Genomic DNA, 57,671 nt, shown 5'->3' on the forward strand with positions numbered 1-57,671 from the left:
ATCACCAGGGCGGCGACGACGCCGACGGCTTCGCCCGAACCGACCTCGGGCGGCGACATGGAGATGGCCTGGCCGCTGAACTCGACGTCCATGCCGGCGTCGCGCGCGCTGTCGCCGGTCTCCAGGATGGCGTCGACGGTCTCCTGGTCCACGGAGTCGCCGGGCTGGGTCAGCTGCACACGCAGCATCGCGGTGGTGCGGTCGTCGGAGATCTGGGGGATCCGATCGAGGACCTGCTCCTCGTCGAAGGCCGGCGACTCCTCCTCGACCTTCTGCAGGGCCTGCTCCTCGGCCTGGGGCAGCTGCTCGGCGATGATCCGATCGCGGTCGGGCGTGCCGGGCGGGACTTGCGACTCGACCCGCTCGCGCGCGGTATCGAGCGCGTCCTCCTTCGCGTCGGCGATCCCCTCGCGGTACTCCTCGCGCGCATCGCTGAGCGACCCGTGGGGGCTGATGACGGACTCGACGCCGTCGACGTCCTCCAGTTCGGCGGCGGTGTCGCGCACGGCCTCGGCGTAGGTGTCGTCATGGATGACGTCGCCGCCGTCGGCCGCGCGCAGGACCGTGGTGACCGTGCCTCCCATGCCGTCGAACCGCGCGTCCATCAGGTCGGTGGCCTGGTCGGACTCGGTCCCGGGCACGGTGAAGCTGTCGTTCATGGGCGCGCGGAACTGGACGGCGGCGCCGATGGCGGCGACCAGCACGACCAGCCACACGGCCACCGTCAGCCATCTCCGGCGGTACGCGAATCCGCCCAGGCGGTACAGCAATCGGGCCATGCTCGCTCGTCCTCTCGTCCCCGTCCGATCGTCCGCGGCCACCTCATCCGGTCCCGATGAAGCGCCGTGCGGAGGAGGATGAGAATCCGATGAGAGTCCGCCGCCGGCGGGGAGATCGTCGTCACGCGACTGCGCGGAGCCGGAGGCCTCGGGGGTGCCGGCCTCCTCCAGCGGCGGGAACTCCAGGCGCACCGTCGTGCCGTCCTCGGGCGAGGAGGTGAAGACCGCATCGCCGCCGTGGCCGCGCATGACCGCCCGGACGATGGGCAGTCCCAGCCCGCTGCCGGGCCGCTGCGAGGACGAGCCGCTGCGGTAGAAGCGTTCGAACACGAACTGCGCCGTCTCCGCGGCCACGCCCGGCCCGGCGTCGCTGATCTCCAGCACCACGCGCCCGTCGACGCGGCGCAGGGCGGCACTCGCCGGGCTGGACGCGGGCGTGTGCACGCGCACGTTGGCCAGCGCGTTGGCGACGGCCTGGCGCAGTTCCTGCTCGTCGCCCAGGACCAGGCCCTCGGCGGCGATGTCGGCGCGCCATTCGCGTTCGGGCTGGGCGGCGCGGGCGTCGGCGACGCTGTCGGCGACGAGGCGGCCGAGCTCGACCACCTCGCGCCGCGGCTCCGGCCGCTCGTCCAGGCGCGCCAGGTACAGCAGGTCGTCGACGATGGCGGCCATGCGCTCCGACTCCTGCTGGGAGCGGGTGATCACGTCGGGGCGCCGGGCCACGTCGACGACTCCCTGGGCGACCATCTGCAGGTAGCCGCGGACCGATGTCAGCGGGGTGCGCAGCTCATGGGAGGCGTCGGAGACGAAGCGGCGCAGCCGCTCTTCGGAGGCCTCGCGGGCGTGCAGGGCCGAGCGCAGCCGCGCCAGCATGCGGTTGATGGACAGGGTAAGCCGGCGGGTTTCGTCGGCGTCCGCGGCCTGCGGTGCGGGTACGCGGCGTTCCAGGTCGCCCGAGGCGATGGCTTCGGCGGTGTCGACGACGTCGCCGAGGGGCAGCAGGCCGCGTCTGATCACCGCCGCTCCCACGACCAGCGCGACCAGTAGCATCACCGAACCCGCCAGCGCCTCGACCGCGACCAGGCGCTGGACGGTCTCGTCGACCGGCGCCATCGGCTCCCCGATGAGCGCGACGGTGTCGTAGGAGGGCAGGTGCACCAGTGCGACGCGGTAGTCGGAGCCGTCGCGGTGGACGGTGAACGGGCCGGTGGGAGCCGAGTCGATGTCGATGTCGCGAAGCAGGACGGGCCCCGCTCCCTGGAGCCGGTGGATCCGGGCGCCGGGCGTGCCGGGGGTGCCGCCCTCGGTGAACTCGACGATGAAGTCGCTGGGGGCGCGTACCTGCTTGACCAGGTCGGCGGGGTCGTCGGCGAAGATGTCGGCTTGGCGGGCGCGGGCGAACTCGGCGGCGATCTCGATGCGCTCGTCGACGCGGTCGAGGAGGTAGGAGCGCAGGAAGGCGGCGCTGAACACGGCGACGGCGGCCAGGGCCAGCGCCATCAGGACGGCGTTGACGGCCACCATGCGGCCGCTCAGGGTGCGGGGGCGGAGCCGGGGGCCGCTCATGTGTCCCCGTACGTCCGCAGCACGTAGCCGAAGCCCCGCTGGGTCTGGATGAGGTTGGGTCCGAACGCTCCGAGCTTGCGGCGCAGGTAGCCGATGTAGGTGTCGACGATGTTGGATCCGCCGGTGTAGTCGGCGCTCCAGACCGCGTCGATGATCTGGCCGCGCGAGAGCACGCGGCCGCGGTTGAGCATCAGGTAGCGCAGCAGCTCGAACTCGGTGCGCGAGAGGCTGACGGGGTGGCCGGCGCGCTGGACCGTGCAGGCCTGCTCGTCGAGTTCGACGTCGGCGAAGCGCAGCAGGGTGTCCTGCGGCTCCTGCTCGGGCGCTTCGGGCAGGATGCGGCGCAGTACGGCGCGCACGCGGGCCAGCAGTTCGTCGATGTTGAACGGCTTGGTGACGTAGTCGTCGGCGCCGAACGTGAGCCCGGCGACGCGTTCGCTGTGGGCGTCCTTGGCGGTGAGCAGGACGATGCCCACACGGGGCAGGGAGCGGCGCAGCGTGCGGCACACCTCGAAGCCGTCGCCGTCGGGCAGCATGACGTCGAGCACCACGAGGTCGGGCCGGTGCGTGTGAGCGGCGGCGTAGGCCTCGGCCGCGGTGGCGGCGGAGGACATCTCGAAGTCGTGGAACTCCAGCACGGTGGTCACCATGTCGACGATGTTGGGCTCGTCGTCGACGACGAGGATCCTGGGTCTGGTCATCGGCCGTCCAGCGAATCCGAAGCGGATGAGAAGAAGATGAGAGGCGGCGGGGGGCCGCTCCCGTGAGACCCGCGGCGCGGGCAGGACACACAGGACATTCTGCGCACCACCGAGGTTGATCTTGTACCTATGGTCACATGTGACCGCTCACAGTGACTGCAGGTACAAGATCAACGCCATCAGGCGCGCGTCAGGTGTCGGGGGGCGTGACCGGGCCGTCGTTCGCGGGAATGCACGGACGAATTCCCGTAATACACGTCGGATTTTCCGGCCGACCGCAAGGCCATACCGGAGCCCGGAAAAGCGAACCGAATATGCGAATCGGTTGACTCCGACATCGAAGCGCAAACAGAATCGGTACGTCACCCCGGACGCGGAATCCAGCGCGTGTCCGGATATTCCGCATTGAGTACTTCGGAGTTCTTATGCGCCTGTTCTCGGCCGCTCTCTCCGCCACAGCTCTGGCCGGTGCCCTGGTGATGGCCACCTCCGGAACAGCCCAGGCGGCGACCGGCGACGTCGTCGTCTTCAAGACCGAACTGGAGCGATTGGACACCTACGAGAATCCCCCGGACGGGGCCTGTTACTCCCTTCCCGGAACCGCCCACGTCCTGCTGAACCAGACCGACTCGGTCGTCACCATCCATTCCGAACCCGGCTGCATGTTCCCCGGGGTCCCGGTCCAGCCCGACCACGGGTGGCACGCACCGGCGAGCGGACTCACCGGACCCTTCAGCTTCTCCATCGGCTGAGAACCCGCATCTCCCCTGGAACCCGTTCCCCGCCATGCCCCCCGGCGGGGAACGGGATCACCCTTTTCCGGCGGGGTCCGGCTGAACGTCGGCCGCCCCCTGCTTCGGCGAGGCCCCTTGAACGGCGCGGCCTCCGCTCAGCGGGAAACCCGCTTCCCGGAACCGTGGACCACCGCTCACGCGGGGACGGCACCGAGCCGGGGCGTGGTGGCGGTCCCGCTGGAGAGTTCCTCAGCGTCTAGCAAGGCCGCCGACCGTGGATCGTGTAGAAGACCGGGGAGCAGGCGCAGAAGTCGGGGTGGCTCAGCAGGTCGCGCACGCGGGAGAGGTCGGAGTCGGTCATGCCCGCGGCGAGGAGAGCGTTGCGCAGATGGTGGGTGTGGTGGGCCTGCAGGCGGGCGCCGGGGGAACCGGCGCGCCACCGCTCCACGTGCGGGTGCGGTTCGACGTCGGCGAACCCGGCCCGGCGCATCGCCTCGGCCGCTCGCGCGCCCCAGGCCGGGTCGGCGCCGGCGGCCTTCAGCGCCTGGAGCTTGGCCCGGTGGAACCGTGCGTAGAGTTCGGCCGCCGCGGATGTGGCGGGAGCCGGCTCCGGCTCCGGCCCCGGCTCCGGCCCCGGCTCCGGCTCCGGCGTCAGCAGGCCCGGTGCGTGGGTGGCGTCGAGTTCGTCGAGTTGCAGCCGGCCTCCCGGGCGCAGCGTGCGCAGGAGTCGGGCGAGCACCTGCTCGCGCTCCGGCAGGTGCATGAGCACCAGTCGCGCGTGGACCAGGTCGAAGGCCTCCTCGGGAAGCGGGTCGCGCGCGATGTCGTGGCGCAGCACCGCCATACCGGCCTTCTGCGGCATGCGCACGGGCTTGACGTCGGTGATCACCACCCAACCGTCGGGAGCGACGCGCTGGGCCAGCCACACCCCGACGCTTCCGCCGCCGGCCCCCACCTCCAGGCACCGCCAACCGGAGCCGACACCCGTCTGGGCGAGACGCTCGGTGGTCGTCGGATCGTAGGCCGCGGCCAGGCAGCTGTGCTGCTCGCCGGCGTGGTCGCTGTCGTTGTCGAAGGCGTAGGCCGTTCCGCTGTCCGGCGCCGCCTCCCCCGGCGCCTCCGGAGCCGCCCCTACCGCTGTCTCCGCCGCCTCTGCCACGTCTCCCCCTACCTGCTGTGCTCCGGCGCGACCGCGCCACCGACCTCCGCCGCCGACGCCGCCGCCGGGGCCCTCGCGGTGCCCGCGGTGCCCGCGGTGCCGGACGCATGCTCTGCACCGGAGGCTCCCCATTCGGCGAGCGTGCGGTGGCAGACCTTGCCCGTGGCGCCCAGCGGCAACTCACCCAGGCGAAGGAGCACCTCCGGCAGCTTCGCGCGCTCCAGGCCGATCCCCTCCTCGAGGAAGGTGTTCAGCTCCGGCAGGCTCAGCGGCTCGCTGCCCTCGTCCTGCACCACGCACGCGCACAGCCGCTCGCCCAGGTCCGCGTCAGGAACCCCCACGCACACCGCCTCGGCGACCGCCGGGTGCGCGGCGGCCAGCTGCTCCACCTCGCGCGGGCTGATCGAGTAGCCGCCGCGCTTGACGACCCGCTTGAGCCTGTCGATCACCCGCAGCGCACCGTCGGGCTCGAACCTGCCGCGGTCGCCGCTGCGCACCCAGCCGCCCTCGGCCCTGTAGCGCGCATCCAACTCGGGTGCGTTCACATAGCACAGCGGACTCATGGGGCCGCGCGCCCAGATCTCGCCCTCGCCGCCCGGCTCGGCGTCGCGCCCGTCGGGCCCCACGATGCGGATCTCGGCCACCGCCGGATCGGGCGGCCCGGTGACGCCGCCCGGCCGGGCGCACGCGCCGACGGGCGTGTGGCAGTTCATCCCGTCCGCGGACCCGTAGACGGTGAGCACCGGCACGCCGAACCGCTCGCGCGCGGCGTCGATCACGTCGGCCTCGGCCACCGCAGAACTGGTGACCACCGCACGCAGCGACCGCGTGTGCTCCTCCGCGAGACGGGCGTGGGCCGCCATCCGCCGCAGCAGGGTGGGCACGGCGAAGAGGTGGGTGGGCTCGTGCTCACCGACCGCGCGCAGCGCAGCGGCGGGATCGGAGCTTCCCGGCACGATCAGCGTTCCGCCCAGTCCCGCGAGTGTCACCGGGACGCCCAAGGAGCCGTAGGAGGAGGCCAGCGGCACCAGCACCAGGTTGCGCATGGGCACCGAGCCGTCGTGCAGCGCGGCGACGTAGTTGGCGCGCCCGCCCGCGAACGCGTTGTGCGAGTAGGCGATCATCTTGGGTTCGGACTCCGAGCCGGAGGTCACCAGGATGCGGGCGGGCGAATCCGGGTGCACGGGTACGCGGGGTCCGTCGCCGTCGAACCCGGCGCGGGCGCCCTCCTCGGCGGCCGCGTCCAGCGGCACGGCACCGGCCGGCGTGCCGCGGGCGTCGCCGAGGGAGAACACCCGCCGCAGATAGGGCAGTTCCCCGCGCAGCCGCGCCAGCTCGGTGAGCGGGTCGGTGCGGCCGGAGGGGTCGCCCGCGATCACGGCGCCGGCGCGCGAGCGCCGCAGCAGCGCGGCCATACCGGCGCGCCCGCGCATGGCCGGATACGGCAGCGACACCGCCCCCACGGCAGCGACCGCCAGTTCGGCGGCGACGGCCCGCCACCCGTCGGGCAGTTGGACGGCGATGACGTCGCCCGCGCCGGCCCCCGCCTCGGTCAGCGCGGCGGCGATCCCGCGCACGCGCGCGTCCAGGGCTGCGTAGTCGAGTGTGCCCTCGGGACAGGCGACGGCGTGGCGGTGCGGGTGGTCGCGCACTCGGCGGCGGAAGAGCGTGTAGAGGTCGGTGTCGGGGCAGTAGCCCTCGTCCACCCACCTGCGGCGCAGTCCGGGGGGCACGAGGTCGGCCAGCACGATCCCGTTGGCGGAGGTCCAGGCGTCGGTCACGGTGCGAACTCCCAGGGTGAGCGGACGAATGCGGCGCCTTCGGTCTCCAGGACGCCGGCGAACCGGGGGTCGGCGGCCAGCGCCGCCAGGTCGGTGCACACGGGGACCGCGTCCAGCCCGGTGCCGCGCAGCCGTCCGGCGAGTTCGGCCGCGCCGCGGTCGCGGCAGTGCGCGGCTACGGCGGCGCCCGGGTCGCCGCCCGGGGCGAGGCCCAGCACGCCGGCGAGGCGCTCGGGGGCGCTGCGGGCGCACGAGCTGAGCACGAGGTGGCCGTCTCGGGTGGGCAGGGGCTCGTGCAGCGGCCCCCACAGCGGGCGCCGGGCGCCGAGTCGCTGCCCGGGCCCCTTCCCCCCGCCGCCGGATACGGCCGAGGCCGTCAGCACTTCGGCGGCGGAGTGGAGGGAGGAGTCGACGCGGGCGCCGCCGTCGCCGCGGCAGCGCGCCAGCAGCGCGGCGAGGACACCCTCGGCGCTGACCAGGCCGCCCAGCACGTCGGTCAGTGTCATCAGCGAGGGCGCGGGCGGCTCGCCCCGCGGGCGCAGCAGCGCGCCCAGTCCACTGTGCGCCTGCACCAGGAAGTCGGTGCCCAGCGGTTCGACACCGCCCATGGCGGATCCGGCCCCTACGGCGCGGCCCCAGCCGCCGGCGTGGGCGTAGACGAGGCCCGGCCGCACCGCCTGCAGGTCGGCGGCGTCCAGCCCGAAGGAGGCGGCCTTGCCCGGTGCCCAGTTGTGCACGAAGACGTCGGCGCCGGCGACCAGCTCGCGAACCTCGTGCTGCCCGGCGGCGGACTTGATGTCGATCTCGACGACCCGCTTGCCGCGGTTCAGCGCGAGGAAGCGGGCCGAGCAGGTGCCCACCGTCGGCGGCATCCACCGCAGGGGATCGCCGCCGGGCGGTTCGACACGGACCACCTCCGCGCCGAGCAGCCGCAGCACGTGCCCGGCCAGCGGTCCCTGGACCCTCCGGGTGGACTCCACGACGACGAGGCCCTCCAGCGGGAGCGCCGCGCCGGCCGGGCGGGGCCGCGGCGGATCCCCCGGTTGCGCCGGCGTCTCGGGCGTGAGGCGCCACGGAGCGACGCCGCCGGGCCCGCCGGGTGCCGGCATGTCGGCGCCCCCGCGGACGCGGACGAGGCTGATGCCTGCGGCCTGGGCGGCACCGGCGATCTCGTGGAACACGTGCGCGGCGGCGGCGCTGTGCAGTTCCGGCGGCAGCGGGCACACCGCGGTGGCGTAGCGGTGCAGGAAGGGGCGCCACCCGTCGGCGAGCGTGGTGCGGTCGGCGCCCAGCAGCGACCAGAACCGCTGCCAGGGCTCGGGATCGAACGCCTCGATCTCGAAGCGCACCCCGTCGGCGGAGGTGAACGGCGGTCCGCCGGGTATCCGCGGGTGCGGGGTGCTGTCACCGGAAGCGGTCGCGGCGGCCAGGTACTGCCCGACACTGAGCAGCGCGGCCTGGGCGACCGACGTTCGAACCCCGGTCGTGGCACCGCCTCGCATCCGCGCGATCGCCGCGGCCAGTACCCCGTGGACGGCGAGCACGCCGCTCACCGCACCGGCGTAGTCGACTCCGAGCGGTCGGGGACGGCCGGCGGAGCGGCCGTGGACGTGCATGATGCCGCAGGCGGCTTGGACGCCGGCCTCGTCGCCCAGCGGGAGGGCGAGCGGACCGGCCCAGCCGATGTCGCAGGTGATTCGGCCGTCAGGGGTGTCGAACAGCAGTCGGCCGGCGGAGTCGGGGCGCGGCTCGGCCTCCGGTTGCGGATCATCGCCGGAGGAGGGAGCCCGATCGGCTCCGAGGAGCCGGAGATGCCCCTCGGCCACTCGCGCCGCTACCGAGTCTCCCGAGCGCCCCGCGGTGAACTCCGCGAGCGGCGCTGCCGTGTCGCCGGCGGCGATGCTCTCCGAAGACAGCGTCATCGCGCTTCTTCCTTTCGGTCGGTCGGTTCGTCTTCATCTGCCGCCTCCTTCATTCGTCTGCCGCTGCGGGGCCGGCGGCACGCGGGTGGGGGATGCGGCGGGACGTGCCCAGCAGGCGGGCGCGCAGCTCCGGCCGGCGGACCTTGCCGGTACCGGTGCGGGGAAGGTCGTCCCAGCTCACCACCAGGGGTTCGGCCATCGGCGGAAGGTCGGCGGTGGCGCGGTGCCAGGTGTCCGGATCGAGCAGGCCGGACTCGGTGACCACCACCGGCAGGGGCGGCCCCTCCTTGGGGCGCAGGACGATGCACTCCAGCACCGCGGGGATCCGGTCGTCGACGACGTCCTCGACCTCCACGCAGCTCATGCCCTCCACGGAGTCGATCTCGCGGTCGAGTATCCGCACCGAACCCCCGCGGGTCAGCACGCCGATGTCCTCGGTGTTCCACCAGCGCCCCAGCGCCTTCGCCGCCCACCGCTCGGGCTCGCCGACATAGCCCAGCCCCAGGGCCCCGGTGCGCGCCAGGACGAGTCCGGGCCGCCCGCGCGGCAGGGGCCGCAGGGTCGCGGGGTCGACCACGCTGATCCGGGTTCGCCCCGGTACGGGGCGGCCGAGATCGCGGGTGGTGGGGCGGCGCTCGCCCTCGGCGGCCACAGCCTTGCGGGTCAGCAGCCGGAAGGTGAGCGGCCCGGTCTCGCTTTGGCCCCAGCCCTGCAGCCACACCGGGCGGCGGTGCCCGCTGGCCGCGAGGAACGTGCGCACGGCCGGCGGGTGCACGGCGTCGAAGGTGCTGATGTAGAGCCGCACCCTGTGGAACACGTTCTCCGCGGCGTCGGCGCGGGCCAACCGCTGCCAGCGGACGTAGGTCGCCGGCAGCGCCTCCAGCGTGGTGGGCGGATGCTCGCGCAGGAACGGCTCGGCGTCGGCGGGTGCATGGTCGGCGATGAGGCCGACCTCGCGCGGGCACAGCCAGAACACACTGGCCGTCCAGGCGAACGCGCGGCCGTGCACGAAGGAGGTCGCCGCGGCGACGCTGTCGTCGGGGCGGCTGCTGAGCACCGGCCAGCGGTGGGCCTCGAAGCCGATGAGGCGGCGCACGATCGTGGCGCCGGAGTGGGCCACCAGCTTGGGGGTGCCGGTGGTGCCGGAGGTGTGCACGATGATCAGCGGTTCGTCGTCGCGGCGCCGACGCGGCGCGGGCGCGCGGCGGCCGCGGACGTCGGCCAGCGGCACCGCGCCCGCAAGGGTCTCGGGCGGGCCGTCGAGCAGCAGCAGCCGCCGGGCGGTCGGTGCGATCCCAGCGGCGGCGAACCGCTCGGCGGCGGCGCCGTCGAGGACGGCGAGCTCGGGCTGCAACCGCGCCAGAAGGGTGCCCAGGGCGGGCGGGGCGAGGTGGGCGGCGATGGGAGCGGGCACCGCGCCGATGCGCACGGCCGCCATGGCCAGGAGCACGATGTCCCAGTGGTTGTCCTTGACGATGGCGACGCGGTCACCGGGCCCCGCGCCCGCGGCGGCCAGCCAGCCTGCCGCGTCCTCCACCAGCCCGGCGAGGTCGGCGACTCCGTGGGCGACCGCGGCGCAGGGGTCGATGTCCAGCGGGCGGCTGAAGTAGGCGGTGGTTGGGCTGCGCCGGTCGGCGAGGGTGTCGAACAGCGTGGCGACGTCAAGCCGCTTCATCGCAGGGTCCTTCCCGGGCGGACTGGGTGCGTGGACGTGGGGCGCTCGGCGGCGTGAGCGAGCAGGCGGGCGGCGGTGACCTGGGCGGAGGCGACCGCGCCCTCGCTGCAGGGGCGCAGCTGGGTCCAGTCGCCGGCGTAGTCGACAGCGCGCGCCGGGCGGCCGCGGAACGTGCGGTGCTCCCGCAGCGCCGCGGGGGTGGCCTCGGGCAGGCCGTGGGGGAACCGGTGGACGTGAACCCGGCGGACCAGGCTGCGCAGCCCCGGCAGGTAGCGTTCGGCGCGCTCGGCCAGGGCGGCGGTGGCCTCGGCGTCGCCGGCGCCCATGAGTGCGGCGGTGGCAGGCGGTGCGGCGATCAGCGAGACCAGGCCGCGTCCGTCGGGGGCGCGGTCGGGGTGCTTGTTGTGGTCGAGGGTGATCACGTTGAGCAGGTCGTCCTCGGCTGCGGGGATCAGCGTGGCGAAACCGCGCATGCCGCCGGCGGTGGCGGGCCTGCGCGCCAGCGCCAGGCTCACCCGCAGCATCGGCGCGAACGTGCACGATGCGAGGAACCCGCGCTCGTCGGCCGGTGCGCCGGGGTGGAGCCGCGCGGCCACCGGCGCGGGCACGGCCAGCACGGCAGAGCGCGCGGTGACCGTGCCGCCGTCGAGGGTGAGCCGGGCGCCGCCCGGCACCGCGGCGACCCTGTGAACCGCGGTACCGGTGGATACCTGCAGACCCGCGGCGAGCCGACGCGCCAGGGCGTCCATGCCGCCGCGGTAGGTACGCCAGTGCGCGGTGCTGCCGGTGGAGCGCAGGTGCGCCAGCAGCGGGGCCGCCGCGGACCGCTCGGGGCGCCAGCCGAAGAAGCCGGCGGCGAGCGGGTAGAGGAACCGTTCGCGCACCTCAGGGCTGCGGGACGCGGCGAACTCCTCCAGCGTCACCGGGTCCGCCGGTTCGCCGACGTCCCCGCCGGAACCCGCCTGCAGTCGCACCAGCTCCAGCCGAGCGCGCGGGGAGAGCCCGCCTCCGGTGAGCAGCCCCAGCGGCCGGCCGGCGTGGGGACGGGCACGGCCGCCGCGCCACAGCGAAAGGGCGCCGGGTACACGCGATACCTCGGCTGCCATTCCGAGCTCGCGGATCAGCGACCACGTAGCGGTGTAGCCGGCGGAGGGGAGCATCTCGGCGCCGGTGTCGATGCGCCAGCCGTCGCTGTGCAGCGTGCGCATCCTGCCGCCGACGGCGTCGGCCGCCTCGAACACGTGGACGCCGCGGCCCGCGCGGCCCAGGGCGTGGGCGGTGGCGAGTCCCCCGACGCCCGCACCCACGACGGCGGTGTCGATGTCGGGTGTCGCGGGCGTCACGGGCCACCGCCCTGCTGTTCGCGCCGGGAGGCGGCGCGCTTCCGCTGCGCGGAGCCCCGCCCCGCCCCGGCGGTCACAGGGGGCCTCCCGGCACCGTCGGTCCGAGCAGGTTCACCGCGATGAGCAGGGCGACGGTCACGCGGTGGATGGTGATACCGAGGTTGCGTGCGCGCAGGATGTCGCCGCGGGCGAAGCCGATGGTCCACTGCGCGGCGCGCAGGACCATGGTGGGCGCCAGGGCGATCGCGAACCACCAGGGCGCGATGCCCAGGGCGGTGGCACCGAGGATGACGGCCGCCTCGGCCGCGGAGACCGCTGCGACGAAGGCCGCGTTGCCGCGCGGCGAGGTCAGCACGGCGACGGTGCGGCGGTGTACGCGGGCGTCGCCGGGGATGTCGTTGGTGTTGGAGTACACGCCGAACAGCAGCGGACCCATCCCGAAGAGCACGCCCTGGACGAGCACGAACGCCCCCACGGTGCCTGCCAGCAGCCCGTAGGGCCCGGCCAGCAGCCCCACGCCCAGGGCGACCAGGAAGACCTCCTGCCACCCGCGGTAGCTGAGCTTGAGGCCCCAGGAGTACTGCACCGCGCACACCAGGCACAGCGCCAGCGCGGCGATCGCCCACAGCGGGCCGTGGGGCGCGACCGCCACCGCACCCGCCCACAGCAGCGCCGCCGCGACGGCGGCGAGCCGGCCGAAGCCGATCGCCTCGGCTTCGCTGAGCGTGCCCGCGATCAGGGGCTTGCGGACGAGTTTGCGCCGTGGCGCGTCGGGCCCGTAGTTGGCGGCGTCGCTGCCGTCGCGCAGCCCTGTGACGTCGTCGAACGAGGTCATGGCCGCGACCATGCACAGCTCGCCGGCCAGCAGCAGCGCCAGCGCGATCAGCACGGAGGGCTCGAAGCGCACGGCGGGGGCCAGCAGGCTCCACACGATCAGCAGGCCGAGGTAGTAGTCGATGATGTCGAGTTTGGCCAGGCGGGCGTAGGCGGCGATCTTGCCTTGGCGCACACCGCTCGGGGCGGGCCGGGGGGCGGATGCGGTGCGCGGAGGATCGTCGGGGGGCATGGACGCTCCTAAGGTGCTCGGTGGCTCTGCAGGGCGGCCTCCTCCCGGCCGAGCCGGGCGAAGGCACAGACGGAATCGGCGATGTGCTCGACTTGGGCGTCGCTCAGGTGCGGGTAGAGCGGGATCGACACGTTGCGCCGTGCGGCGGACTCGGCCGCGGGCCAGCGGCCGTTCGGCGGGGCGTAGGGGGCGAACGCCGGCTGGTGCGGCAGCGGACGCGGGTAGTAGACGTGGCTGCCGATCCCCTCGCGCGCCAGGTAGGCCCTGAGCTCCTCACGGGCCTCGGTCAGCAGCGTGTAGACGTAGAAGCAGCGCCCGTCGCGACCCGGCGGCGGCGCGCAGATCCCGTGGTCTGCCAGGTCGGCGAATCGGTCGGTGTAGTAGTCGGCGATGTCGGCGCGGCGCTGGAGCCGCGCGTCGAGTCCGGGCAGCCGGTGCAGCTGGAAGGCCGCGAGGATCTCGTCGAAGCGGCTGTTGTAGCCGACGCGGTGGTGGACGAAGCGGTGCACGCCGTCCTGGCCGTGGTTGCGCAGCATCCGCACGTCCTGGCCCAGGCCGGTGTCGCGGGTGACGACGGCGCCGCCCTCGCCGGCCGTGCCGAACGTCTTGACCTGCACGAAGGAGAACACACCGGCTTCGCCCCACAGGCCCGCCGGGGTGCCGCCCAGCTCGCCGCCCTGGGCCAGGGCCGAGTCTTCGACCAGGCGCAGGCCGCGGCGGCGCGCGATGTCGGCGAAGCGCGGCATGTCGGCCATCACCGAGAACAGGTGCGCGGGCATCAGCGCCCGGGTCCGGCCGGTGACGGCGGCTTCTGCGGCGTCGGGGGCGACGACCAGCCGCCACGGATCGACGTCGGCGAAGACCGGGACGGCGCCGAGCGCGCAGACGGTGGCGGCCGGCGGCGCGCAGCCCAGTGCGGGGACCACGACCTCGTCGCCCTCGCCGACGCCCATCGCCGACAGCACCAGGCTCAGCGCGCTGGTGCCGCTGGAGCAGGCGACGGCGTCGGCCGCGCCCAGCCGCCGGCGCAGCGCGTCCTCGAACGCGGCGGTGCGCCCGCCGAGGATGAACCGCTGGTCGGCGCCGGTGCCCACGGCGTGCATGATCTCCAGCAGGTCGGCCCTGTCGGCCTCGAACAGGTCGGGCGGGAAGAACGGGATCACGCCGCCCCCTTCCCGGTGTAGAAGCGGGTGATGAGCGCGCAGACCCGGTCGATCCGGTCCACGGAGAGGTCGGGGTACAGCGGCAGCGCCAGCGCGCGGGCGCAGGCGGCCTCGGCGTTGGGGAAGTCGCCCTTGCGGTAGCCCAGGTGGGCGAAGCAGGGCTGCAGGTGCAGCGGCACCGGGTAATAGGTCTCGGTGCCCACGCCGTTGCGGGCGAGGTGGTCGGCCAGGTCGTCGCGCCGGTCGAACTCGGCCAGGTAGACGTAGAAGACGGGGTCGGCCGTCGCCCAGCGCTGCACCACGGTGGGCAGGCGCAGGACTCCGGGGACGTCGCGCAGCCGCTCGGTGTAGGCGGCGGCGAGCTCGGCGCGCCGGCGGATGTCGGCGGCCAGGTGCGGCAGCTTGGCCAGCAGCACCGCCGCCTGGAGGTCGTCCATCTTGCTGTTGTGGCCCACGAGGCTGGTGGGCGTGGCGATGCGGGTGAAGTCGGCTACTGTGTCGCCGCGGCGCCCGTGGTGGCGCAGCGCGGCCGCGGTGTCGGCGATCTCCGGGTCGTCGGTGATGACCGCGCCGGCGTCGCCGATGGCCCCCAGGGTCTTGGCGGGGAAGAACGAGAGCACCCCGCCGGCGCCGAGCAGGCCGGCGTGCACCCCGTTCCAGCGCATCCCGATCGCTTCGGCGCTGTCCTCGACGAGGGTGATCCGGCGGCGGTCCGCCAGCGCGCGCAGCTCCTCCATGTGGGCCATCTGGCAGAACAGGTGGACCGGCATCAGCGCCCGGGTGCGACCGGTGACCGCGGCCTCGGCGCAGGCGGGATCGACGGCGTAGGTGACCGGGTCGATGTCGGCGAAGACCGGGCGGCCGCGGGCGAGGGCGACCGAGGAGCCCGACGCGATGAAGCTGAACGCCGGCACCACGACCTCGTCGCCGGGCTGCAGCCCCGCCGCGCGCAGCAGCAGCACGAGCGCGTCGGTGGCGGAGTTGACGCCGACGATGTGGCGGGCGCCGGTCCACTGCGCGAGCGCGGCCTGGAACTCGGCGACCTTGCCTCCATGGGAGAACTTGCCGGTGTCGAGGACGTCGCCGCAGTGGCGGCGGATGTCGGGCCACAGCCGCGCGAAGGTCTCCCGCTGGCTGAAGAACGGGATCGACGGCGGAGCCGCCTCCTCCGGCGGGAGCGGGGCCGGATCGCGGGCTGCGGCGGGCACGGTCGAAGCGGTGGCGGGAAAGGGGGGCTTCATACGTCACCCTCGGGTTAATTCGGTCCGGACGAAAACGATTCGAACTACGGGGGGCCGTGTTTTCCGGTGACCGGTTTTCCAGATCCGCCGCCATTATGCCCCGCACCCTCTGCGGCTAACCGGAGAATCCGCGGAATCCGAGCAGCCGCCGCCGGTGCACGGCACCCTGCACGGCGATTTCCCCTCATTCCGACACAGCACTGACAGAAACCGCACTTCACCGCGCTTCACCGCAAGCCAGGAAGCAAATGCACAGATTCAATCGCACCGGGGATCCACAGAGCGAAATCAAAGGTTGACAACCGCATCACCGCGGCGTGAACCTGGATTCATTCGCACCGCACCCCCGGACGCCCCCCAAAAAATGCGCAATCTCAGAACGCCATGCGCATGACCGAATCCCGTTCGCCAATGCGGAGCGTGAATTCCCTGGCCGCCTGTGCGCTGCACCCTCCCGCGCGCACTCGGAGGAGAACGAAACAGGAGGTGATGCACCCGCCATGCTGCACACGCTCGTCGTCGGTCTGGGCCGTGCGGGGCGCGGCCTGCACCTGCCGGCGTTGGCGCGGGCCGGAGCCCTTGCCGGGCGCCGCAGCGTGTTCGCCCCCGGTCCCGCCCTGTCCTTCGACCCCCAGCCTGCGGCCGCCCCCGCCCCCGCGCCGCCCGCAGGCGCACACCAGGTCGCATCGCTGCGCGCAGCCGCCGCGGCCGCCGACCCCGCCCGCACCGTCGTCCACCTGTGCACCCCGCCCGGCGTGCGCACGGCGCTGCTGGAGGAACTGGCCGAGCTGGGCTACCGCCGCATCCTGGTCGAGAAACCGCTGGCCGCCGACGAGCGCGAGCTCGCCGCCGTACTGCGCCTGCGCCGCCGCTTCGATCTGCGGATGGCCGTGGTCGCCCAATGGCTGACCAGTGCCCTCACTCACCGCCTGCGCGCCGCCGCGCGCGACGGGCGCCTGCACGGGCTCGGCTCCCACGGCGGCGACGGAGCGTCACGTTCCGCGCCCGACCTGGGCCGCCTGCGCAAGGTTTCCGTCGTCCAGCGCAAACCCCGGTTCCTGCGCTCGCTGACCAGCAGAGCCCATCCCACCGTCTTCGACGTCGAGCTCCCCCACGCGGTCGGAGTGGCGCTGGCCCTGGCCGGCGGCGCACGGGTGGAGTCCGCCTCCTGGAGCGACATGGCCCTGGGCAACGTCGAGATCCCCCACTTGGGCCAGGCCCGTCTGGTGCTGGACCACCATTCGGGCGCCACCACCGAAGTATTCTCCGACCTCACCGCGCCCACCCGCGAGCGCCGCATCACGCTGGACTTCGATCGCGGCACGCTGGTCGGCCACTACCCCTGCAGCGAGGACGACGACACCGCCCAGCTGCGCGCCGCCACCGAGGACGGGTCCCTACACCTGGTCTTCCACGACGACGCGCTGGCCGACTTCATGCTCGGCGCCTACGAGCACTTCGCCGGACTGCGCCGCCTCCCCGAACAGGAGGCCTTCGGCCTGCAGGTGCGTGCAGTGCGCCTGCTCACGGCCGCCAAGGCGCTGTGCGCCGATCCGCCCGCCCCGACTGCGGGCGGCGGGCTCCGCGGAGAGGGGATGATCAGCCATGCCGACCCCGCCTGAACAGCGCCCCGGCCCCGTCCTGGAACCGGCCGCCGACCTGCCCGGGCCCGCACCCGGAATCGCCTTCGCCGGCATCGGCGACGAAGCAGGCGGCGACCCGGCCGACCAGCTGGACGCGCTCGAACGGCTCGGTTGGCGGTCCCTGGAGGTGCGCACCGTCGGCGGCCGACCCGTCGCCGACCTCGACGACGCCGCGTTCTCCGGATTGGCCGCCGCCCTGGACGAGCGCGGCATGTCCGTGTGCTGCCTGGACTCCGGCATCGGCAACTGGGCCCGGCCGATCACCGGCCCCTTCGACACCGATCTGCGCGAGCTGGAGATCCTCGCCGCGCGCTGCGCCGCCGTGGGCGCCCGCGCCGTGCGCATCATGACCTACCCCGACGACGGCCTCGGCGAGCGCGAGTGGCGCCGCCGCGCCGTGGCGCGCGTGCGCAGACTGTGCGCCGCCGCCGAACACCGCGGCATCGTCCTGCTGGCCGAGAACTGCGCCGGGTGGGCCGCCGACGACGCCGACCGCATGCTCGACCTGCTCGACACCGTGGCGAGCCCTGCCCTGGGACTGCTGTTCGACACCGGCAACGGCGTCGCCCACGGCTACGACGCCCCCGCGCTGCTCGCCGACATCGCCGACCGTGTCGCCCACGTGCACGTCAAGGACGCAGTGCCCGTCCCCGGCGGCGAACCCGCCTACACGGTGCCGGGGCGCGGCAGCGCGGGCGTCGCCGAGTGCCTGCGGCTGCTGCTGGAGCGGGGGTATCGCGGTACCTGGTCGATCGAGCCGCACCTGTCGCTGCTCCCCCACCGGGCCGCCGGGACCGGCGACGTCGACGCCTTCGTCGCCGCCGGCGAGGCGCTGCGACCGCTGGCCGCCGAGGCCGTGGCCGCCTCCGCGCGCCCGGAGCCCGCCGCGGAAACGGGGACGCCGCAGTGAGCGCCGTGCCGCTGGAGGCCGGCGACCGCCGACTGCTGCTGCGGCTGCTGGAACTGCCCACGGCCGGCCGTCTGGAGACCGGCCCCGGCGCGGCGCCGCCGCGGTTGCGCGAGGCTCAGGACGCCTACGCCGACGCCGCCGCAGGCATCGGTTTCACCTCCGTCCACCACGCGGCGCCCCAGCCGCGCGTCCTGGAGCGCTCCGGCGTCCCGCTGGCCGCACGCGAGGCCGCCGACGCACACCCGGGCTTTTTGGACGCCGAGCCCAGTCTGGTGCTGCGACTGGGGCCGCCGCGCCCCCGCGCGGCCACCGCCATGTTCAACGTCCACCTCGACACCGTCGCGGGCTGGGAGCCGCCGCGCTTCGACGGCACCGACGTGCACGGCCGCGGCGCCGCCGACGCTAAGGGCCCCGCCGTCGCACTGCTGGCGGGTGTGCGGGCGGCCCTGCGCAGCGACCCCTCGATCGGAACCGACTCCGGCATCGGCGTGCTGATCCAGGCGGTCTCCGGCGAGGAGGGCGGCGCCATGGGCGCCTTCGGCACCCGCCCGCTGGTCGAGCAGGGCTTCGTCGGGCGGCTGAACCTGTTCTGCGAACCCACGGGGCTGCGTTACCTGCCTCGCTCCACCGCCGCGATGACCGCCCGGGTGCGGGTGGCCGGGAGCGACGCGATCGACGACAGGCCGGGCGAGGGCCACAACGCCACGGTGCTGCTCGGCTTCCTCGCCCAGCATCTGGCCGGGGCGCTGTCGGCCCGCGCCGAAGGCGCCGAGCGCGCGTGCGTGGCCGGGCTGAACACCGGCACCCTGCACAACAGGGTCTACGGCACCGGGGAACTGCTGCTGAACCTGCCCTACGCCGACGCCGCGGCCGGGCACCGCCTCGGCGCTGCGGTGGAGACCGCTCTGGACGAGGGCCTGGCGGAGTTCTCCGCCCGCTTCGCCGACGCCCCGGCCTTCGCGCTGACCGCGGCCGAGGCCCGCGGCGTCACCCGCCTGGAGTGGCTCAAGCGCGGCCTGCCGACCCTCGACTGCGCCGACCCGTGGATGCACCGCCTACTGGGCGAGGACGCGGGCCTGCCCCTCTGGCCCCCCGACGAACAGGCCTTCACCTGCGACGCCATCTGGATGGACGGCGTCGCCGGAGCCGCCGCCGCGGTGCTCGGCCCCGGTGACCTGGCCGCCAACAACGCACACGCCGACGGCGAATTCGCCTCGCTGGCCGAGCTGGGGGGCTTCGCCGACGCCGTCGCGCGCGTACTCACCGCCTTCGCCCGCGACCACCGCGCCGGCGCCACGCCCGCACCCCACCCGAGGGGGCAGGCGCGGTGATCCCGACCGCGAAAGCGGGGGCAGCGGCGTCCGCCCCCAGGCGGCAGCACACCCGGGAATCACCCCACCCCTCGCCCCGGAGGCCGCGGCGGTGGGCGCAGCCCGCCCTGCCAGCGAGCCGACGTGCCGCCGAGCGGCGGTGCACCGTGCAGAACCCGTCCTCACGCTCGGCGGCGCGGCAAGAGCACGCGACGCGCAGCGCCTCCCGTCTCTCATGCACCCGACCACGAAAGGCGGTATGCACCGTGGCAGCCCCAGACACCCGGCGCTCGGCACCCGCGCGCGGGCCTGACCTCCGCACCACGGAAGTCCGCCCGACAAGCCCCGGCGACGGCGGTCCCCGCGTCGACGCCGCCGAACTGCTGTCGTTCGCCGAGCGCGTCCTCACCTCCTACGGCCTGCCCACCGAACGCGCGCGGCCCGCCGCCGAGGCGCTGTGCTACGGCGACCTGTGCGGTCACCCCTCCCACGGCTCGGCCAACATCTCCCGCATCTACCTGCCCGCTCTGGCCGACGGCCGAATCGACCCGTGCGCCGAACCGCGCACCTACGCCGACCGCGGCGCCGCCGTCCTCGTCGACGCCCGCCGCGCGCCGGGCCTGTGGCACGCAAGCGCGGCCATGGACACGGCTGTGGAGCGGGCGCAGCGGTACGGGGTCGGGTTGGTGTCCGTGCGCGGCGCCACCCACTTCGGCTGCGCCGGCCACCACGCCGCGCGGGCGGCCGAGCGCGGCATGATCGGGATCGTCGCCGCCAACTGCGGGCGCCAGCGCATCGCGCCCCCACCGGGCGGACGACTGCCGCTGCTGGGCACCAACCCGCTGAGCGTCGCCGCGCCCGCCGTGCCCGGCCGCCCGTTCGTGCTCGACATGAGTACGACGGCGGCGCCCACCGGCCGGGTGCGTGAGGCTGCGCGGTCGGGGCGCGACGTTCCCGCGGGCTGGCTGGCCGACTCCAACGGTGCGCCCGTCACCGACGCCACCGCCTTCGACCGCGGCGAGGCGCACCTGCTGTGGCTGGGCGCGGGCGAAGCCGCGCGCTCGGGCGGCGCCTACAAGGGGTTCGGGCTGGCTCTGGCAGTGGAGGTGCTGGCCGCGCTGCTGCCCGGCGCCGGGCTCGGGCCGGCCGACGGCGAGGAGGGCGAGGATGACGTGGCGGGCCGCCGCGACGACGACATCGGATTCATCGCCGCGGCCGTGGCCCCGAACCGGTTGCGTGAGGGCTTCGGCGCCGACGCCCGAGCCCTGTTCTCCGCGGTGCTCGCCTCTCCGCCGGCCGATCCCGACGAACCGGTGCGCTATCCCGGTTGGCACGAGGCCGAGCTGGCGCGTCGGCACCGAAGGGAGGGGGTTCCGCTGCCGCAGGCGCTGCTGCAGGAGTTGGCCGAGGTCGCCGACACCGCCGGAACCGCGCCGCCTTCCGTGATCGGGGGCCGCTGATGCCCGACGCCCCGCTGCGTATCGGCGTCATCGGGCTGGGCTTCATCTCCCGGTTCTACGTGGCCGCGCTGAAACGCCTGCCGTCGCTGGAGCTGGCGGCGGTGTGCGACCGCGACCCCGAGGCGCTGACGCCACTGCGGGGCCGCGTCCCCTGCTATCTGGACCACCGCGATCTGCTGAGCGACGCCGGACTGGACGCGGTGGTCGTCAGCGCCCCCAACCACCTGCACGCCACGCTGTGCCGCGACGCCCTGGCCGCAGGTGTACCCGTATGCGTGGAGAAGCCCCTTGCCACCCTGCCCTTCGACGGCGCGGCGCTGCAGGCCGAGGCCCGGCTGCGCGGCGTCACCCTGTTCACCGCGTTCCACCGCCGCTACAACCGATCGGTGCGCGCCCTGGTCGACCGCCTGCCGCGCGGGGCTCCGGTGGCCGCCGTGCGCGTGCGCTACCTGGAGCGCATCGAAGACCACATCGGGCGCGACTCCTGGTACCTCGACCCGGACCGGTGCGGGGGCGGCTGCGTCGCCGACAACGGCCCCAACGCCTTCGACCTGGCCCGGATGCTGCTGGGCGAGCTGTCGGTGACCGAGGCGCACATCGCCCGCGACGCCGAGGGGATCGACCGGCGGGCGTGGGTGCGGCTGCGCTCCCGGCCTCGCGCCACGGCGGCGGTGGAGCTGGACTGGTCCTACGGGGGCGAGTTGAAGGACGTGTGGGTGCGGCTGGCCGACGGGCGCACCGACTCCGCCGACATGCTCGGCGGGTACTCGGAGTTCAAGGAGTCGCTGTGGCACGAGTACGCGGAAGTGCTGCGCGACTTCGAGCACCGCCTGCGCAGCCCCGTCGCCCAGGTGGACGAGGCGGGGCCTGCCGCGTTGGGCCTCGTGGACGCGGCCTACACGGCCGCACCCCCGACGGGGGCCGGCGATCGGGAGCCGGCGCCGCCGGAAGCGGAGGCGGAGGCTGCGACGGAGGCCGCGGCGGCCGACACGGACGGAGGGAACCGGTGATCGGCGAGGACGGAGACAAGCGGATGGTCGCGGGCGCGGTGGTCAAGGTTCTGATCCACCGGCGCGAGGAGCGCGGCATGGAGCTGCTGCCGTTCGCGAGCCGGTGCGTGCGGGCCGGGGAGGTGCACGAACTGGTCGCCACCGACCACACCGAAACCGCAGAGGGAGCGCGGATCGACAGGGTGGCGTTCCTCGGGTTCGCCGAGATCGCCTGCGCGGGCGTCGTCGACCGCGGCGACGAGGTGCGGGTGAACGGGCGGGTGGTGGGCACGGTCCTGGGGTTCGACGGATGCCACTTCCCCAACCACTACAACATCCTCGTACACACCCCGGCGCCGCTGACGGGAGCCGAACTCGGCCTCGCCCCCGAAGACCGGGTGGAGTTCACGCAGGTGCGCGAGGAGGCCCCTGTGCTCAGCACCGGATAAGGAGCCCGGTGGTCCAGCGTGCGCAGCGTGCAAGGGAGGGATCACGCTCGGCGGCAAGGGGGCCGGGGCCGGCAAGGGGAGGGCACGCGGCGCGGAGCGTATCCGGTAGGTGGGGGAGGCTCGCTCGCTGAGCCGACTGCACCCCATCGCCGCAGTGACTAGGGCGAGCGGCCGGAGAGGTTCCCGGGGGGTTCCTCCCCACCGCACAAGGGCGGGAAGGAACCCCCGGCTCACCGCCGGCCGCGCCCGAGGGGACCGGGGCGCGCCCGGCGGCGGCTGCCGGTCCGCCCGCACCCCCTCTGTCGCGGGCGGACCGGCGTGGCCGTGTGTGCTACCGGCCGAGGAGGGGGACGTCGGAACGTCCCAGGTGGTAATCGCGCACAGCGGCCATGAGCTCGTCCACGCTGAGGTAGCCGTTGCCGTTGGTGTCGATGCGGCCGAAGATGTCGCCGGGGTCTGCTGCAACGCCGACTGCGTCGAGCCAGCGCTTGAACTCGTCGGGACTGATGCGGCCGTCGCCGTCCGTGTCGAGGAGGTCGACGATGGCGCGGATGGTCGGGCGCAGCACTCGGCTGAAGCCGGCGTCGCCCTGGCTGATGATCTCGGCCTCGGCCACCGCCGCGAACTCGTCGGAGTTGAGGGAACTGCGGCCGGCCTTGCTCGCCAGGAAGTCCCACATCTGGGTGTAGGCGTCGTAGACCGCGCGCCCGCGGGGCGAGGTCTCGTCCTCGCCGAGGTTGCGCATGATCTCGCGCGCCTCGGCCTCGAAGTCGGATCGGTCGATGGTGCCGTCGCCGTTGTTGTCCCAGTGGACGAACCGCTCGTTCAGGCGCTCGCGCTCTTTCACATTGCTCGCCATTATCGACCTTTCAACAAGGGGCGATGGACACCCGGTTTACCGCGGCACCGGGAATGCGAAGCTTCATTGATTACGCTATCACTCCGCACACGGCAGTCCACCGTCATGGCGAAATCGAATACCGAAGAATTGCGCGTTCAGACCAGCGCCACGAGCAGCGATTCCACTGCATTCCGACACAAACCCACGGAAACCGTTCCAGCGATTCGCCGCGTTCGCAGGGACATATACACGATGGCAGGAACGCCGGAAAAGCCGGGAGGCCAGCCGATTCGTCCGCCCGGCCCGACCGGTGCCGCGGCGGCCGATTTCCCCGGCGTCACCGTTCAGGAGGGCCGGAATTATGGTACCGGACTCCCGCATCCGGTCCCGGCCGCGCCCAATCGCCGTCCCCGAAAACGTGAATCCGCTTCACCCGCCCACGCGCGGCGTCACAGCCGCTCGCGCACGCCCGCCTCGCTTTCGATATCGCCCTGCTGGTCGCGGAGATCGCCCCATGCCGAGGTGCTGCCGACGCCGCGGCGGAAGACGGGCAGGACGGCGCGCTTGCAGACGTCCTCGAGCAGCAGAGCCAATGCCGCATAGAGGGCGATGACGCACAGCACCAACCCGACGAGGCCGGCGACCGTCGCCCACAGTTGAGCGCCGGTGAACTCGTAGCCGGCTGTGAAGAAGAAGCGCACCGACGCGGCCAGCAGCACGGTCGAGGCCAGCAGCTTTCCGGTCTCAGCGCCGCCCGCGACGGGCACGAGCAGAATGAGCGCCACGGCCAGCGTCAGCACCCCCAGCGTCGGGCTGGTAACGGTGCCCACCGGCAAGGTCACTTTGACCACGCCTGTCGCCAGCCAGGTGACGCTGAGGACGGCCATGGAGGTGCCGACGACGGCGTCGCGCGCGAGGAAGCCGAACAGGCCGGCGATCAGCTGCAACGGAAAGGCGAACGTGATGACCGCGATGGACACGTGTGTGCCGTCGCCATAGGACAGCCAGCCCAGCTGCAGCATGCTGAGCAGCAGCGTGGCCACGGCCAGGGCCGCGAAGCCCATCGGCGCGGGGCTGGCTACGGGGCGTAGACCGATCCGCACGGCGGGTGGAGCGGAGCGTGCCGGCCGTTCGGATCCCGGCCCGGGTTCGGGTTCTGGCGCTGTCATCGGTGTCTCCCCCTCGGCTTGCGTGCGGCCGTTGTCCTTACCAGACCAGCTTGACGCCTGTGCCCTGCCTAAACGCGAACGACAGGCCGATCGCTCCGAGCCGCGGCGGCGGCAGCAGGGACCGGGAACGGCCACCGGAACCCGCCGGAAGCGGGGTGCACGGGTCGGCGGAAGCGATGGACGGCGTCTAGGCTCCCCTCCATGGACGAGTTGCGCGGCGACCGGGCGGACTGGCGCTTCGACGGGGAGACGGTGTCGATCCGCTTCCTCACCGGGATGTTCAAGGACGACATGCTCAAGGAGCTCGGCCGGTACATGGTCCCGGTCGCGGCGGTCGCCGCCGTCGACTTCGAGCTGTCCGACAGCAAGCGCAAACGCTGGGCGCTGCGGCTGCGGCTGCACGAGAGGACCGACCCCTACACGGCCGTGGGCGCGATGCTCAGCGAGGGCTCCCAGCCCTTCCGGCTGGTGGGGCCCGCCAAGTCGGAGCTGGTCGCCGAGTATCTGGCCGACCAGATCCGCTTCGCCGCCGGCAGGGCAGCCGAGGAAGGCGCGCGTTCGGAGCTCGGCGCCCCCGGCCCTCACCTGGCCACACGCCTGGTCCCGCCCCTGCCGCTGCACATCCAGACCGCGGAGGGCACGGCCGCCTTCGACGGTTCGACCGTCCGGCTCATCTGGAGCGGCTCCTCGGCCGCGTCGCGCAAGAAGAAGGCGCACCGCCGCGAGTACGCCCTCGCCGACATCACCGACGTGGAATGGGTCCCCTCCGACGGCTGGGAGTACGGCCACCTCCGCCTCAACACCACCGAGGAGGTCCGCCCGGAGGTCACCAAGCCCAAGCACGACCTGGCCTGCCTCCTGTGCGACGAGGGCAAGGAGGGCGCCCAGGCCCTGATGATGGCCGCAACCATCACCGCCTACCTGTGGACCCGCAACCAGGGCCCGAAGGGCCAGCTCGAAGCCTGAACCCCCCGTTGATCTTGTACCTACCGTCACGGGAAAACGCTCTCCCTCACGGTAAGTACAAGATCAACGGGGAATCGGGACGGCGAAGGGACAGGGACAGGGACAGGGATAGGGACAGGAGCGGGGCGGGAGCGGGGGCGGGTCAGCGGCGGTCGCTGCCGGCCACGGTGGCGAGGACGTAGGCGGGGCGGTAGGTGTCCTCCCAGGTGAACCGGACGATGCGCGTTCCGGGGTAGCTGGCCTGCAGGGCGTTCTGGCGCTCGCGGTCGTAGGCAAGGACCTCGGTCTGGCTGTGGGGGCCGAGGCCGTCGCACTCCCCGATGACCCGCAGGTCCTCCCACCACAGGTCCGCGACGGCGAAGATCCGGCCGCGGGCGTCGGTGAACGGGCGTTGCAGGGACGTGGGCGGCAGTCCCCCGTCCACGCAGACGAGGCGGATCCGGGTCTCCAGCGGGCTCTGCGCCCGGTCGTCGCCCAACGCCCACCAGTCGCCGACGCGGCGGCACCCCTTGCGGCGCCGGTTGGCGGCGTGGAGCTTCGGAAGGTCGGTGCGGCGGACCAGCCCGCGGTTGAGCGCGGAGTCGATCAGGCAGACACCGGTCTCACGGTCGACGTGGAGCAGGGTGTCGCGCAGGGTACGGCCCGGAGTGGTCAGGCGGATGCCGGATTCGGTGGCGGTTACCTCGTCTTCAGCGGTGTCCCAGGTATGCAGGACGATGCCGCGCACGTGCCGCTGAGCGCCCAGGGCCGGGATGACCATGTGTACCTCCTGGCCGTCCCACCGCGGAAGCCCCTGCATGCCCCACAGGCGCGCGGCGGTCCCGCCCCCGGCGAACGCGGCGGAGCCGAGGGAGAGCTGGGCGGCCATGACCCGCTGATGCAACCGCCGGTTCTCGTCGGCGGGCTCGGGCATGCCACGGACTGCGTACACCCGCGGATACACCCTGGCCCAGTGCCGGCCGCGGAGGAGGCGCCGAATGAGACCGTTGTCGGCACCGCACGCCAACGCCTGGCCCCAGGTGATGAATCCGTGCTGCTGCGCGGCCAGCGCCGCAGCACGGTGAGCCGCAGCGGGGAACGTCGCGATGGCGCCGGGCGAGGCAGGCGATGGCGGTGGAGGAGTGCGCATACCTTCGATGCTGCTGCGCACCCCCACCGGGCCTCCACCCGAACCGCCACCTTGTGGACGGTCGGCCGCGGAGGGCGTTCCCGGCGTACACCAGTCCGCCCGCCTGGGACCGCTCGTCCTGACCGGCTACCGGAACCGAGCCGGCCGGCCCTTCGATGGTTTTCCCCGGCGAGTACGCCATTACCGCAGTCGAAAACAACCGAACCGTCCCTGGAGCACACGAATTCCCCGTGTTAGCGTGATCGCGATTTATAACTCACCGAATGGGGGATCATGAAACTCACCTTGCTCGCAAAGGACAAGCTGTCCGGCGCGAAAGGATGCCCCTCCGTTTACGTCGCCGACACGGGTGAACTGGTCGTTCAGGGGGTGGAGCTCACCGATTCCGAGATGTCGGCAGTACAGGACCCGCTCCCTGGAGAGGCGGCAGTGCGCATCGACCCGGAGATCGTCATGGAGGCGATCGAGCGATTCAGACAGAACGGAACCGCATAGGCCGGCCAAGCACCCTGCCTCCTAAAACCGGGCAGCGAGTGAATTCCCCGGACGGTCGGAACGCCGACACGACGGCGATGCACCCCGGGGGCGCCGCCCTTCACGCGGCGCTCGCCACCGACCGCCCGATTCGACCGTTCTCGTCCTCCAGAATCGGCGAGAGTCGCAACCTGGTCGGTTCGCCGCCGTCGAGCGGTCATTGCGGGGAGGGCGTCGCCGTCGCCCGCTGGGGTGCGGGCGGGCGCTGGCCGCCGCGAGACCGACCGAGGAGGCGCGCGCCCGATTCACCCGCGACGCCGGGCTGAGGCACCCCCCGTACGCCGCGCCGCATACGCCGACCGCCGAACCCGTTGATCTTGTACCTACCGTAAGGGAGAGCGTTTTCCCGTGACGGTAGGTACAAGATCAACGATGAAAGCGGTGGCGGGGCAGGGGCCGGGGCGGGCGCCGGGCTGACGCGGGGGTCGGTGGCGGGGCGGGGTGAGCGCGGGCTTCGGGAGCGGTTCAGCGGGCGTTAGGGTCGGTGGGCATGGACGAACGCAAGCTCGGCAAGACCGGCAGGGACGTCAGCGCGATCGGGTTCGGCGCATGGCAGATCGGCGCGGCGTGGGGGGACGTCAGCGAGGAGGACGCGCTATCGGCGCTGCGGACCTCGGTGGAGTCGGGGGTCAGCTTCATCGACACCGCCGACGTCTACGGCGACGGGCGCAGCGAGCGGCTGGTCGGGCGGATCCTCAAGGAGTACCCGCACCTGACGGTGGCGACCAAGATGGGGCGGCGGGTGCCCCAGGAACTCGGCAACTACAGCCCGGACAACTTCCGGGCGTGGAACGACCGCTCCCGCGCCGAACTGGGCGTGGAGACCGTCGACCTGGTGCAGCTGCACTGCCCTCCCGACGAGGTGATCGCCTCCGACGCGGTCTTCGACGATCTTGACGCGATGGTCTCCGAGGGCCGCATCGGCGCCTACGGGGTGAGCGTGGAGACCTGCGCGCAGGCGCTCGCCGCGATCGAGCGGCCGGGGGTGGCCAGCGTGCAGATCATCCTCAACGCCTTCCGGCACAAGCCGCTGGAGGAGGTGCTGCCGGCCGCGCGCGAGGCCGGGGTCGGCATCATCGCCCGGGTTCCGCTGGCCAGCGGCCTGCTGTCGGGCAAGTACACGGCTCAGACGTCCTTCGGTGAGGACGACCACCGCAACTTCAACCGCGCCGGCGACGCTTTCGACGTGGGTGAGACCTTCTCCGGCCTGGACTTCGAGACCGGCCTGGCGGCGGTGGAGCGCATCCGCGAGGTCGTGCCCGAGGGCATGACGATGGCGCAGTTCGCGCTGCGCTGGATCCTGGACCAGCCGGGCGTGAGCACGGTCATCCCCGGCGCGCGCAACGGCGAGCAGGCGCGCGGCAACGCGGCGGCGGGCTTCCTGAACCCGCTGCCGCAGGAGGTGCACACCGCCGTGCGCGAGGTCTACGACGAACTGGTCCGCCCGCAGGTGCACCACCGCTGGTGACAGCCGTCGGCGCGTACCGGCCCGTCGGCGGACCGGCGACACGTGCCCGGCGATGAGGTGCCCCGGCACCGCGGCCTCCGCGCCGCGGTGCCGGGGCTCTTTTCTTCGGCTGTTCGGGAGCCCTCCGGACCCGCCCTTGACAAGCAACCTCTAGGTTGCGTAAATTGACAGGCAACCTTGCGGTTGCGTTTACGATCGTTGGACGGATATGGACGAGGTCTTCAAGGCGTTGGCCGACCCCAGTCGGCGAAGACTGCTCGACGCGCTGAACGCGCGCAACGGGCAGAGCCTGCGCGAGCTGTGCGCCGGTCTGGACATGACGCGCCAGGCCGTCGCCAAGCACGTGGCGGTGCTGGAGGCCGCCGAACTGGTGACCACCGCCCGGCACGGCCGGGAGAAGCTGCACTACCTCAACGCCGCGCCCATCAACGACATCGCCGACCGCTGGATCCACCGCTACGACCGCGCGAGGGCACGCGCCCTCGCCGATCTCCGACAGGCCTTGGAGGAAAGCACCATGAGCGGCGACGACACCGGCGGCGCGACGAGCTTCGTCTACGTCACCTACATCAGCACCACACCCGAGCGGCTCTGGCAGGCCCTGACCGATTCCGCGTTCACCGCCCGCTATTTCGAGGGCTGCTACCCCAGCTCCGATTGGCAGGTCGGCTCGCCCGTGCTGTGGAATACGACCGCCGACGACCGGAAGCACGACTGGGACCAGCGGGTGCTGGAGGCCGATCCTCCACGCCGGCTCTCCTACAGGTGGCACGGATACGAGCCCGAGATGCCCGAGTACACGGGCTGGAGCCCGGAGGAGTTCGAGAAGCGGCGCGGCGAGCGGCGCTCCAAGGTCACCTTCGACATCGAGACCGCCGGGTCGGCGGTGAAGCTCACCGTCACTCACGACGACCTCGAACCGGGCAGTGAGATGCTGCGCAGCGTCAGCCGCGGCTGGCCGGTGGTCCTGTCCAACCTCAAGACGCTGCTGGAGTCCGGCGAGACGCTGCAGCTGGACTGAAGGCGGGGCGCCCGGTGAGCGCACGGCTGGGTACCCCCGGCGTGCGCTCACCGGAGGCGCTGCGCTCAGGTGCCGACCGGGCGTGGGGCGGCTCGTTCCGGGCGGGTGTCGCCGGGGATGCGGGTGCCGGGCTGGAGCGGAACCAGCTCCGACTGCAGGACCATGGTGGCCGCGCCGATGGCCGGGGCCGTGGCGGCCGAGGTGGAGATCTGCACGGCGACCGGGTGGGTGGCGCGGGAGAAGAACGCGCGGTCCAGCTCCTCCCGGACGACGGGCAGATACATCGAGCCTGCCACGGCCAGGCTCTGGCCGGTGAGCACGACGCGGTCCAGGTCGAGCACGTTGGCCAGGGTGCGGGTGGCCACCGCCAGGTAGCGCGCGGCGCGATCCACGATCGCGCGGGCGCCGGGCTCGCCGCGGCGCGCCGCGCGGGCCACGGCGGCGAAGTCGGCGGCCACCGAGGAGTGGCCGCGCCCGCCCGCCTCGTCCAGTCCCGCGGCCCGGGCGACCGCCGTGTCGGCGCGCGCCCGGGCGACGACCGCTGCCGGGCCGGCCAGGACCTCGGTGCACCCGCGCGCCCCGCACCAGCACTCGGGACCGTCGGGGTCCAGGCAGATGTGCCCGATCTCGCCGGCGTTGCCGCTGCTGCCGTGGTAGGGGATGCCGTTGATGAGGATGCCCGAGCCGATCCCCGTGCAGACGTAGACGGCGGCGAAGGTCGAGGAGCCGCTGACCGCGCCGGACCAGTACTCCCCCAGCGCCGCGGCGGTGGCGTCGTTGCCGAGCACGACCGGCAACCCGGTGGCGCGCCGCACCTCCTGGTCCAGCGGGAAGTCCTCCCAGTGCCGCATGATCGGCGGGGCCGGGCCCATTCCGGCGGCGGGGGTGAGCGGTCCCGGCGAGACCAGGCCGATGCCCAGCACACGCTCCTCGTCGACGCCCACGCCCTCGATCAGGGTGGCGACCTCGGCGGCCATGCGCTCCACGACCGCGGGCGGGTCGTCGGTGCCGGCGCCCGCGCGGGTCATGCGGGCGACGACGGAGCCGCCGAGGTCGGTGAGCACGTAGGCGATGCCGGAGTGGTCCAGGTGCACCCCCACGGCGTAGCGCGAGGACTGGTTGAGCTGGAGCAGCACGCGCGGTTTGCCGCCGGTGGACTCGGCGCGGCCGGTTTCGACCACCAGGCCGTCCTCGATGAGCTTGCGGACCACGGTGGAGATGGTCGCGCCGGTGAACCCCGTGGCCTGGATGAGGCCGACGCGGCTGATGGTGCCCGCGGCGCGGATCACGTCGAGTACCGCCGCCCGGCTGCTCGCATGCGGTATGGCCCGAGCCGGCGCGCCCACGTGCAACCTCCGCTTCACCTTCCGTCGCGGTCCGGCGCAGCGCGGCCGACCCGCCCGGATGCCTCCGGCACCCGCGCAGTCTACCGCCGCTCCCGCCGCACCGGGCTGAACGGGCACGGCGGCCGCGTCCGAGCGTCCCGGGTTCCGGGGCAGCCGCGCCCGCACCCGGGCGCGGCCTGTCGCCGCCCGTCGCGGGCGCAAACGGCGTGCGCGCTTTCCGCCGGCGGGCATCGGTAAAACGACCCGTATCACCGCAAGGCCCGTTGACGCCCTTTCCGCGATGCTGAATATTCAATTGTCAGGCGCCGGAAAACCGCCGGACGACAATTCCCCCGGCACAGCTCTTAAGGAGCAGTGATATGCGACAGCGAAACCTCGCCCACCGGATTTCGGCCGCACTCATCGCGTTATCGGCCGCCGCAGCCCTGCTCGCAGGCTCGGCGGTGCCCGCATCGGCCGCCGGTACCGGCCCCTTTAACGCCGAATACACCACCACCTTCAGGCTCGACGACCACACGATCTACCGTCCCGCGAACCTGCCCGAGGACGAGCGCCTGCCCATCGTCGTCTGGGGCAACGGCGCGTGCCGGGCCGACGGCACGATGTTCGAGAATTTCCTGCTGGAGATCGCCTCGCACGGTTTCCTGGTGATCGCCAACGGCCGCCCGGGCGGGTCCGGCAGCACCGACTCCGACATGCTCACCGAGGCGATCGACTGGGCCGTCGAGGAGGACGACCGGTGGTTCAGCAGCTACCGGGGACACCTCGACACCGACGCGATCGCCGTCATGGGGCAGTCCTGCGGCGGCATCGAGGCCTACGAGGCCTCCGACGACGACCGCGTGGACACCACGGTGCTGTGGAACAGCGGCATGCTCAGCGACCTGGACAACTGGCGCCTGCGCCGACTGGAGGCGCCCATCGCCTACTTCACCGGCGGTGAGAGCGACATCGCCCACGAGAACGCGCTGGACGACTGGGACCGGATCCCGTCGGAGCTGCCGGCGTTCCTGGGCAGCCTCGACGTGGGCCACACCGGAACGTTCGGCGAGCCCAACGGCGGCGAGTACGGCCGGGTGGGCGCCGAGTGGCTGAAGTGGCAGCTCAAGGGCGACCAGCAGGCCCGCCAGGAGTTCGTCGGGTCCGACTGCGGCCTCTGCTCGGGTGACTGGGAGGTCCGGCAGAGGAACCTGCAGTAGGAGGCACGGTCCCCCGTCCGACCGGCTCCGCTCAGGGGCCGGCGAGCGCACCTCCCCTCGGCCGTCCGCGACCGAAGCGCTCGCCGGCCCTTTTCGCACGGAATTCGCGGAGCGTTTATGGGAAACGACCTGCACTGATCCATGGGAGCCCTCCCATGGAAGGCGGAACATCCCTGGCGGCGGAGCGCTATACCGGTTTACCCTCGTGGCTGCAATGACCACTCCGAGCGAGGTGGCACACACTGGGGGATTCGCGTGCCGAGTGGGTGGATTCCGTATTCCCAGGAGCCGAAAATGTCGAACCACCGATGGGCGCGGCGGGTATCCGCGGCGGCGAGCGCGCTCGCCTTCGCGGCGCTGACCCTGGCCGCGCCCGCCGCCGCCGACGAGACCGCGGGCTCGGGCGCGCAGACGCCCGCCTCCGCCTCCTCCGCCCAGGCTCAGCTCCCGCTGGAGCGGCTACAGGTCACCAGCACGCGCACCGACGCCGACCGCCTCGGACGACCGACCGACATCGAGTCGGCCGGCGACGGCAGCGGGCGGATGCTCATCACGGAGAAGGAAGCCGGTGCGGTCCGCGTCTACCACCCCGACACCGGGCTCGCCGCCGACCCGCTGCTCGACATCGGCGACCGCATCACCAGCGAAGGCAACGAGCAAGGGCTGCTGGGTATCGCCACCCCGCCCGACTTCGGGAACGATCCCGAGCTCTACGTCGCCTACACCAGTGCCGACGAAGGAACCCTCACTCTCTCGCGCTTCCCGATGGAGAGCCCTGACCAGGCGAGCGTTCCCGCCGACGGCGAAGAGGTGCTGCTGACCGAGGAGCACAGCGAGTACACCAACCACAACGGCGGCGAGGTGGAGTTCGGCCCCGACGGCCACCTCTTCTGGAGCCTGGGCGACGGCGGCAACGCCGGGGACAGCCTGGACAACGGGCAGGACCTCACCACGCTGCTGGGCACCATCGTGCGGCTGGACGTCGGCGACTCCTGCGCCGACGCCTACTGCGTGCCCGAGGACAACCCGTTCGTCTCCGTGCCCGACGCCCGCCCGGAGATCTGGGCCTACGGCCTGCGCAACGCCTGGCGCTTCTCCTTCGACCCGGCGGACGGGTCGATGTGGATCGCCGACGTCGGCCAGGGCAGCTGGGAGGAGGTCAACCACCTGCCGGCGGGAGAGGGCGGCGCCAATTTCGGCTGGCCCTGCCGCGAGGGGCCCGACGAGTTCGACGCCGAGCGCTGCGAGACCGGGGCCGACTACACCGACCCGGCGTTCTCCTACGACCACCAGGACGGCAACTGCTCGGTCACCGGCGGCGTGGTCTACCGCGGCGGCGAGTACGCCGACATCGCCGACGGGACCTACGTCATGACCGACTACTGCAGCGCCAACACCTGGGGCATCCGGCCCACGGGCGACGGGGAGTACGCCACCGAGCCTATCGGGGAGCTGCCCATCCAGGTCACCGCGTTCGGCGCGGACGCCTCCGGCGAGCTGTACGCGGTCACCGACCTGCCCGGCGGCCTGCACCGCGTCGGCTTCGAGGCCCTTCCTCCGCCCGTGTACTGCACCGTCGACTACAGCGTGGACAGCGACTGGGGCGAGGGGTTCACCGCGTCGGTGGAGGTGACCAACACCGGCGAGGATCCCGTCGACGGCTGGACCGCGGAGTGGGACTACCCCGGCGACCAGGAGGTCACCAACGCCTGGCAGGCCGAGGTCACCCAGGAGGGGGCCACGGTTTCGGCGAGCGACCTGGGATGGAACAGCGTGATCCCGGCGGGCGGGACTCGGCGCTTCGGCGTCCAGGCGACGTTCTCCGGTGACAACCCCCCGCCTGAGGAGTTCCGGGTCAACGGGTCGGTCTGCGAGGGCTGACCCAGGATTCACGGGCTCACGGGCTCCCGGGCGCGTCCCGGCGGGCTCCGGGGGCCAGGACCGGCTACGGGGCGGTCCGAACGGCGACGCCGGCATACCCGCGCGCGGCGCGGGGGTGCCGGCGTTCGTCATGCGACCATGACGTGGGCCTTGCCGTAGGGCGAAAGCCTCGATTGACTTACTTTATTCGCTGACGTAAGAATCTCTCCGAGCCCCGAGATCCGCCGGCGAGCCCCGGCGCCCCGCCGACACCCTTCCACCCCTGCCGCCCGCGGCGGCCCCAGCCTGGAGTGATGCGCAGATGAAGCGTCAGACCCTGCACGAGGACTGGCTGCTGTCCACGACGGCAGGACCGGTGCCCGAGGAGATCGCCGGGCGCAGCGTCCCGGCGCAGGTGCCCGGGAGCGCGCACACCGACCTGCTCGCCGCCGGCCTCATCGGCGATCCCTATCTCGACACCGCCGAGACCGGCCTCGCCTGGGCCCACCGCACGGCGTGGCGCTACACGCTCACCTTCGACGCCGCGGCGCCGCAGCCCGGCGAGCGGGTCGACCTGGCCTTCGACGGGCTCGACACCGTCGCCACCGTGCACCTCAACGGCCACCGGCTGGGCAGCACCGCCAACATGCACCGCGCTTACCGCTTCGACGTCCGCGAGGCGCTGCGCGGCGGCGCGAACGAACTCACCGTCGACTTCTTCCCCGCGCTGGACTACGCCGAGCAGGAGCGCGAACGTCTGGGCCACCGCCCGCACACCAACGCCCACCCCTACAACATGGTCCGCAAGATGGCCTGCTCCTTCGGCTGGGACTGGGGCCCCGACCTGCAGACGGCCGGCATCTTCAAACCGGTGCGGCTGGAGCGGTGGAAGCGCGCCCGGATCACCGGCGTGCGCCCGCTGATCACCGTCGACGAACACGGCACCGGCCGTGTCGAGGCGCATGTCGGCATCGAGCACGCCGAGAGCGGCGGCACGGGCGCGGACCTGGTCGTCACGGCGCGCGCGGGCGGAGTGGAGACCCGCGTCGGCGTGCCCGCCGGGGCGAGCGAGGCGGTGGCCGTGGTCGAGGTGCCCGACGCGCGGTTGTGGTGGCCGGCCGGCTACGGGGACCAGCCGCTCTACGACCTCGATGTCACACTCTCCGCGGCGCCCGGCGCCGCGGAGCCGGAGGCCGGCCTGGACGCCGCGCACCGGCGGATCGGGTTCCGCACGGTGACCGTGGACACCTCCCCCGACGAGTTCGGCGAGCGCTTCGTCGTCACGGTCAACGGCCGGCTCGTCGCGGTCAAGGGCGCCAACTGGATCCCCGACGACCACTTCCTCACCCGCATCACCCGCGAGCGGCTCCAGCGCCGTGTCGACCAGGCGCTGGGCGCCCACATGAACATGCTGCGGGTGTGGGGCGGCGGCGTCTACGAGACCGAGGACTTCTACGACGTCTGCGACGAGCGCGGTGTGCTGGTGTGGCAGGACTTCGCGCTGGCCTGCGCCGCCTACCCCGAGGAGGAGCCGCTGGCCGCGGAGTTCGAGGCCGAGGCGCGCGAGAACGTCGCGCGGCTGTGCTCGCACCCCTCGCTGGCGGTGTGGAACGGCGGCAACGAGAACCTGTGGGGCTTCGCCGACTGGGGCTGGCAACAGGAGCTGGACGGCCGAACGTGGGGCGAGCACTACTACTACGAGCTGTTCCCGCGCGTGGTCGCCGAGCTCGACCCCACCCGGCCCTACGTCGAGGGCAGCCCGTGCAGCCCCGGCCACCGGCCCGGCGGGGTGCATCCCAACGACCCCGACCACGGCTGCCGCCACGAGTGGGACGTGTGGAACCAGTCGGACTACACGCATTACCGCACCACGGTGCCGCGCTTCTGCGCCGAGTTCGGCTTCCAGGGCCCGCCCACCTGGAGGACCCTGACCACCTGGATCCACGACTCCCCGCTCACGCCCACCTCGCCGGCGTTCCTGCTGCACCAGAAGGCCAACGACGGCAACGGCAAGCTGCACCGCGGGCTGGAGGGCCACCTGCCGGTGCCCGAGGACTTCGCCGACTGGCACTGGGCCACCCAGCTCAACCAGGCGCGGGCCGTCGCCTTCGGCGTCGAGCACTTCCGGTCGTGGTGGCCGCGCACCTCCGGCACGCTCGTGTGGCAGCTCAACGACTGCTGGCCGGTGACCTCGTGGGCCGCGGTCGACGGCGACGAGCGCCCCAAACCGCTTTACTACGCCCTGCGCCACGCCTACGCGCCGCGCCTGCTCACCTTCCAACCGCGCGATGGCGGGCTCGCTCTGGTCGCGGTCAACGACACCGACGAGGACTGGAGCGGCCATGTGCACCTCCAGCGGCAGGACTTCGCAGGCGAGGCGCTGGACGCGGCTAGGATCGAGCTGGCCGCAGGAGCCCGGTCCGCCGTCCGACTGGAGGTTCCCGGCTCCCTGAGCACCCCGGCCGACCCGAGCAAGGAGCTACTCGTGGCCGCCACCGACGACGCGCGCACCGTGCACACCTTCGGCGAGGATCCCGAACTGGCCTACGACCCCGACCCCCTCAGCGCGGTGGCCACCGCCGTGCCCGAGGGCTACCGGGTCGACGTGCGGGCGCGGGGTTTCGCCCGCGACGTCGCGATCCTGGCCGACCGGGTCGCGCCCGACGCCGTGGTCGACGACATGCTGGTGCCGATGACGGCCGGGGAGACGCGCTCGTTCACCGTGCGCACCGGCGCCCGCATAGCGCCCGAAGAGCTGACCGGTCCGCTGGTACTGCGCTGCGCAAACGGACTGGTCGCGCACGCGGCCGGCGCTGCATGAGCCCTTCGCCGGACGCCGCCGCCGCGGCGGGCGCGATCGGGCTGGTGCTGGCGCGGCCGGCCCACCTGCTCAGCGTCGAGCCGTTCTTCATGGAGTTCATCGGCGGGATCGAGGAGCGCTTGGCCCGGCGCGACATGTCGGTGCTGCTGCACATCGTCGCCGATCAGCGGGCCGAGCTGGAGGCCTACCGCCGCTGGGCGGCGCGGGGACTGGTCGACGCGGTGGCCGTGGTCAACCTGACCGCGGGCGACGAGCGGCCGGGCGTGCTGGCCGAGCTGGGGCTGCCCGCGGTGCTCGTAGGCACGTGGGAGGGCGCCCCGGACGCTCCGTCCGTGCGCACCGACGACGCCGCTCCGGTGCGCGAGGCGCTGCGGCACCTGCTGGACCTGGGCCACCGCCGCGTGGCCCGGGTCAGCGGGCCCACCACCCTCCTGCACACCCACAAGCGCACCGCGGCGCTGGAGGAGGGGTGCCGCGAAGCCGGCGTGGAGCCGCCGATCGTCGTGGAGGGCGACTACTCCGCAGAGTCCGGGGCCGAGCTGACCGAAGCGCTGCTGCGGCGGCCGGACGCGCCCACGGCCGTCCTCTACGACAACGACGTCATGGCGGTGGCGGGCCTGCAGGCGGCCACGGAGCTGGGCGTGCCGGTGCCCGAGCGGGTGAGCCTGGTGGCCTGGGACGACTCCACGCAGTGCCGGCTCTCCTCGCCGCCGCTGACCACGATGAGCGTGGACGTCCACCAGTACGGGATCACCGTGGCCGAGTCGGTCCTGGAGGCCGCCGCCGGCGCGCCGGTGGCCGAGCGCTGGTCGCCGGCCGCTCGCATCACCCCGCGCGGCAGCACGGCCCGCCCGGTAGTGCACGCTGCCGTGTAGGGGCGGCGCCCGGCGCCGGTCCTGTCCGTGCCCCGGCCTCGGGAGGCGCTAGATTTGCCGGTGCCGGGGGTTGGTCCGCGTGTGCCGGGGTACCTCCGACCGGGCCGGTGGGCACGGACCGGCTCCTGCCGGTACGGCGCGGCCGCAGCCGGTACCGTCGGTCCGCCGAGTCGCAAAGGAAGTTCACCGTGCGCCGTCCCACCATCGCCGATATCGCCCAGGCAGCGGGAGTCTCCAAGGGATCGGTCTCCTATGCGCTCAACGGCAAGCCCGGCGTCTCCGAGGCCACCCGGCTGCGGGTGCTGGCCATCGCCGAGGAGCTGGGCTGGGCGCCGAGCACGGCGGCGCGCGCGCTGTCGGACGGTCGCGCCGACGCCATCGGCCTGGTCGTCGACCGGCCCGCGCGCACGCTGGGGCTGGAGCCGTTCTTCATGGAACTGATGTCGGGGGTGCAGACGGCGCTGTCGCAGACCTCCACGTCGCTGCTGCTCCAGGTGGCCGCCGACCAGGACCACGAGATCCGCACCTACCGCCAGTGGCATGCGCAGCGGCGTGTGGACGGTGTGCTGGTGCTGGACCTGCTCGACGAGGACAAGCGGCCCGCGGCGCTGGAGCGGATGGGCCTGCCTGCCGTGCTGGTGGGCGGCCCGCTGCCGGGCGCGGCCCAGCCGTGCGTGTGGTCCGACGACGCCGCCTGGGTGGCGATGGCCATGCGCCACCTCGCCGACCTGGGACATCGCCGCGTCGCGCGCGTGGCGGGCCCACAGGCGCTGATGCACACCTCGCGGCGGACGCGGGCCTTCACTGAGGCGGCGGACGAGCTGGGGCTCACCGACTACCCCGTCGTGCACGCCGACTACAGCGACGAGGCCGGCGCCCGGGCCACGCGCGGGCTGCTGTCGCAGGTCCCGCGGCCGACGGCGCTGATGTTCGACAACGACCTGATGGCGGTCTCCGGGGTGAGCGTGGCCCAGGAGATGGGCTTCTCGGTGCCCGCAGACCTCTCGGTGATCGCCTGGGACGACTCGCCGCTGTGCCGCATGACCCGACCGGCGCTGACGGCGATCAGCCGCGACGTCAACGGCTTCGGCGAGCAGGCGGCCCGGGCGCTGATGGAGGTGCTCTCCGGACGCTCGGCGCAGGACAGGCGCGCCGACGACGCCGGGCTGATTCAGCGCGCGAGCACCGCCCGGCCGCCCGGGGCTCCGAATGGGCGGTAGCGCGGTGGCCGCCCCGGCGGTCGAGGGGTCCCGTCGCGGCGGGTGTACGCTCCCCGGTGGCGCCGGGAGAGGGGCACTCCGGTGTGACCAGAGGAATCTTGGCCCTTAATCGGTTCAGTGGTGTCTGTGCCGGTTGCCCCCGGCCGGGCCGCCCGGGTCACCGACCGCGGCCCGCCGCCGCGGACAAGCACGTGCCGTGTAGGAAGGACGCCGCCATGGACTACTCCGCCGAGGATCCGGCTCCGCCGGAGTGGACGCGGGAACAGGGCAGCGGACTCGTCGCCTGGGCCGGGCACTCCCGGCAGGCGCACGGGTTCGCCTGGCTGGACGACGACGGGCGCCCGCGCCCGGAGCAGGGCGTGCAGTCCTGGATCACCGCACGCACCACGCACGTCAGCGCACTGCACGCACGCGAGCACGGCGGCGCTGCGGCCGATCTCGCCGAGCACGGCGTGCGCAGCCTGCGCGAATCGCTGCGCGACGCCGAGCACGGCGGCTGGTTCTCCACCGTGTCCTTCGACGGCTCCCCCATCGACACCGACAAGGCCGGCTACCAGCACGCCTTCGTCCTGCTGGCCGCCTCCACCTCGACCTCCGCCGGAGTCCCTGAGGCCGCCGAGCTGCTCGCAGACGCTTCGGCCACGGTCCTGGACCGGTTCTGGGACGCCGAGGCCGGGCGCGCCGCCGAATCCTTCGACCGCTCCTTCTCCCGCGGCGAGGACTACCGCGGCGCCAACAGCAACATGCACATGGTCGAGGCGTTCCTGGCCGCGGGCGCCGCCACCGGCGATCCCGCCTGGGCGCAGCGGGCGCTGGCGATCGCCGAGTTCCTCATCCGCGACCAGGCCGCCGCGCACGGCTACCGGCTGCCCGAGCACTACACCGCCGACTGGCGCGTGCTGCCCGACTACAACCGGGACCGCCCGGCCGACCCCTTCCGCCCCTACGGCTGGACACCCGGCCACTCGCTGGAGTGGGCGCGCCTGCTGCTGCACGTCGAGGCCGCGGTGGAGCGACCCGCCGCGTGGCTGCTGCCGGCCGCGGAGGAGCTGTTCTCCACCGCGGTCGAGGCCTCGTGGGCGCGCGACGGCGCCGACGGGTTCTGCTACACGCTGGACTGGGACGACCGGCCGGTGATCCGCGAGCGCATGCACTGGGTGGCCACGGAGGCGTGCGCGGCGGCGCACGCCCTGCACGCCCGCACCGGCGGCGCCGGCTACGCCGAGTCGGCCCGGAAGTGGTGGGCCCACGTGCGCGCGTACTTCGTCGACGCGGCGCAGAACTGGCGCCACGAGACCGACCCGCACGGCCGGCCCAGCACCACCGTCTGGAGCGGTCGGCCCGACGTCTACCACGCGTACACGGCGCTGTCGTTCGCGGCGGGGACGCCGATCCCGGGGTATGCCGTACTCGGCGCCGGGGCCGCACCTGAGGGGAAGGCGAGCACGTGAGCACCCGAGAGAACGCGCCGGGCCCGCAGGCGGCGATCGCCGGCGAGCACGTGATGGACCTGCTGCCGGAGACGGGCGGCGTGCTGCGGCCGGTGCCCGGCGGCGGTCCGGCCAACATCGCCGTGGCCACCGCCAGGCTGGGCACGCCGACGATGCTGCTGTCGCGGTTCGGCGCCGACGCCTTCGCCGAGCGGCTGCGCGCGCGGATGGCCGCCGAGTCGGTCGACCTGAGCCGCTGCCCCGCCGGCCTGGGCTCTTCGGCACTGGCCGTGGCCACACTGGCCGACGACGGGTCCGCGCGCTACGACTTCTGGCTGGAGGACGCCCCCGACTGGTCGTGGACACGCGACGAGCTCGCCGGTGCGCTGCCCGACTCGGTGCGGGTGCTGCACCTGGGCTCGATCGCGGCGCTGCGCCCGCCCGGCGACGCCGAGCTGCTGGAACTGGCACGCCGCGAAGGGCGGCACCGTACCGTCACCTTCGACCCGAACGTGCGCATGGCGACACTGCCCGGCGCCGACCACGCCCGCTCGCGCGTCGAGGACTTCTGCCGCGTCAGCCACCTAGTCAAGGCCAGCGACGACGACCTCGCCGAACTGTATCCCGACGCGTCCGCCGAAGCGGCGGCCGAACACCTGCTGGGACTGGGTCCCCGCGCGGTGGTGGTCACGCGCGGCGGCGAGGGCGCCGTCGCACTCAGTGCCCAGGGGCGCGCCGAGGTGCCTACGCCGCGGGTGGCGGTGCACGACACGATCGGCGCCGGCGACACCTTCATGGGGGCCCTGGTCAGCGAGTGCGCCTCGGGCGCAGCGGTGCCGACGGGCGCGGAAGACCTGCGCCGACTGCTGGCCTCCGCCGCCGCCTGCGCCGCGATCAACTGCACCCGCCCGGGTGCCGACCCGCCCACCGCGGCCGAGCTGGCCGCGTTCGGCTGACTCGGACTGCGGCCGGGGGCGACGGCGGCGGGTGGCCGGGCTCTCCCGGCGGCGGTGCGGGGCTCCGGATTCCGTCGAGCGTGGCGCTGGGGCCACGCTCGGCGCGCTCGGGTGCCCTGCGCCCGCACCGCCGTCGACCTCGCCGCCGGCTTCGACGAGCAGTGGCCACAGCGAGTGGCCGGAAGCGGCCAGCGCCGCGGTCGCCCGGCGCCGGCGGGCGATCCGCACGCACCGCCAGGTACCGGGCGGAAAGGACGGAACCGGCACCGAGCGGCCTCCGTCCTACGGAGTGCCGCAATGCCGGGCAGTCGGGCAGCGGCCGACCTACGGCCGGTATCGGCCGGTGACCGGCATCGGCCCGGTCAGCTCCCCGGCCCCCGCTGTACGCTTTTCCGGCCCCCGGAACTCGCATACGCCACAAAAGCCGCACAACGACCGACAGGAACCTCCGTGTACTCTCAGTATCCGCCCCAGCCTCAGCCCTACCCGCCGCCCCAGCCCGAGAAGAAGCCCAACTACTGGCTGATCGGATGCTTCGGCTGCGGCGGTGCGCTGGCCCTCGTCCTCGGGGTCGTCCTCATCTTCGCCGTCGTGGTGAACAGCGGCGGGGACGACGAAGCCGGCGGCTCGGGCGGCGGGGCCTCCGCTTCCCCGGAGGAGGCCGGCAACGGGCAGGGCGAGGAGACCGCTCCCGTCGAGGAGGAGCCGGTCGGCAGCGGCGAGCCCGTCGAGATCGTCGCCGAGCCCGCCGAGTACCGGCCCGGGCCCCTGGCCGACGGCGGCGACTACGTGGCCGCGCAGGTCACCATCACCAACAACGGCGACGAGACCCTCGCGGTGAACCCGCTGTACTTCAGCATGGAGGACGGCAGCGGCCAGTCCAGGGACGCCAGCCTGACGGAGACCGTCGGCCAGGACGACGGCTTCGAGGCGCTCGAACTGGACACGGGCGAGAGCGAGAGCGGCGTCGTGGCCTTTCCCGGCACATCCGAGCCGGTATCCGTCACGCACACCAGCGTGATGGGCGAGAGCTACACCGCGGAAGTGGGCTGATTCGGCAGCTTCCGGCGCGAGGGAGCCCGGCCGGTCCGCGGGGGCCCGCCGGGCTCCGCCATGCCGGAGCCCCCCGCGGGCGGGCAGCGGCGCACGGCTGCGACACGCGTGGCTCGGATCGCCCTATGAGGCGGGGATCCCGCTATGGTGGCTCCGTGGCTTCCATCACCGATCCCCGGGTACGCGAACTTCTGCAAGAGGGCACGCGCACCGGCACGCTCGCCTACACCGCTTCCGACGGCCGCCCGCTGGCGGCACCCGTCTGGTTCGTCCTCGAAGGCGACGAGATCGTCTTCAACACCGGCAAGGCCACGGCCAAGGGCAAGGCGATCGCCCGCGACCCCCGCCTGGCCCTGGTGGTCGACGACGAGACCCCGCCGTACGCGTTCGTGCAGGTCCAAGGCGTCGCCGAGGTCTCCGAAGACCCCGATGAGCTCCTGCGCACCGCCACCACCATCGCCGGCCGCTACATGGGCGAGGATCGCGCCGAGGAGTACGGGCGGCGCAACGGTGTTCCGGGCGAGCTCGTCGTCCGCATGGGCGCCGCAAAGGTCGTCACCGGCTTCGACATGGCGGACTGAGCCCGCGCACTCGGGCGGCGGTCGGCCGCCTCAGGCGTCCGGCCCGATCCGGCCGTCGCCCCCTGCGCTCACGTCCTCCCAGGTCACCGCGTAGAACCGGCGCGTTCGGCCGCCCGTCCTACACCGTTTGCGGCACGGGCGGAATCAGGAAAGCGGCGGCGGGGTAACTAGTTATCGAGACAACCGCTCAGTAGGGAGCACGTCCGGACGGCCGCCCGTCGGCCATGGCCTCGCCCGAGCAGCGCTCGCCCCCTGAACCGGAGTCGCCGACGACTCCGGCCGGTCTGCACCGCGAAATCCGCGGCGTCCGGCACGCGCCCCTCCGACAGCGCCGGGAGGTGGTAGTGGACGATGACTGAGGAAGTGGCCACGACGACGTCGCCGGGTCGCGCCGACCCGCCATGGCCACGCAACATCCGGCAAGCGGGAGTCGCTCCCGCTTCTTCGCATGCGCGGAATCAGCACCGCGCCTAACCGTCGTCCAATCCACACCCGTTTCTAACGGTCTACCAGTTCCATGCAAGCCCCGAGTGGAATTCGTCTACCCCGGTGAAATCCTGGAAATAGAATCCACTGGCGTTGTCTGGAATCAGGCGATCGGGTCGCGCAGGGGCGGCCCGCTCGGTCTCGAACAGATCCCGCTCGCGAAACCACCACACCTCCCGCGGCAGGGCTGGAGGTGTGAAGAGAACCCGCAGCGCATAGCGCCGCCGACCGGGTCGGGCACGGTAGCGGAGCATCGGACGGCACGGAATGGAGCTGTCCACCTTGAGCCGGTAGCTGAACGCATACGAGTCATCGGTCCTGGGGTCCAGCTCGCGGTGCAGTCTGATGATCACGGAAAGGTACCCGAACCTCATCTCGCGAGTTGAAGCGATAGTACACCCCTGCCCCGCTTCGACTGTCAACACACCCGCCGCGTCGTTGTGATAGTTGTGCGTGAGGCAGGCCAGGGACACCCCCGGGTATAGCGGCGATATGACCCGGATTATGTCGACTTCGGAAACCACGCCCCGCTCGTCGAGGCGGTAGTAGGCCTCGGTCTCGGTGACCTCGTAGCCGCTGCGGATGGTGTCGGCCGGCGAATCGGGGGTGATGGTCAGCGGTGGGGCGAGCCGGTGGCGGTTGCGCTGCTGGATGCGCTGGCTGCGGCGCCGCTCCTCGCTGACTTCGCGCGCCTGGGCCAGCGCCCGGCGGACCAGGTCCTCGTCGCAGCCGAATTCGATCACGTAGAAGTACACCAGCTCCGAGGACGGCATGACGTGGCCGTTCTCGACGTTGGAGATGTGGCCGGAGGAGTAATAGGCGACGTCCCGGGTGGTGGCTCCCGCCGCCTGCCGCGCGTCGCGGAGCAGGCGGCCGAGTCTGCGGTGCTCCTCACTCACGGGCACGCGGTCGCGCGGCCCCGGCTCTCTCGGCATCCGCCCATTATGGAGTCCCTCCCCGCGTTGCGGGAGGGCCGCCCTCGCGGCGGAACCGGGCCGCGCCCGGTTCCCGATCGCCTTTCCGCACCCGGCCGACGGCCGCGGGAGTGTGCTTGCCTCTCTTGCTTGCCTCGTCTTGCTTGCTTGCCGCGGAAACTCGCCTATCGGCAAGCAGCCGAGGGACGTGATGCCCTTTTTCCCAGATGGTCTCCACCCGGATGTCCAACGGCGGCCACGGGGGTGGGAGCCCACCGGTCCCCTCAGGGAGGGAGAGAGTCAATGGCTGTCCTGATCGTCTCGATCGCCGCGCTCGTGTGCGGTTTCGCCGCCGGCTGGGTGTTCATGTCGTCGTACTCGGCCTGGGAGATGAGCCGGATCGTCAACCGCCAGCAGCGGGAGATCATCGCGCTGCGCGAGCACAACGCCGAACTGGCCGAAAGCCGGCACACGGCTTCCTGAAAAGCCGGGGCTCTGCGGATTCCTCCGCACGGCCCACGAGGAACCGACCGTTGAGAAGAGCGGGAGCGCGGGTCCGGCAGGGCCCCTCCCGCTCCGAACGGCACCACACCCCACCGCCGCCGAGCCGTCCCCGCGGTCCGCACCGCCTCCTCCACGCGGATGGTCCGTACGGTCCCCGAGGCGGTGCCGGAACGACCGTGAAGTCGGCACCGCGCACGACCCCGCAGGACAGCCCGCCGTGGGATCCTCCGTGGGATTCACGATGTCCGCAGGTCCCGCCGACCCTTCGAGGCGAATAGTGCACCTGCTGCTGCGCGACGGCGCGATGACCGCCGCTGTCAGTGGTGCGGGGGTTCGCCCGTGACCACGTGGTCCGCGTGGTTGACGGCTTCGAGGACGAGGCGGCGCAGGTGGCCGTCCCGCAGGCGGTAGATGGCCCGCCGGGACTGCTTGCGCGACTCCACCAGTCCGGCCAGGCGGAGCTTGGCCAGGTGCTGGGAGACGGCTGTGCGCGAGGCGGCGCAGGCCTCGGTGAGCTCGGTGACGTCGGCTTCGCGGTGGCCCAGGACCCACAGCAGATGCAGCCGGGTGGGGTCGGCGAGGAGCCGGAAGACGTCGGCGGCCACCGCCAGGCGCTCGGCCTCGGGCGGTGTTTCGTGGGACAGGCTCGCGGCCGCGGACTCTCCAGACTCCATGGGGGCAGTCTAGGTCTGCGCAGGGCGCCCGGGACGACACCGCGTTCTCGCCCGCCGGCGCCGGCGCCGGGCGGTGCTGCGCCTGCCGACCCTCTCAGCGCCCTGCTGCCGACACCGCGCCGGTGCGCGCGGACGCCGACGCGGACGGCGGCTCGCGCCACAACAGGACGGCGGCGCCTCCGGCCACAGCGGTGAGCACGGCCGTGCCCGCGAAGGCCGCCTCCGGGGCCAGATGGGAACCCGCCCAGCCGGCGAGGGGGTAGGTGACCAGGAAGCACGCGTGGGAGAGGGAGAACTGCGCGGCGAACAGCGGCGGCAGGCCGCAGTGCCCACCGCAGTCGCGCAGCACCCGGCCGGTGAGGGTGGCGATGAGCGAACACCCCGCGCCCAGCGCGGCCCAGGCGGCGGCCAGCAGCGCGGGGGCGGGCGCCACCGCCCACCCGGCGGCGAGCGTCGCGGCGGCCGCCGCGACCACGGCCGGGCCCGTGAGCATCACCGGGCGTACGCCCCCGGGCATGCGCAGTCGCGGCAGTGTGAGTGCCACGGCCATGGATCCGGCGCCGAAGCACGCCAGCGCCAGCGCGACACCGGTGTCGGTCCCGCCAAGCGGCCCGCGCACATAGACGACGGTGTCGACGAGCACCAGCGCCGTCGGTGCCGCCACGGCCAGGTTGAGTGCCGCCAGCGCGCGCAGCGGCGGCCGGGCCGCGAAGGCGCGCACGCCGCCCAGCGCACCCGCCAGCCGCGACGGCGACCCGCGCCCGGTGGCGCCGGGCAGCCGCGTGCTCGCCACCAGCAGTGCCGACACGGCGAACCCGACGGCGGTGCAGGCGAACAGTGCGCTGAAGGGCACGACCAGCAGGAGCGCGGCGGCGAGCACCGGGGAGGCGACCGCCTCAAGGTCGTAGGCCAGTCTCGACAGCGCCAGGGCGGCGGTGTAGTCGGCGTCGTCGACGATCTCGGGGATGAGGGCCTGGAACGCGGGAGTGAACGCGGCGGACGCGGTCTGCAGCAGCGCCACCAGGGCGTACACCTGCCAGACCTGGTCGGCCCAGGGCAGCGCCGCCACCGCGCAGGCGCGCACGGCGTCCGACCCGACGAGGACTGCGCGGCGCGGCAGGCGCAGGGTCAGGCCGGTGAGCAGCGGCCCGGCCACGACGTAGGCGACCATTTTGATCGTCAGCGCGGTGGCCATGACGCGGGAGGCGTCGTCGCCGGCGAGCCGGAAGGCGAGCAGTCCCAGTGCGACCGTCGCCAGACCGGTCCCCGCCAGGGCCGCCACCTGGGCCGCCAGCAACCGCCGGTAGGTCTTCGCACGCAGCAGCAGCCCGACCATGACGCCTCCTCACCGCCCCGAACCGGCCGACCGTCCGACGGCGCCAACATAACAAACATGTGCGTATATGCGCACTTGTAATAGGTGATGCCGGCCGCCGCATGAGGAGCGCCGACGGAAGTCGGACGATCGGGGCGATCGGGGACCGCGCCGGCGATGAGTTCTCGCGTCCGAGGGAGTCGGTACCTCCGAACCGCCGCGACGGGGCGGTCGCCCGGATCGCGGGCCGCGCCCGCGGCTTGCGCGCTGAGAGAGGAAGGACGATCGAAATGGCGAACGGAACCGGTCTCGACGGAATGCTCCTGGCCAGCCGCGTCCCCGAGCGGCTGCGGGAGTGGTATTCCTCCGCGCTGGAGCCGCAGGAAGCCTCCGAGGTGGATCAGTACCGCATCCTCACGTTCCGCGGCTTCTACCTGATCATCGACCGCCGCGACGACATCGCGGCCACCAACCCCGACCCCGGGCGGGTCGTCCTCAACTTCGACGTCGAGGACGCCCGCGCCACCGTCGAAGGCATCGAGAAGGCGGGGACCCGGTGGGTCGCGCCGCTCGAGGACCGCGACGGCAGCCTGTTCGCCACGGCCACCGACCCCGACGGCAACTACGTGCAGGTCGTCCAGATCAGCGAAGAGCACCGCGCGGCCATGTAGCGGCCCGGCACGCGCGGCGGTCCCGCCCGCCTCTCGGGTGGTCCGCACGGCCGCCCGGACGGGAGAGGCGGGCGGGAGACCGGCCCGCGCGCCGGTGCGGCGTCGCGACCGCTTGCGGTTGCGTACGTCGCGGTGAATCCACCGGCGCTCAGCGGGTAAAAAGGCGGCATGCTGCCCACGCTGACCCTCGAATCGCTCCGCTCGGCGGTGCGCCGGCTGCTGACGGGCGGGGTCTGGCTGTGCCCCATCCTTCCCGCCGACGCACTCGGTGCCGCGGCGGGCGACGACCGCGCCCCGCGGTCCGCGCGCGCCGCCGACCTGGACCCCGCACGCGTCGAGGAGCTGTGGTCGGATCTGATACGCCGTGAACTGCCCGACTGGTGATCCGCGGCGAAGCGGGTGCCGCCGTCGTGCGCGCACATCCGGAGCGGCGGCGGGGCCGGATCCGGCCGCGGCACGCGTGAGTTCGCGCCGGATTGCACCCCGTACCGGACGACGGTTCCCGTGCGCTCGCGCCCAGCCGCCGGGAGCGGACGCGGAGCCGTCCGCACCCCTTCGCACACTGCGCCACCTGCCCGGATGGGCATTACACCGAAGATCACCGCTTGCGAGGAATATCGCACCCGTTGCGACATGAACCCGCCGCAACAGGGTAAAGAGCGCACAGGCACGAACTCCGATGCCCGCTGCGCAGCAGGGATCCACTCCCCCAGCCCTGCACCTGTCTGGGAGGATTCCCCTGCGCCACAAGGGTCGCGGCCGTGCCACACGGACATACCGGACACTGCCGCATCGCACCTATCATGGCGCCCCGGCGGCCGCCGCTCGGTGCCGCCCGTGACATCGCGGGCCTTGGGACGCCGACCGGAGACGACAGGAGAGGAGCGTTGCGAAGGCGAACAAGGAACAACGAAATTCGCGATTTCGGCTCCGTGTCGCAACCGCGGAGCGCAGCAGCCGCTGCGCTAACGTCATCACGCACGAACCGGGGCGCACATTGTCCCGACGCGACAGCGCCGGGGTCAATATCCTATAACCATCCGGCACGCATTGGCGAAGTATGCACCGTTTGGCCGTAGGGTTTCCGGTCGAGGACTGCGAATAGCGCAACGGAATTTACTCCGGCACCAGCAGCGGTCCCGTGCAGGAACCTTCACGGGGTCGGGAGGAGAGGGCCAGGCCCTGCACAGCGAAGGCCCGTCAGGAAGACGGTACCTGCCCCGGGACTCCCGGTCCGGACCTCGGGAAGGAGTTGTCATCTCTCGATTCAGGTCCTACATACAAGAACACACGAACCCACCGGTCTTCTTCATCTCCGGCGCCATCGTCCTGCTTTTCCTGATTTGGGGCGCCCTGTTCACCGGTGGACTCTCCTCCGCCGCCGGCAGCGCGGTTACGTGGATCACCACGTATTTCGGCTGGTTCTACATTATGGCGGCCACTTTCTTCCTGGTGTTCGTCCTCTGGCTGATGTTCAGCCGCTTCGGCAACATCCGCCTCGGCCCTGACTCGTCGCGGCCGGAGTTCGGGACGACCGCCTGGTTCGCGATGCTGTTCACCGCCGGCATGGGTATCGGCCTGGTGTTCTACGGGGTCAGCGAGCCGGTTACCTACAACGCCGGCGGCGGCCCCAACCCCGAGGTCGACGCCAACACCCAGGAGTCCGCCTCCGAGGCGATGAACTTCACGCTGTTCCACTGGGGCGTGCACCCGTGGGCCATCTACATCGTGCTCGGCCTGGCACTGGGCTACTTCTGCTTCCGCAAGGGCCTGCCGATGCGGCCGGCCTCGGCGCTGTACCCGCTGATCGGCAACCGCATCTACGGCTGGGTCGGCAACCTGGTCGACATCCTCGCCGTGTTCGGCACCCTCTTCGGCCTCGCCACCTCGCTGGGCATCGGCGCGCGCCAGGTCAACGCCGGCCTGACGTCGCTGTTCGGGCTCCCCAACGTCTGGTGGATGCAGGTCCTCATCGTCGCCGTGATCACCAGTGTCGCGGTACTCAGTGTGATGCTGGGCATCGACAAGGGCATCCGCCGCCTGTCGGTGATCAACCTCTGGCTGGCCGTCGCCCTGATGCTCGCGGTGTTCATCTTCGGCCCGCGGCTGTACATCCTCACCGGCATGGCCGACTTCGCCGGTTACTACCTGCAGCACCTGCCGGAGACCAGCCTGCACGTCGCCAACCCGGAGACCGATCAGGCCGGCTACGAATTCCAGCAGGCCTGGACGCTGTTCTACTGGGGCTGGTGGATCGCCTGGTCGCCGTTCGTGGGCATGTTCATCGCGCGCATCTCCTACGGGCGCACGATCCGCCAGTTCATCACCGGCACGCTGTTCGCCCCGGTCGGCGCCTCCATCGTGTGGTTCAGCGTCTTCGGCGGCGCCGGCATGTTCTACGACAACCTCCGGAACGCCGGTATCTCGGAGGTGGACGCCCCCCTTGCGATGTACGAACTGCTGGAGAACCTGCCGATGCCCGCCATCCTGGTCGGGCTGCTGTCGATCCTGACGGTCGTCGTGGTCGTACTGTTCTTCGCGACCTCGTCCGACTCGGGATCGCTCGTCATCGACATGCTGACCAACGGCGGGGATCCGCACCCGATCAAGCTGCAGCGGTTCTTCTGGGCCGTCACCGAGGGCCTGGTGACCATAGTGCTGCTGATGGCGGGCGCCGGCATGGTCGAGGGCGACGCAGACCCGGTCACCGCGCTGCAATCGGCGTCGCTGGTCACGGGCCTGCCGTTCGCGGTCGTCCTCATCATCATCTGCTTCGGCGTCCTGAAGGCGTTGCGGAGCGAGGACGTGCGGGTAATGGTCCCCGGAACCACGCCTCCCTCCCGCGGGGGCGACAGCAAGGTGCACGTCGGCCCGCCCGGAGACATGGACCGGCCCAAGGCCCGCTCGGGCTCCACGTCCGGTTCCGGATCGACGGAGTCGGGCCCGTCGTCGGACAGCAGCGACAGCGGTGCTTGAGATTCAGTGAGGAATGACGAGCATGCCGACTAAGAAGAAATGGAACAACCCGTTCCGCGGCGTCATCGACATGATGAGCGAGATGAACCGCATCTCCGACACCATGTCCAGCCTGGAGAGCAACTCCGGGACGGCGACGCCGCGCGGGCACTCCGACGCCTGGAGCCCGCCCACCGACATCTTCGCCATGGGCGAGGACCTCCACATCCGGTGCGACCTGCCGGGCGTCCTCCCCGAGAACCTGGAGGTGGCGTTCTCGAACGGCACGCTGACCATCGCCGGCGAGCGCAAGAGGGACGACACCGAGGTGATCTACTACGCCTCGGAGCGCTACCTCGGGAACTTCCGGCGGGAGATCACCCTGCCGGCGGGCATCGACGACGATGACATCGAGGCCACCTTCGACGAAGGCCTGCTCACGGTCCGCGTGGCCGGTGCCGCCGACGCCGATGGGCCCCGCACCATCCAGGTGACGAGCCAGAAGAAGCAGCGCTAAGCGCTGATTCACCGCCGTACAAGCGCGAAGGCGCCCGGCCGATCCGCTCGGCCGGGCGCCTTCGCGTGTAAGGCACAGCGCGTCACAGCGCCGATGCGGCCGCCCTAGAAGACCCGCCCCTGCTCGTAGGGACCGATCACCGCGAGCATCTCGGGGCGGTTGAGGACGTCGGCGGCCACCTCGGCCACGTCCTCCTCCGTGACCGCGTCGAACAGGGCGAGGTCGTCGTCCAGCGAGAAATGCCGCGGGTAGTCGAGCTCGTGCACCGTCAGCCGCCCCATACGGGCGTTGCTGCCCTCGCTGCCCAGCACCCACGAGCCCTTGAGCTGGCCCTTGGCGCGCTCCAGCTCCTCGCGCCCGATGCCGGTGGCGGCCGCCTTGGCCAGCTCCTCGCGGCACACGCCCAGCACCTCGTCGATCTTGTCGGGCAGGCAGCCCGCGTAGACCTGGAAGGCGCCGGTCTCGGCGTAGGAGCTGTGGAAGGACTGCACGGCGTAGGCGAGTCCGCGCTTCTCACGCACCTCTTGGAACAGCCGGGACGACATCCCCCCGCCCAGCGCCGATCCCAGCACCCGCAGCGCATACCAGCGCTCGTCGGTGCGCGCCAGGCCCTCGCGGCCCAGGATCAGGTGCGCCTGCTCGGTGTCGCGGCCGACCAGGCGGGTGCCGCTGTAGGCGCGCACCGGGTCGCCGCCGACGCGCGGGCGCGCGGGACGGGCGTCGCCCGCGGCCGCCGACTGCTCCGCGAAGACGGCGGCGACCTGCTCGACGACCGCGTCGTGGTCCAGGTTGCCCGCCGCCGCGACGACCAGCTCACCGGGCACATAGGCGCTGCGGTACTGCTCCATGATGCGGTCGCGGGTCAGGGAGGCGATGGACTCGTTGGTGCCCAGGATGGGCCTGCCCAGCGCGGAGTCGGCGAAGACGTGCTCGGCGAAGACGTCGTCGATGAGGTCGGCGGGCTCGTCCTCGTTCATGGCGATCTCTTCGAGGATCACCCCCCGCTCGGTCTCGACCTCGCCCGCGTCCAGCACCGACGCGGCGACCATGTCGCCCACCACGTCCACCGCCAGCGGCAGGTCCCGGTCCAGGACCTTGGCGTAGTAGCAGGTGTGCTCCTTGCTGGTGTAGGCGTTGTGGTCGGCGCCGACACTGTCCAGCAGCGCGGAGATCTCCATCGCGTCGCGCCGCCGGGTGCCCTTGAACAGCAGGTGCTCCAGGAAGTGGGCCGAGCCCGCGTGGGCGCGGTCCTCGTCGCGCGAGCCGGTGGTGGCCGATATCCCGAAGGCCGCCGAGCGGAGGCCGGGCATCGCCTCGGTCACCACCCGCAGCCCGCCGGGCAGGACCGTCCGCCGAACCAGCCCGGAACCGGTGTCCGGCTCCATCACGGTGACGGTGCTGCCTGGCTCCTGCTCGGCGGCGATGGGCACAGAGCTCATACTCGGTTTCGCCTTCCTCGTCGGGTGGCGTAGTGGGGTGAGGCGACCGCGGGCGGGGCCGCCGCGCAGGGCCGCATGGAGGCCGACAATGACGCGGGGCGGCCGCACCGCAAGGTGCGACCGCCCCATCGATCATAGACAGCGATCAGGTGTTCTCACCGCTGCTGCTGCGGGTACGGCGCCGCCGCCGCGTGCCGGAGCCGCCGGCGGACTCGTCCTCGCCGCCCTCGTCGGCCTGCTCAGCGGCCTCGGGGGCGGGCTCGGACCCGTTGGCGGAGCCGGACTCGGCCTCGACGACCTCGACGGGCACGAGCGAGAGCTTGCCGCGGTCGTCGATCTCGCGGATCTCGACCTGGATCTTCTCGCCGATGCTGACGACGTCCTCCAGGTTCTCGATCCGATTGCCGCCGTGCAGCTTGCGGATCTGCGAGATGTGCAGGAGGCCGTCCTTGCCCGGAAGCAGCGAGACGAACGCGCCGAAGGCCGTCGTCTTGACGACGGTGCCCAGGTAGCGGTCGCCGACCTCGGGCATGGTCGGGTTGGCGATGCTGTTGATCGTGTCGCGCGCCGCCTCGGCGGACGGGCCGTCGGTGGCACCGATGTAGATCGTGCCGTCGTCCTCGACCGTGATGTCGGCGCCGGTGTCCTCCTGGATCGTGTTGATCATCTTGCCCTTGGGGCCGATGACCTCACCGATCTTGTCGACGGGGACCTTAACGGTCAGCACGCGCGGCGCGTTCGGGCTCATCTCGGCCGGACGCTCGATGGCCTCCTGCATGACCTCCAGGATGGCCAGCCGCGCGCCGCGGGCCTGCTGCAGCGCCTGGGACAGCTGCGAGGCGGGAATGCCGTCGAGCTTGGTGTCCAGCTGCAGCGCGGTGATCAGCTCGCGGGTGCCGGCGACCTTGAAGTCCATGTCGCCGAAGGCGTCCTCAGCACCGAGGATGTCGGTCAGCGTGACGTACTCCTCGCCGTCGCTGACCAGGCCCATCGCGATGCCCGAGACCATCTCCTTGAGCGGTACGCCGGCCTGCATCAGCGACATGGTCGAGGCGCAGACCGAGCCCATGGAGGTGGAACCGTTGGAGCTGATCGCCTCCGACACCTGCCGGATGGCGTACGGGAAGTCCTCGCGCGAGGGCAGCACCGGCAGGATCGCCCGCTCGGCGAGCGCACCGTGGCCGATCTCGCGCCGCTTGGGCGAGCCCACCCGGCCGGTCTCGCCGGTGGAGTAGGGCGGGAAGTTGTAGTTGTGCATGTAGCGCTTGGTGCGGTCCGGGTTCAGCGTGTCGATGAACTGCTCCATGCGCAGCATGTTCAGCGTCGTCACGCCGAGGATCTGGGTCTCGCCGCGCTCGAACAGCGCCGAGCCGTGCACCCGCGGCACCACGCCGATCTCGGAGCTGAGCTGGCGGATGTCCTTGGGACCGCGGCCGTCGATGCGGACCTTGTCGCGCACCACCCGCTCACGCATGAGCTGCTTGGTCAGCGACCTGAACGCCGCGCCGATCTCCTTCTCGCGGCCCTCGTAGTCCTCGCCGAGCTTCTCGGCGGCCAGCGCCTTGACGCGCTCCAGCTCGTCCTCGCGGTCCTGCTTCTCGGCGATGGTCAGCGCCTGGGCGAGCTGCTCGCGCACCGCCGATTCGACCGCGTGGTAGACGTCGTCCTCGTAGTCGAGGAAGACGGGGAACTCGCCGGTCTCCTTGGCGGCCTGGTCGGCCAGCGCCTGCTGGGCCCGGCACAGCACCTTGATGAACGGCTTGGCGGCCTCAAGCCCCTCGGCGACCGTCTGCTCGTTGGGGCCCACGGCCCCGTCGGCCACGAGCTGCAGCGTGTGCACCGTGGACTCGGCCTCGACCATCATGATGGCGACGTCGCCGTCGTCGAGGACGCGGCCCGCCACCACCATGTCGAAGGTGGCCTCCTGCAGCTCGGTGTGGGTGGGGAAGGCCACCCACTGACCGCGGATCAGTGCCACGCGCACGCCGCCGATCGGGCCCGAGAAGGGCAGGCCGGCGAGCTGGGTGGACATCGACGCGGCGTTGATGGCGACCACGTCGTAGAGGTGCTCGGGGTCGAGCGCCAGGATGGTCTCGACGACCTGGATCTCGTTGCGCAGTCCGTGCTTGAAGGACGGGCGCAGCGGGCGGTCGATCAGCCGGCAGGTAAGGATCGCGTCCTCGGAGGGGCGCCCTTCGCGGCGGAAGAACGAACCGGGGATGCGGCCGGCGGCGTACATGCGCTCTTCGACGTCGACCGTGAGCGGGAAGAAGTCGAGATTCTCCTTCGGGCGCTTGGAGGCCGAGGTCGCTGAGAGCAGCATCGTCTCGTCGTCGAGATAGGCGACGGCGGAGCCGGCGGCCTGGCCTGCCATGCGGCCGGTCTCGAAGCGGATGGTCCGGGTGCCGAAGGTACCGTTGTCGATCACGGCTTCGGCGGAATACGCGCCCTCCATGGGCGTCCTCCTCATAAAGGGTTACGGCTATTCGGTTGTCCCGCGCCCGCAGCCCCGGAGGAGTCGTCGAGAGTCGCTGCCGCCCGGCGGCGCGGGCAGCGCAATGCCTGCCGGCGCAGCAGGACCGCCAGCGGCCGGCCATCGATCGAAGCCTGCGGCTCGCCCGGAAGACGGGCCGCAGACCACTACCGAGGACCGGCCTCGACGCGGCAGCCGAGGTCGGGAGCGCGAGAGCACTCTGCCACGAGCCTTGCGGTTCGGATGCGGTTGTGGTTTGCGTTGTGCGACGTATCGCCGGTTCGGACGATACCCGCTGGCCACGGCTGTGGCCGACAGGTCCACACTACTAAGAAGGGGAGTGGCCGAGGCCACTCCCCGATCCCTGCGTCGTCAGCGGCGCAGGCCCAGCCGCTGAATGAGGCGGCGGTAGCGGTTGATGTCCTGCTTCTGGATGTACTTCAGCAGGCGCCGGCGCCGACCGACCATCAGCAGCAGCCCGCGGCGGCTGTGGTGGTCCTGCTTGTGGGTCTTCAGGTGCTCGGTCAGCTCCGTGATGCGGTGCGTCAGCAGCGCGACCTGGACATCAGGAGAACCGGTGTCGCCTTCCTTCGTGCCGAAGTCGGCGATGATCTGCTGCTTCGTGGCGGTGTCGGTCGACACGTCACTCCTTCTCGCGTTCTCGGTACGCAGACGTCAGGGACCCCGAGCGCGAGACGTCCGGTCCGGTCGCAGTCCGGTCGGGAATCGCGCACGGGCCGGTGACCACGCGTACGAACAGTCACCGTCAGCGGTCCGGGATCGCCCGCGGGAACTCAGCGGGCACCGCATCCGGCCGCTTCGCCCGGAGGGAATCCGGACATGCGCATGCGGTCTTGCGGCTCCAGTCTATAGCACCGCGCGGGCCGCGGTGACATCGCGCAGCGAGCGGCGGCCGCCGCTCGCTGCGCGGCCGCCGTCAGGACCCGGCCGTCAGCTCGCGGGCGGTGTCCACGTCGCGCGCCATCGCCTCGACCAGCTCGTCGACGCTGTCGAAGCGCAGTTGACCGCGGATGCGATGGGTGAACTCGATGGCGACGCGCCGGTCGTAGAGGGCCAGGTCGTCACGGTCGAGCGCGTAGCCCTCGACGGTGCGCGCCGCCCCTTCGAACGTGGGGTTGGTGCCCACCGAGATCGCCGCGGGCCAGGACGACTCGGCGCCCTCTTCGGCCCCGCTGAGCAGCATGCGTCCGGCGTATACGCCGTCGGCGGGCACCGCGGTGCCGGGCGGGCAGTCCAGGTTGGCCGTGGGAAAGCCCAGCAGCTCCCGGCCGCGCGCCGCGCCGTGCACCACCACGCCCTCGACCCGGTGCGGGCGGTCCAACTCCCGGCCGGCCCCTTCGACGTCGCCGGCTTCCAGGCAGGCGCGGATGCGCGTGGAGCTGACGGTGTCGCCCCCGGTCACCAGCTCCAGGCCCTCCGCCGTGAAGTCGTACTTCTCCCCCAGCCGGCGCAGCGTCTCGACCGTGCCGGAGGCCTTGTGCCCGAACCGGAAGTCCTCGCCCACGACCACCGCCGCCGCGCCCAGGCCCTCGACCAGCACCCGGCGCACGAAGTCCTCGGCGCTGAGCCGGGACAACTCGGCGGTGAAGGGCAGCACGCACACCGCGTCGGCTCCGTATTCGGCCAGCAGTTCGGACTTGCGCGGCTCGGGGGTCAGCACCGCGGGCGGCTCGCCGCCGCGCACGACGGCGTCGGGGTGGGGGTCGAAGGTGACGACCACGACCGGCAGCCCCCGCGTGCGGGCCCGCTCCACAGCGGTGCGCAGGATGGCCTGGTGCCCGCGGTGTACGCCGTCGAAGACCCCGACGGTCACGACGGAACGCCCCCAGTCGCGGGGCACGTCCTCCAGACCGCGCCAGAACCGCACGTCCAACAGCTCCCCTCCGATGCGTGGCCGCACATCCGCCGACCAGCTTCGCACGGCGGCCGCGAGTGCCGCGCGCGGCGGGCCGTGTCCTGGCTCACACGGGCGCGCCGCCGGGTTCCGGCCCTCGGCGGCGCCGGTCACCGACTCGGCCCGGCTCAACCGTACCGCCCGGCCGGGCGCGGCCGACGACCCAGGTCTCAGGCCGCCTCGAAGACGACGATGGGCTTGGCGTGGTCGGGGCGGTCCTCGGCGAGGGCGACCACGGTGCCGTCGGGCGCGAACAGCCCGACGGGGCCGGGGCCGACTTCGCCGCGGGAGATGCGGTTGCCGTGGGCGATCCTGCGGACCTCGTCGGCGTTGAGCACGCGGACCGGAAACGCCGCCGCCACCGCCTGGGCCAGCGGCACGGCGGTGAACTCCTCGGCCAGCTGCTCCAGGGTGCGGGCCTGGGCGAGGTCGTAGGGTCCCACCCGGGTTCGGCGCAGCGCCGTGAGGTGCCCGCCCACGCCCAGTGCGGCGCCCAGGTCGCGGGCCAGCGCGCGGATGTAGGTGCCGCTGGAGCACGCGACGCGGGCGTCGAGGTCGACGAAGGTCCCGCCGGCGTCCTCGACGCGGCGGATGTCCTCCACCGCGAACTCCGAGACGGTGACCTCGCGGGCGGCCAGCTCGACCTCCTGCCCCGACCGCGCGGACTTGTAGGCGCGCTTGCCGTCCACCTTGATCGCGCTGACCTGCGGCGGGACCTGGCTGATGGTGCCGGTCAGCGCGGCGGCTCCGTCACGCACCGCCTCGTCTGTGACACCGGAGGCGTCGGCGCGCTCCCCCGGCTCGCCCTCGGCGTCGTCGGTGTTGGTCCCCAGCCCCAGCCGCAGCGTGGCCGTGTAGGTCTTCTCGGTGAGGGTGAGGTGCCCCAGCAGCTTGGTGCCCTTGCCGATGCCGAGCACGAGCACCCCGGTGGCCATGGGGTCCAGCGTGCCGGCGTGGCCGACCTTGCGGGTGCCGGCGAGTCTGCGGGTGCGGGCGACCACGTCGTGGGAGGTCCAGTCGGCCGGCTTGTCGACGATCACGACGCCGCTGTCGGTCATGGGGCTGGGGTTTCCTCGTCGGCACGGGACGCCTCCACCGGCCGGGCGGGCGGGGCCGCGCCGACGGCGGAGGCGTCGGGTCGGATGGGGGACGCGCGGCTGCGCGAGGTCAGTCTTCCTCGTCCTCGGGCTGCCGGGGCGTCTTGTAGGGATCGGGCTCGCCGGCCGGGGCGGCGTCGGTGGCGGCGCGCGCCACCTCGGCGTCGGAGCGGCGGGCCTGGTCCAGCAGCGACTCGATGTGGGCGGCGTTGCGCTGCACATCGTCGCTCTTGAACGTCAGGCTGGGCGTGTGCCGCAGGCCCGTCTGGCGGCCGACCTCGGTGCGGATGATGCCCTTGGCGCTTTCCAGGGCGGCGGCGGTACCGGCCTTCTCGTCGTCGGAGCCGAACA

At 72.7% G+C, this 57,671-nt stretch carries 48 protein-coding genes (2 of these 48 cut by a window edge); 25 read left to right on the forward strand and 23 right to left on the reverse strand.

What is annotated here, in order from left to right; genetic code table 11:
• Together LP52_RS25790 and LP52_RS13855 are read right to left on the reverse strand one after the other, a co-directional pair.
• A protein-coding gene (locus LP52_RS25790; protein WP_238580917.1) for an MMPL family transporter crosses the window boundary here: on the reverse strand, positions 1 to 2,345 show its 5' portion. It extends 1,696 nt beyond the left edge of the window; 2,345 of the gene's 4,041 nt are visible here — the first part of the coding sequence; its start codon is at positions 2,343 to 2,345; its stop codon lies off the left edge, out of view.
• Positions 2,342 to 3,046 (reverse strand): response regulator transcription factor, encoded by a 705-nt coding sequence (locus tag LP52_RS13855; protein WP_040273891.1) that lies wholly within the window; start codon positions 3,044 to 3,046, stop codon positions 2,342 to 2,344. The genes LP52_RS25790 and LP52_RS13855 overlap by 4 nt, the downstream gene beginning before the upstream one ends.
• A 425-nt stretch (positions 3,047 to 3,471) precedes the next feature.
• Between LP52_RS13855 and LP52_RS13860 the strand changes: the two genes are divergently transcribed.
• The gene (locus LP52_RS13860) at positions 3,472 to 3,798 is read left to right on the forward strand and encodes a hypothetical protein (protein ID WP_040273893.1); all 327 of its coding nucleotides are present in this window, start codon (positions 3,472 to 3,474) and stop codon (positions 3,796 to 3,798) included.
• A 238-nt stretch (positions 3,799 to 4,036) separates the two neighbouring features.
• Here the strand turns inward: LP52_RS13860 and LP52_RS13865 are convergent, their stop codons facing one another.
• The 8 genes from LP52_RS13865 to LP52_RS13900 all read right to left on the reverse strand — a co-directional run bounded on the left by LP52_RS13865 (position 4,037) and on the right by LP52_RS13900 (position 15,130).
• A complete protein-coding gene (locus LP52_RS13865; protein WP_052809823.1) occupies positions 4,037 to 4,939 on the reverse strand; it encodes a class I SAM-dependent methyltransferase in 903 nt (300 codons plus the stop codon).
• Positions 4,940 to 4,947: 8 nt separating this feature from the next.
• Positions 4,948 to 6,720 carry a class I adenylate-forming enzyme family protein gene (locus LP52_RS13870; protein WP_084723176.1) on the reverse strand — a complete coding sequence of 591 codons (1,773 nt, stop codon included), beginning with the start codon at positions 6,718 to 6,720 and terminating at the stop codon, positions 4,948 to 4,950.
• Positions 6,717 to 8,642, reverse strand: coding sequence for a CoA transferase (locus LP52_RS13875; protein ID WP_084723177.1), 1,926 nt, complete (start codon positions 8,640 to 8,642; stop codon positions 6,717 to 6,719). The genes LP52_RS13870 and LP52_RS13875 overlap by 4 nt, the downstream gene beginning before the upstream one ends.
• Positions 8,643 to 8,691: 49 nt before the next feature.
• Positions 8,692 to 10,317 carry a class I adenylate-forming enzyme family protein gene (locus LP52_RS13880; protein WP_052809824.1) on the reverse strand — a complete coding sequence of 542 codons (1,626 nt, stop codon included), beginning with the start codon at positions 10,315 to 10,317 and terminating at the stop codon, positions 8,692 to 8,694.
• Complete coding sequence (locus LP52_RS13885) at positions 10,314 to 11,660, reverse strand: protoporphyrinogen/coproporphyrinogen oxidase (protein WP_052809825.1); 1,347 nt, start codon at positions 11,658 to 11,660, stop codon at positions 10,314 to 10,316. Before LP52_RS13885 ends, LP52_RS13880 begins: the two co-directional genes overlap by 4 nt.
• A 73-nt stretch (positions 11,661 to 11,733) precedes the next feature.
• On the reverse strand, positions 11,734 to 12,726 hold the full coding sequence (locus LP52_RS13890; RefSeq protein WP_040273894.1) for a UbiA family prenyltransferase: 993 nt from the start codon (positions 12,724 to 12,726) through the stop codon (positions 11,734 to 11,736).
• Positions 12,727 to 12,734: 8 nt separating this feature from the next.
• Positions 12,735 to 13,889: a DegT/DnrJ/EryC1/StrS family aminotransferase gene (locus LP52_RS13895; protein WP_052809826.1), complete on the reverse strand. Its 1,155-nt coding sequence runs from the start codon at positions 13,887 to 13,889 to the stop codon at positions 12,735 to 12,737.
• Positions 13,886 to 15,130: a DegT/DnrJ/EryC1/StrS family aminotransferase gene (locus tag LP52_RS13900; RefSeq protein WP_084723178.1), complete on the reverse strand. Its 1,245-nt coding sequence runs from the start codon at positions 15,128 to 15,130 to the stop codon at positions 13,886 to 13,888. The genes LP52_RS13895 and LP52_RS13900 overlap by 4 nt, the downstream gene beginning before the upstream one ends.
• 500 nt (positions 15,131 to 15,630) lie before the next feature.
• Here LP52_RS13900 and LP52_RS13905 point away from each other — a divergent pair, with 500 nt between their 5' ends.
• The 6 genes from LP52_RS13905 to LP52_RS13930 all read left to right on the forward strand — a co-directional run bounded on the left by LP52_RS13905 (position 15,631) and on the right by LP52_RS13930 (position 21,891).
• Complete coding sequence (locus LP52_RS13905) at positions 15,631 to 16,752, forward strand: Gfo/Idh/MocA family oxidoreductase (RefSeq protein ID WP_040273895.1); 1,122 nt, start codon at positions 15,631 to 15,633, stop codon at positions 16,750 to 16,752.
• The gene (locus LP52_RS13910; protein ID WP_084723179.1) at positions 16,736 to 17,683 is read left to right on the forward strand and encodes a sugar phosphate isomerase/epimerase family protein; all 948 of its coding nucleotides are present in this window, start codon (positions 16,736 to 16,738) and stop codon (positions 17,681 to 17,683) included. Before LP52_RS13905 ends, LP52_RS13910 begins: the two co-directional genes overlap by 17 nt.
• Positions 17,680 to 19,014 (forward strand): M20/M25/M40 family metallo-hydrolase, encoded by a 1,335-nt coding sequence (locus LP52_RS13915; RefSeq protein ID WP_238580918.1) that lies wholly within the window; start codon positions 17,680 to 17,682, stop codon positions 19,012 to 19,014. The genes LP52_RS13910 and LP52_RS13915 overlap by 4 nt, the downstream gene beginning before the upstream one ends.
• A 245-nt stretch (positions 19,015 to 19,259) precedes the next feature.
• Positions 19,260 to 20,453 carry an Ldh family oxidoreductase gene (locus LP52_RS13920; RefSeq protein ID WP_084723180.1) on the forward strand — a complete coding sequence of 398 codons (1,194 nt, stop codon included), beginning with the start codon at positions 19,260 to 19,262 and terminating at the stop codon, positions 20,451 to 20,453.
• Positions 20,453 to 21,463 (forward strand): Gfo/Idh/MocA family protein, encoded by a 1,011-nt coding sequence (locus tag LP52_RS13925; protein ID WP_084723181.1) that lies wholly within the window; start codon positions 20,453 to 20,455, stop codon positions 21,461 to 21,463. Before LP52_RS13920 ends, LP52_RS13925 begins: the two co-directional genes overlap by 1 nt.
• Positions 21,460 to 21,891, forward strand: a complete 432-nt coding sequence (locus tag LP52_RS13930; protein WP_238580919.1) for a DUF6917 domain-containing protein — start codon at positions 21,460 to 21,462, stop codon at positions 21,889 to 21,891. The genes LP52_RS13925 and LP52_RS13930 overlap by 4 nt, the downstream gene beginning before the upstream one ends.
• A gap of 331 nt (positions 21,892 to 22,222) precedes the next feature.
• Here LP52_RS13930 and LP52_RS13935 read toward each other — a convergent pair whose 3' ends face one another.
• Positions 22,223 to 22,750 (reverse strand): EF-hand domain-containing protein, encoded by a 528-nt coding sequence (locus LP52_RS13935; RefSeq protein ID WP_040273897.1) that lies wholly within the window; start codon positions 22,748 to 22,750, stop codon positions 22,223 to 22,225.
• Between the two features lie 431 nt (positions 22,751 to 23,181).
• Entirely contained in the window at positions 23,182 to 23,835 is a 654-nt protein-coding gene (locus LP52_RS13940; RefSeq protein ID WP_040273898.1) for an acetate uptake transporter family protein, read from the reverse strand.
• Between the two features lie 267 nt (positions 23,836 to 24,102).
• On the opposite strand from LP52_RS13940, the gene LP52_RS13945 reads away from it, so the two are divergent.
• Positions 24,103 to 24,867 (forward strand): DUF4429 domain-containing protein, encoded by a 765-nt coding sequence (locus LP52_RS13945; RefSeq protein ID WP_052809828.1) that lies wholly within the window; start codon positions 24,103 to 24,105, stop codon positions 24,865 to 24,867.
• Positions 24,868 to 25,009: 142 nt separating this feature from the next.
• Here the strand turns inward: LP52_RS13945 and LP52_RS13950 are convergent, their stop codons facing one another.
• The gene (locus LP52_RS13950) at positions 25,010 to 25,780 is read right to left on the reverse strand and encodes a hypothetical protein (protein ID WP_238580920.1); all 771 of its coding nucleotides are present in this window, start codon (positions 25,778 to 25,780) and stop codon (positions 25,010 to 25,012) included.
• A 489-nt stretch (positions 25,781 to 26,269) separates the two neighbouring features.
• Here LP52_RS13950 and LP52_RS13955 point away from each other — a divergent pair, with 489 nt between their 5' ends.
• From LP52_RS13955 to LP52_RS13965, 3 genes are all read left to right on the forward strand, one after another.
• Positions 26,270 to 26,491, forward strand: coding sequence for a hypothetical protein (locus LP52_RS13955; RefSeq protein WP_040273900.1), 222 nt, complete (start codon positions 26,270 to 26,272; stop codon positions 26,489 to 26,491).
• A 529-nt stretch (positions 26,492 to 27,020) separates the two neighbouring features.
• Entirely contained in the window at positions 27,021 to 27,998 is a 978-nt protein-coding gene (locus tag LP52_RS13960; protein ID WP_040273901.1) for an aldo/keto reductase, read from the forward strand.
• A 208-nt stretch (positions 27,999 to 28,206) separates the two neighbouring features.
• On the forward strand, positions 28,207 to 29,019 hold the full coding sequence (locus LP52_RS13965; RefSeq protein WP_040273903.1) for an ArsR/SmtB family transcription factor: 813 nt from the start codon (positions 28,207 to 28,209) through the stop codon (positions 29,017 to 29,019).
• 65 nt (positions 29,020 to 29,084) lie between these two features.
• On the opposite strand, the gene LP52_RS13970 is transcribed toward LP52_RS13965, so the two are convergent.
• Positions 29,085 to 30,365, reverse strand: a complete 1,281-nt coding sequence (locus LP52_RS13970) for an ROK family transcriptional regulator (RefSeq protein ID WP_040273904.1) — start codon at positions 30,363 to 30,365, stop codon at positions 29,085 to 29,087.
• Positions 30,366 to 30,724: 359 nt separating this feature from the next.
• On the opposite strand from LP52_RS13970, the gene LP52_RS13975 reads away from it, so the two are divergent.
• From LP52_RS13975 to LP52_RS14015, 9 genes are all read left to right on the forward strand, one after another.
• Positions 30,725 to 31,564, forward strand: a complete 840-nt coding sequence (locus LP52_RS13975; protein ID WP_040273905.1) for an alpha/beta hydrolase — start codon at positions 30,725 to 30,727, stop codon at positions 31,562 to 31,564.
• A gap of 294 nt (positions 31,565 to 31,858) precedes the next feature.
• On the forward strand, positions 31,859 to 33,445 hold the full coding sequence (locus LP52_RS13980; RefSeq protein WP_169775369.1) for a PQQ-dependent sugar dehydrogenase: 1,587 nt from the start codon (positions 31,859 to 31,861) through the stop codon (positions 33,443 to 33,445).
• Between the two features lie 301 nt (positions 33,446 to 33,746).
• Positions 33,747 to 36,245: a glycoside hydrolase family 2 protein gene (locus LP52_RS13985; protein ID WP_040273907.1), complete on the forward strand. Its 2,499-nt coding sequence runs from the start codon at positions 33,747 to 33,749 to the stop codon at positions 36,243 to 36,245.
• Complete coding sequence (locus LP52_RS13990) at positions 36,242 to 37,120, forward strand: LacI family DNA-binding transcriptional regulator (RefSeq protein WP_040273908.1); 879 nt, start codon at positions 36,242 to 36,244, stop codon at positions 37,118 to 37,120. Before LP52_RS13985 ends, LP52_RS13990 begins: the two co-directional genes overlap by 4 nt.
• Before the next feature lie 188 nt (positions 37,121 to 37,308).
• Positions 37,309 to 38,340 (forward strand): LacI family DNA-binding transcriptional regulator, encoded by a 1,032-nt coding sequence (locus tag LP52_RS13995; protein WP_040273910.1) that lies wholly within the window; start codon positions 37,309 to 37,311, stop codon positions 38,338 to 38,340.
• 215 nt (positions 38,341 to 38,555) lie between these two features.
• Positions 38,556 to 39,791, forward strand: coding sequence for an AGE family epimerase/isomerase (locus LP52_RS14000; protein WP_040273912.1), 1,236 nt, complete (start codon positions 38,556 to 38,558; stop codon positions 39,789 to 39,791).
• A complete protein-coding gene (locus tag LP52_RS14005) occupies positions 39,788 to 40,726 on the forward strand; it encodes a carbohydrate kinase family protein (RefSeq protein ID WP_040273914.1) in 939 nt (312 codons plus the stop codon). The genes LP52_RS14000 and LP52_RS14005 overlap by 4 nt, the downstream gene beginning before the upstream one ends.
• Before the next feature lie 450 nt (positions 40,727 to 41,176).
• Positions 41,177 to 41,779, forward strand: coding sequence for a DUF4352 domain-containing protein (locus LP52_RS25795; RefSeq protein WP_052809829.1), 603 nt, complete (start codon positions 41,177 to 41,179; stop codon positions 41,777 to 41,779).
• 155 nt (positions 41,780 to 41,934) lie between these two features.
• On the forward strand, positions 41,935 to 42,360 hold the full coding sequence (locus LP52_RS14015) for a PPOX class F420-dependent oxidoreductase (protein WP_040273915.1): 426 nt from the start codon (positions 41,935 to 41,937) through the stop codon (positions 42,358 to 42,360).
• Between the two features lie 506 nt (positions 42,361 to 42,866).
• Here LP52_RS14015 and LP52_RS14020 read toward each other — a convergent pair.
• A complete protein-coding gene (locus tag LP52_RS14020) occupies positions 42,867 to 43,745 on the reverse strand; it encodes a helix-turn-helix domain-containing protein (RefSeq protein ID WP_157036329.1) in 879 nt (292 codons plus the stop codon).
• A 318-nt stretch (positions 43,746 to 44,063) separates the two neighbouring features.
• On the opposite strand from LP52_RS14020, the gene LP52_RS14025 reads away from it, so the two are divergent.
• The gene (locus LP52_RS14025) at positions 44,064 to 44,243 is read left to right on the forward strand and encodes a hypothetical protein (protein ID WP_040273919.1); all 180 of its coding nucleotides are present in this window, start codon (positions 44,064 to 44,066) and stop codon (positions 44,241 to 44,243) included.
• Between the two features lie 338 nt (positions 44,244 to 44,581).
• On the opposite strand, the gene LP52_RS14030 is transcribed toward LP52_RS14025, so the two are convergent.
• On the reverse strand, positions 44,582 to 44,938 hold the full coding sequence (locus tag LP52_RS14030) for an ArsR/SmtB family transcription factor (protein WP_040273921.1): 357 nt from the start codon (positions 44,936 to 44,938) through the stop codon (positions 44,582 to 44,584).
• A gap of 94 nt (positions 44,939 to 45,032) precedes the next feature.
• Positions 45,033 to 46,274, reverse strand: a complete 1,242-nt coding sequence (locus LP52_RS14035) for an MFS transporter (RefSeq protein ID WP_040273922.1) — start codon at positions 46,272 to 46,274, stop codon at positions 45,033 to 45,035.
• 269 nt (positions 46,275 to 46,543) lie between these two features.
• Between LP52_RS14035 and LP52_RS14040 the strand changes: the two genes are divergently transcribed.
• The 4 genes from LP52_RS14040 (at position 46,544) to LP52_RS14055 (ending at position 50,396) form a co-directional block, all read left to right on the forward strand.
• On the forward strand, positions 46,544 to 46,924 hold the full coding sequence (locus LP52_RS14040; protein WP_040273923.1) for a VOC family protein: 381 nt from the start codon (positions 46,544 to 46,546) through the stop codon (positions 46,922 to 46,924).
• A 168-nt stretch (positions 46,925 to 47,092) separates the two neighbouring features.
• Positions 47,093 to 47,308: a hypothetical protein gene (locus tag LP52_RS14045; RefSeq protein WP_040273925.1), complete on the forward strand. Its 216-nt coding sequence runs from the start codon at positions 47,093 to 47,095 to the stop codon at positions 47,306 to 47,308.
• Positions 47,309 to 48,247: 939 nt separating this feature from the next.
• Complete coding sequence (locus LP52_RS14050; RefSeq protein WP_040274064.1) at positions 48,248 to 49,900, forward strand: BCCT family transporter; 1,653 nt, start codon at positions 48,248 to 48,250, stop codon at positions 49,898 to 49,900.
• Between the two features lie 22 nt (positions 49,901 to 49,922).
• Positions 49,923 to 50,396, forward strand: a complete 474-nt coding sequence (locus tag LP52_RS14055; protein ID WP_040273927.1) for an Hsp20/alpha crystallin family protein — start codon at positions 49,923 to 49,925, stop codon at positions 50,394 to 50,396.
• 104 nt (positions 50,397 to 50,500) lie between these two features.
• On the opposite strand, the gene LP52_RS14060 is transcribed toward LP52_RS14055, so the two are convergent.
• The 6 genes from LP52_RS14060 to rbfA form a co-directional block, all read right to left on the reverse strand.
• Complete coding sequence (locus tag LP52_RS14060; RefSeq protein WP_040273928.1) at positions 50,501 to 51,835, reverse strand: M16 family metallopeptidase; 1,335 nt, start codon at positions 51,833 to 51,835, stop codon at positions 50,501 to 50,503.
• A gap of 145 nt (positions 51,836 to 51,980) precedes the next feature.
• Entirely contained in the window at positions 51,981 to 54,290 is a 2,310-nt protein-coding gene (locus tag LP52_RS14065; protein ID WP_040273930.1) for a polyribonucleotide nucleotidyltransferase, read from the reverse strand.
• A 390-nt stretch (positions 54,291 to 54,680) separates the two neighbouring features.
• On the reverse strand, positions 54,681 to 54,950 hold the full coding sequence (rpsO, locus tag LP52_RS14070) for a 30S ribosomal protein S15 (RefSeq protein ID WP_040273931.1): 270 nt from the start codon (positions 54,948 to 54,950) through the stop codon (positions 54,681 to 54,683).
• A 295-nt stretch (positions 54,951 to 55,245) separates the two neighbouring features.
• Positions 55,246 to 56,196, reverse strand: a complete 951-nt coding sequence (locus tag LP52_RS14075) for a bifunctional riboflavin kinase/FAD synthetase (RefSeq protein WP_040274065.1) — start codon at positions 56,194 to 56,196, stop codon at positions 55,246 to 55,248.
• A 197-nt stretch (positions 56,197 to 56,393) separates the two neighbouring features.
• A complete protein-coding gene (gene truB / locus LP52_RS14080) occupies positions 56,394 to 57,281 on the reverse strand; it encodes a tRNA pseudouridine(55) synthase TruB (protein WP_040273933.1) in 888 nt (295 codons plus the stop codon).
• Positions 57,282 to 57,390: 109 nt separating this feature from the next.
• Positions 57,391 to 57,671, reverse strand: the 3' portion of a protein-coding gene (gene rbfA / locus LP52_RS14085; protein ID WP_040273934.1) for a 30S ribosome-binding factor RbfA. The gene runs 160 nt beyond the window's last position; only the last 281 of its 441 coding nucleotides appear in the window; its start codon lies beyond the right edge, outside the window; its stop codon occupies positions 57,391 to 57,393.

Origin of the sequence: Streptomonospora alba (genome assembly GCF_000826685.1) — a bacterium.
Taxonomy (GTDB): Bacteria; Actinomycetota; Actinomycetes; order Streptosporangiales; family Streptosporangiaceae; genus Streptomonospora; species Streptomonospora alba.

Bases quoted from the DNA above. Each gene is read 5' to 3' on its own strand.
- LP52_RS13855 (WP_040273891.1), bottom strand. From the start codon at position 3,046: ATGACCAGACCCAGGATCCTCGTCGTCGACGACGAGCCCAACATCGTC.
- LP52_RS13860 (WP_040273893.1), top strand. From the start codon at position 3,472: ATGCGCCTGTTCTCGGCCGCTCTCTCCGCCACAGCTCTGGCCGGTGCC.
- LP52_RS13875 (WP_084723177.1), bottom strand. From the start codon at position 8,642: ATGACGCTGTCTTCGGAGAGCATCGCCGCCGGCGACACGGCAGCGCCG.
- LP52_RS13880 (WP_052809824.1), bottom strand. From the start codon at position 10,317: ATGAAGCGGCTTGACGTCGCCACGCTGTTCGACACCCTCGCCGACCGG.
- LP52_RS13890 (WP_040273894.1), bottom strand. From the start codon at position 12,726: ATGCCCCCCGACGATCCTCCGCGCACCGCATCCGCCCCCCGGCCCGCC.
- LP52_RS13900 (WP_084723178.1), bottom strand. From the start codon at position 15,130: ATGAAGCCCCCCTTTCCCGCCACCGCTTCGACCGTGCCCGCCGCAGCC.
- LP52_RS13905 (WP_040273895.1), top strand. From the start codon at position 15,631: ATGCTGCACACGCTCGTCGTCGGTCTGGGCCGTGCGGGGCGCGGCCTG.
- LP52_RS13910 (WP_084723179.1), top strand. From the start codon at position 16,736: ATGCCGACCCCGCCTGAACAGCGCCCCGGCCCCGTCCTGGAACCGGCC.
- LP52_RS13925 (WP_084723181.1), top strand. From the start codon at position 20,453: ATGCCCGACGCCCCGCTGCGTATCGGCGTCATCGGGCTGGGCTTCATC.
- LP52_RS13935 (WP_040273897.1), bottom strand. From the start codon at position 22,750: ATGGCGAGCAATGTGAAAGAGCGCGAGCGCCTGAACGAGCGGTTCGTC.
- LP52_RS13945 (WP_052809828.1), top strand. From the start codon at position 24,103: ATGGACGAGTTGCGCGGCGACCGGGCGGACTGGCGCTTCGACGGGGAG.
- LP52_RS13950 (WP_238580920.1), bottom strand. From the start codon at position 25,780: ATGCCCGAGCCCGCCGACGAGAACCGGCGGTTGCATCAGCGGGTCATG.
- LP52_RS13955 (WP_040273900.1), top strand. From the start codon at position 26,270: ATGAAACTCACCTTGCTCGCAAAGGACAAGCTGTCCGGCGCGAAAGGA.
- LP52_RS13960 (WP_040273901.1), top strand. From the start codon at position 27,021: ATGGACGAACGCAAGCTCGGCAAGACCGGCAGGGACGTCAGCGCGATC.
- LP52_RS13965 (WP_040273903.1), top strand. From the start codon at position 28,207: ATGGACGAGGTCTTCAAGGCGTTGGCCGACCCCAGTCGGCGAAGACTG.
- LP52_RS13975 (WP_040273905.1), top strand. From the start codon at position 30,725: ATGCGACAGCGAAACCTCGCCCACCGGATTTCGGCCGCACTCATCGCG.
- LP52_RS13980 (WP_169775369.1), top strand. From the start codon at position 31,859: ATGTCGAACCACCGATGGGCGCGGCGGGTATCCGCGGCGGCGAGCGCG.
- LP52_RS13985 (WP_040273907.1), top strand. From the start codon at position 33,747: ATGAAGCGTCAGACCCTGCACGAGGACTGGCTGCTGTCCACGACGGCA.
- LP52_RS13990 (WP_040273908.1), top strand. From the start codon at position 36,242: ATGAGCCCTTCGCCGGACGCCGCCGCCGCGGCGGGCGCGATCGGGCTG.
- LP52_RS14000 (WP_040273912.1), top strand. From the start codon at position 38,556: ATGGACTACTCCGCCGAGGATCCGGCTCCGCCGGAGTGGACGCGGGAA.
- LP52_RS14025 (WP_040273919.1), top strand. From the start codon at position 44,064: ATGGCTGTCCTGATCGTCTCGATCGCCGCGCTCGTGTGCGGTTTCGCC.
- LP52_RS14030 (WP_040273921.1), bottom strand. From the start codon at position 44,938: ATGGAGTCTGGAGAGTCCGCGGCCGCGAGCCTGTCCCACGAAACACCG.
- LP52_RS14035 (WP_040273922.1), bottom strand. From the start codon at position 46,274: ATGGTCGGGCTGCTGCTGCGTGCGAAGACCTACCGGCGGTTGCTGGCG.
- LP52_RS14040 (WP_040273923.1), top strand. From the start codon at position 46,544: ATGGCGAACGGAACCGGTCTCGACGGAATGCTCCTGGCCAGCCGCGTC.
- LP52_RS14045 (WP_040273925.1), top strand. From the start codon at position 47,093: ATGCTGCCCACGCTGACCCTCGAATCGCTCCGCTCGGCGGTGCGCCGG.
- LP52_RS14055 (WP_040273927.1), top strand. From the start codon at position 49,923: ATGCCGACTAAGAAGAAATGGAACAACCCGTTCCGCGGCGTCATCGAC.
- LP52_RS14060 (WP_040273928.1), bottom strand. From the start codon at position 51,835: ATGAGCTCTGTGCCCATCGCCGCCGAGCAGGAGCCAGGCAGCACCGTC.
- LP52_RS14065 (WP_040273930.1), bottom strand. From the start codon at position 54,290: ATGGAGGGCGCGTATTCCGCCGAAGCCGTGATCGACAACGGTACCTTC.
- truB (WP_040273933.1), bottom strand. From the start codon at position 57,281: ATGACCGACAGCGGCGTCGTGATCGTCGACAAGCCGGCCGACTGGACC.